This window comes from Streptomyces sp. CY-1, assembly GCF_047218265.1.
Taxonomy (GTDB): domain Bacteria; phylum Actinomycetota; class Actinomycetes; order Streptomycetales; family Streptomycetaceae; genus Streptomyces; species Streptomyces niphimycinicus.
This window is the reverse complement of the sequence record NZ_CP178393.1, coordinates 2,118,011-2,173,544: the sequence shown is the minus strand read 5'-3', so window position 1 is coordinate 2,173,544 and position 55,534 is coordinate 2,118,011. Positions and strand designations below refer to the sequence as shown.

Sequence of the window (55,534 nt, the reverse complement as noted above, 5' to 3'; positions counted from 1 at the left end):
CGTCTCCGGGCGGCCCGAGCCGCGCCCGGCCAGTCGCCCTCGTCCACGCCGGATCCCCCGACCGGCTGTTCGGGCAGCGGCCCGAACAGCCGGTCAGGGGTGTTATCGGCCACGCCGATGTGTCGTGCCCTCAGCGCGTGTCGTTCCCCGGGTCCTTGTCACAGACCGTGTTCCGCGCGGGCAGTTCGCCGGTTCGCAGGTAGTCGTTGACCTGGCGGTAGACGCATCGGTTCGGGTAGACGGTGTAGACGCCGTGCACCTGTGCCCGCAGGGTGATCATCCGGGAGTTCGGCATCTTCCGGTGGAGCCCCTGCCCGTTGCCATAACTGGTGCGCGGGTCGCCGGTGGCCTGGACAATCAGGCCCGGTGCGTCGTTGCCGCCGGTCACGGGCGGCTCCAGTGGTGTGTTGGGCCAGAGCGCACACGGGTGTACGCCGTTGAAGAGCGGTCCGTACAGCGGCATCGTCGCCCGGCTGCGTTCGACGTTGCGCCGGTACCAGGACAGGTCCCGTGGTGCGGCGCGGTCCCCGCACAGCAGGGCGAGCTGGAGGGAGTTCTGGATGTCCGACACGTCGTCCGGGGGGCCGAGCGTGGCGCGCAGCTCCTCGGTCGGCTCGACGGTGCGGCCCCGGGCGGCGTCATGGAGCACCCGGATGTTCTTCGCCGCGCGGGCGAACTCCCGGTCGTCGGCCATCACGTCCGCCAGTACGGCCGGCACCTGCTGGCCGTCCGCGGTGTACGGGCCCACTCGCAGGGGTGTGCGGGCCGCCTGCCGAGCAATCCCCTCGACGGTCGCCCGGACCTTCGCCGGAGTGTCGCCGAACCCGTAGACGGTGTGGCGGCGGGCGGCCCACGCCGCCCAGGTGTCGAGGAACGCCTCGTTCGCCGCGGTCGCGTCGCGGAACGCCCGGACGTTCCACCGGGCCGGGTCGATCGCGCTGTCCAGCAGCAGCCGGTCGGTACGGCCGGGGAACATCGCCGCGTAGACCGCACCGAGGTAGGTGCCGTACGAGATCCCGAAGTACGAGGTCTTCCGCTCTCCCAGCACCGCCCGGAGCACATCCATGTCCCGGGCGGTGTTGCGGGTGGTGAAGTGCCGCAGATACGACATACGTTTCCCATACACGTGCCGGCAGCTCTTCACCAGGTCCGCTTCGTGCCGGGTCTGGGCCCGGAACCCGGCGTCGTCGTATCCGGCCGAGCGCAGCCAGTGGCCGGAGGTGCCGCAGCGCAGCGGGCTGCTGCGGCCCACGCCGCGCGGGTCCATGCCGATCAGGTCGTAGCGGGCGGCCAGTTGCCTGCCCATGGCGGGCGCGTCGTACAGCGGCATGTCGAGGGTGTTCCCGCCGGGGCCACCGGAGTTGTGCATCATCACCCCGATGCGGTGCGCGGTGTCGGTGGCCTTGATGCGGGAGAAGCCGATGGTCAGGGTGGCCCCCTGAGGGTTCCGATAGTCCAGCGGCACGCGGATGGTGGCGCAGCGGGCACCGGCCGCGTCCAGCTCCTTGTGATCGCATGCCGTCCAGTGGGGGCGCTGTTCGACGAAGGTGCGAAGCGAGCCGGGCCCATCCGCCTCGGTCGTCGCGTGGTTCACGCTCCGTGCGGCGGTGGTCTGGGCGAGGGCGGGGCTCCCGGTGAAGGCCAGCGCCGCGGCCAGCGTGGTGATGGCGGCGGTGCGCATGATGCGTGGGTTCATGAGGGAGAGCCGCCCTTCGTGGCGGCGTTCCTGAGTGTCCGGTGAGGCTTCGTCATGCCTCAGCACAATCCCGTTTCCCGGACGGTCCCCACAATCCGGCCCGCCCCCGGGAGGCCCCGGGGGATAGCCCCCCGGGGGGAGTGCGCCGGGCCCGGCGACCAGGAACCCCGTTGCAGGGGGCGCCGGGCGGGTCAGATGAGCTTGTCGTCGATGTCGAGCGAGCCGACGATCGACCGCAAGCTCGCGATGAGCGCCGTAATGGAACCGTCGCGGGCCTCGGCGCGGCTGATCGCGCAGATCCGGACACTGTCGGAGGCATCGGCGACCGGCCGGAACACAACAGTGGGCAGGGGATTGGAGAACGCGATCGGCCCGGGGTGGAGACCTACGTGTCCGCGCGTGGCCACATGCACGGCAAGCTCGTCGTAACGCCCCACCTCCTCGATCTGGGTACGGGGGATACCGGCCCGGATGATGTCCGCCTGTAGCCGGCTCTCCAGGTAGGGGTTGTCGGCGAGCGGGGTGATCAGGATCCGGCGGGTGCGGAGGTCGGTGAGTGCCACCTCGCGGCGGCTCGCCAGCGGGTCCGCCGCCTGCACCATGGCGACCAGCGGGAACTCGCCGAGCACGGCACTGGCGATCCCGCGTTGCTCGGGGACCGACCAGCACAGGCCCACGTCCACCTCGCCGTTCGCCACGGCGGCCAGTTGCTCGGGGGTGTGCATGGGCACCGGACGCCACCGGCCCCGGGCCTCGTCGTCGGCGGTGGCGCTGCCCGGCCAGGCGTCGACCAGTCCTGGCAGGATGAGCTGTCCCAGCTCCGGAGTGTGGGCGACGACGAGGTCACGATGGCGCGCCGAGCGCAGGCGGGCGGTGCGATGGGCCTGGTGCAACGCCTCGATGGGCCCCCGGATCGCGGCGGCGAACTCGGCGCCGAAAGGGGTCAGTTGCACCCGTCGACTCGTACGCTCGACGAGCCGGCCGCCGAGGCTGCGTTCCAGACCGGCGACGGCCTCGCTGACACTGGGCGGGGCCAGTCGCAGACGGTCGGCGGCGCGCCGGAAGTGGAGTTCGTCCGCGACGGCGAGGAAGCACTCCATCTGACGCAGGTTCACTGCCGTCCTCCCGTCACTCCATGTGTGCGAAACCCCATAGTGTTTGCACCACGACGAACAGCCATAGTGACATCCGATCACCGCGACCGGGATCGAGGACCCGTCGCGGCGTGCGTAGCCCGAGGGAGACAGCGTGACCGAGACCGGTGGGCGGCGGCCGGGGCGGGCCTGGATCGCGCGGCTGGGCCCGCGGGGCGCGGTCGAGCTGGACCGGGCGGCAAGCCCGCGCGCGGTCGTCGAGGACGCCGTCGCGCGTGTCGGCGCGGACCCCGTGCGCTGGGCGATCGAGCTGAACTCCCTGGTCGTACGGCGGATCGTCGGCGAGGTGCCGAGCCTCGGCGGTAGCCCGGCCGCGGTCGAGCTGCTCCGCCGTGGCAATGAAGCGACCACCCTGCGGGCACTGTTCACTCTGGTGGAAGGCCCGGCAGCGGCCCCGCCCACCGATGAGGCGCTCCTGGAGGGCATCCACGAGTTCGTCCACCGGGCCGTACCGCTCGAGCGGGTGTTGCACGGCGTCCGGATCGGACACGCGGCAACGACCGAGGCGTTTCTGCGGGCCTGTGCCGAGCTGGTCGACCCGGAGATGGCGGTCGATGAGGTCACGGCGGTCTCCCGCGAGCTGTTCTCCTACGTCGATGACCTCTCCGACACCATGATCCGCGCCTACCTCGTGGAGCACGAGGCGTGGAGCACCAGCGCGGCCGCGGCTCGGGCCGACATCGTGCGTTCCCTGCTGAGTGATGCCACGGCCACGGCCACGGATGTCGGCGAGGCGTCGCGTGTCCTCGGCTACGACCTGCGGCGCACCCACGAGGCGGTGGTGGTGTGGTCGGACACGCCGAACGGCAACTCCACGCTTCAGGCGGCGGCCACCGAGGCGCTCCGGGCCCGGGGCGCCACCACGACGCTGGTCGTCCCCGTGGCCTCAAGGCGGTTGTGGGCGTGGGGCACGGTGTCTCGGGACGGCTCGGTGCCTTCGGGCGGCTCGGTGCCTTCGGGCGGCACACGCCGGACCGGTTCGTGGGAGACCATCGCGGAGGCCCTGTCCCGGCAGCGGACGCAGGCGGCCTTCGGGACCCCGGGCGGCGGCGTCGAGGGCTTCCGCCGCTCCCACCGCGAGGCCGAGCGCGGGGAGCGGATCGAGCGACTGCGACGCGAGGCCGGGCGGGTGCCGAGGCATGCGACCGTCTACGCCGACGTGGCCGCCATCGCACTGTTGGCCACCGATCTCGACGCGGCCGGTGACTTCGTACGACGCGAACTCGGCGGGCTCGCCACCCGCACCGCGTCGATGGAGGCGCTGCGGACCACGCTGTACCACTACATCGGCGCCGAGCGCAGCCTCGCGGATGTCGCCCGACGTCTGCACGTGGCCAGGGGGACGGTGACCTACCGCGTGAAGCGGGCCCAGGAGGTGCTGGGACACGGCCTCGACGAGCGCCGCTTCGCCCTCCACACGGCGCTGGCACTCGCCGAGGAACTGGGGGACGCGGTCCTCCAGCCCAGCAGCCCGGTGCGGCAGACCAACAGCCCGGTGCGGCAGCCCAACAGCCCGGTGCGGCAGACCAGCAGCCCGGTGCGGCAGCCCAACAAACCGGTGCCGCAGCCCAACAGGCGCCCCGAATCCTGAGCCGACAGACCAAGCGCCCGTCCCGGGAGCCGGAGTTCACTGTGTGAGGTCGGACGCGGGGACACACCACACCACGCATCCCGACAGACGAACCCATACACCTGCGGGAGGCGCACGATGATCAACCGAGAGACCTTCGTCGAGCTGATGAGCGGGGTGTGCTCACCGGTCACCGTGGTGACGGCGACGACCGCCGACGGACGACCGCACGGCACCACCGTGTCGAGCCTTGCCTCGCTCTCGCTCGACCCTCCGCTGGTGAGCTTCGCCCTGGACCGCTCCTCGCGGCTGCTGCCCCACCTCCAGCCGGGGGACAGGGTGGGAGTGAACATCCTCGGCGCCCACCAGCGGGAGTTGGCGTCGGCATTCGCCCGCCGGAGCGGATCGGGCTCGAAGTTCGACGGCGTCACCTGGACCCTCCGCGCCGGGCTGCCCTACCTGCCCGAATCCGCGGGCTGGACGGCGGGACACGTCGAACGCCACGTGGACGGCGGTGACCACATCCTGCTCGTCGTCGGCGTCGAGGAGGCCGAGCCGAGCCCTGCGGCCCCGCTGACCTACGCACGCCGGGTCTTCGGCACCCACACCCCTCTCGCCGTCGCGAGCTGAGCCGTACGGCCCGTACGACCGCTACGGCCCGACCGACCGCTACGGACCGACCGACCGCTACGGCCCTACCCCCTGATCCCCGACACCGAAATGACGACGATGACCATCACCCTGGACGTTCCCCGCACCACCGACACCGCACGCGCCCTGCGGTCCGAGCTCGTCGAGCGCGCCGCCACCCTGCGACCGCTGATCACCGCCAATGCCCATCAGACCGACCGCGAGCGCATGGTTCCCGCCGAGAACATCGAGGCCCTGGCCGAGGCGGGCCTGCTCTCGCTGATGCGACCCGCCCGTTACGGCGGTTTGCAGACCGACTACCGCACCCTGCTGGAGGTCGGCCGCGAGGTCGGACGGGCCTGTGGCTCCACCGCCTGGCTGACCTCACTGCTCAACGCCAGCGCCTGGTTCGTCGGGCTCTTCCCGGCCCGGGCCCAGGACGACGTATGGGCCAACACCCCCGATGCCCGGGTCGCAGGCGTCGTGACCCCCTCGGGCACCGCGCGCGTGGTCGAGGGCGGCTACCGGGTGAGCGGGCGCTGGGCCCCGGCCTCCGGGTGCGCCCACGCCGACTGGGCGGTCCTCGGGGTCACCCGGCCGGATGCCGAGGGCACGTCGGACGCCGTCGGCATCGTGCTGGCGCCGATGTCGGAGCTGACCATCGAGGACACCTGGTTCGTGGCGGGCATGCGCGGAACCGCCTCGAACACGCTCGTCGGCGAGGACCTCTTCGTACCCGCACACCGCTTCCACTCCGTCCCCGACGCCGTCGAGGGCCGCTATGCCACACCCTTCACCGACGAGGCGCTCTACCGGGCACCGTTCGTGCCGACCGCCGCGCTCGTCTTGACCGGGCCCCAGCTCGGGCTGGCCGCGGCCGCTGTCGACCTCCTGCTGGAGAAGGCCCCGGGGCGAGCGCTGACCCTGACAAGCTACGCCTCCCAGGCCCAGGCACCCACCATCCAACTCGCCGCCGCGAAGGCGGCGTCGCTCGCCGACTCCGCCCAACTGCACGCCTACCGCGCCGCCGCCGACATCGACGAGGCCGCGCGGGCCGGGGTGTTCCCCGATTACGATGCCCGGGCGCGGATGCGGATGGACGCGGGAATGGCGGTGGTCCACGCGCGTGAGGCGGTCCGCATCGTGTGCTCGGCCCAGGGTGCTTCGAGCTTCGGCGAGTCCAACCCGTTGCAACGGATCTGGCGGGACATCGAGACCGGGAGCCGGCACGCCGTCCTCAACCCCGAAGTGGCCGCCGAGATCTACGGGAAGTCGCTGTTCGGCATCCGGGGCACGGTTTCCGCGATGATGTAGGACGGCGCCGCCACCGCGCGTCGACTGCTCGAAGCCGGTAAACCGCGGCACGCAAGTAGCGGCCCCGCCCCGCCCCGCCCGGCCCCGCCCACGGCCATGGGCGGACTCGGCGAGGTCAACCGGCTCCGTGACCTCCGTGGTGCAGCCGGTAGTGCTGGGCGAGGAGGTCACGTCCGTAGTCGTTGCCGTTGGGCGCCCGCACGATGGTGTGGACGTGGTAGCGGGCGGGCTCGGGATTGGTGAGGAAGACACCGGGATGGTTGTCGTACTCGACCAGGAGCACGGGGGAGTGGATCCGGTAGTAGAAGGCGCACTCGTCGTCGTGGCCGCCGCGCCAGGCGAAGCGCGTCTCGTCGAAGTGTTCACGGACGAGCGCCAGGGTGCGCTCGGCCTGTGGCGGCGGGAGGCGGTTGAGATACACCCGGATCAGCTCCACCAGACCGTCACGCTGGTCGGCCGGCAGGCTCGCCGCGACGACCCCTTCGGGAGGCAGGACGAGGTTGTCGCTGCCCGCGCCGGCGAGATGCCGTCCGTTCCACGGGCCGGCGAGCTCGGGCGGCAGGTCCTCCGCGCGCAGCGACGGGCCCATCAGGAACTCCTCCTCCCGGTTGGGGTCCAGAGTGCGGCGGAACGCCAGGGCGACCTCGGTCTCATCGCCCAGGGCCCGGACCCCCTCGAATCGCCCCGTCCCGGTCGTCGGCTCGGCACCGAGGAACACCGGGGCGAGAATCACCTGCCCGCCGACGAAGACGCAGTGCACATCCACGTGATGGCCCATGAGCTGCCACCCCCAGGGGGAGTCGCCCGAGGGGGTCCCGAAGACGGTGAACCAGTAGGCGAACTCCGTGAGGGTGTCCCGGTAGTCGTCGATGAGCTCGCCCAGGTTCTCGTTGAGCGCCATCACGGCTCGCACCTGGGCGTAACCGGCAGGGCTGAGACTGGCCTCGATGACGGCGAGCGCGCGGTCGCGGTCGCGGTCGGCGAGCCGTTCCAGGCGCATGCCCTTCGGGTGCCACGTCGGGATCGCGTTCGTCCACAGGCGCCACTCCGGGGCGTCCATGGGCAGGGCGGCGACCACCCGCTGGTGGGGCGCCAGCCCGTCGAGGTAGGCCCGGGCCGCCGCGGTGGCGGCTTTCGGGGATGTCCCCGCGTCATTCAGCCGGTAGAGACCCGGTCGCGGGGTGCCGTCCTCGGTGATGCCGACGAAGGGCTCGCGGTGCCGGCGTAGACCGGCGGTCAGCTCGAAGGCCGCCTCCGGGGGAAGCAGATCGTCGAAGAGGTGGGAGTCGACGATGGGCAGAGCGCCCCGGGTGGTCGGCAGGGGGAAATCTTCCGGATGTCGCTGATCGGACATCGGTCTCCTTACTCGGTGGGAACGGCGAGGAGGTCTTATTCGGTGGGGACGGCGAGGACGTCGCCCGGCATGAGGAAGCGGTTCTCGATCCGCCGGGAGGCGATGAGCCAGCGGTGAGCCTCGCCATCCGCTTCGCCCGCCACTTCGCCGACCCGCACGAAGCGGTCGTACACGTCGGCGACCAGCACCGGCACGGTCGTCGGTACGGGTGGCGTTCCGTCCTGTGCGTAGAGCACCAGGGCGGATATGGCCTCGACACGCTCGCTCTCGTGGCGCAGGACATGGAAGTTGGACATCAGATGACGCGACACCCGCGGTCCCCGTGCGGTGCGGTCGCGGTAGACGCCGCTGATCTCGTCGGTGCCGCGGAAGGTCCGGCGCGAGAACGTCAGCTCGGCGTCGGCGGTGAAGAAGCCGGCGGCCGCCGAGCCGTCGCCGTGATCGATCTCGTACCACAGCGCCGTCACCAGCATGGACAGTTCGGTGTGCAGGAGGGCGAGGCTCATCGGCGGGCTCCCGGCGCGGCGGTACGCGCACCGCGCACCAACGCGTGTGCGCCCTGGCGCAGCATCGTGGTGTCGGCCCCCAGGACGAGGAAGTCGTACCCGCGACGATCCAGCAGTTCCGACGCGTTGCCCGAGGCCGTGGTGCCCAGGGTGATGCGGTGGTCGGCACAGCGCCGTTCGGCCGCCGCGACGAGGTCGGCCATCCTGTCGTCGTTCTCCTCGAACTGGCCGGAGACCGCGAGATCGGTCGGGCCGATGAAGACCGCGTCGACACCGGAGACCGCACCGATCTCGGCGATCGACGAGAGCGCTCCGGCGCTCTCGGCCTGGACCACGAGGCGGACCTCGTCATTGCCGGTCCGCAGATAGTCACCGAGGGTCTCGAGCCCCCACCGGCCGGCTCGTCCGGAGGTGCTGGCCCCGCGCCGTCCGAGCGGAGGGAACCGTGTCGCTCGTACGGCCTCCCGCGCCCGGGCGGCGTCATCGACCTGCGGGACGAACAGACCGGCCGCGCCCGCGTCGAGCGGGACCTGGACATCGCGTGGCGCGGTACCGGCGACCCGGACGAAGGACACGAGCCCGCAGCCACGGGCCAGCCCGATCATGGTCGATATCATGCGGGTGTCGATCGCGCCGTGCTCGGCGTCGATCACGACGAAGTCGAACCCGGCGAGTGCGAGCAGTTCGACGCTCTCCGGTGCGGGGAGTTTGACCCAGGCGCCGAGTTGGGGGAACGCATCGCCCGTCACGGCCGGACCCTCCGGATCCCCCGGTATTCACCGGCGTTGAGCACCCAGCCCTTCGCGAGGAAGTCCTCGCGCGGTGGTGCGAAGACGTCGATGAGCGTGTGCGGGCCCGCGCCCACGGCGCGGGTGGTGTGCACGACGGTCGGCGGGATCAGTGTCATCGAGGGACTGCCGACCTGGACGTGCTCATCGTCGCGCCACTCACTCATCCGGGGGGTCCACGGGACCCGGAGGTGATGGGCGTAGTTCCCGACGAGGGTCACCGACATCTGCTCGAAGTCCTCGTGGGAATGGGGCGAGAGCCGTTCGGTGTCACGTGGCCCCTCGTGCACCGGAAACCAGTTCACCATCAGCGACGCGGTCCGGAAGATCCGGCCGAGCCGTCCCTCCTCGGCGGGGATGTCCCGCAGACGATGTATCCGGATCCCCTCGCCGCCGGTCTCGGTGGGCTCCGGCAGCGGTGCGGCTCGCGGGTCGGCCCCGGCCGCGTGGTTGACGGCCCGTCTCATCTGCTCCTCGCAGCGGGCGGTGAACACCCGCGCCACCGTGGTCGACGCCGCCGCGTGCACCGTGCTCGTCCCGGCCGGTACGACGACGAGCGCGGGCTCGGGCACGGACACCGTGGCCCGGCCCATGGCCCGGCCGTCGTGCTCCACGGCCACCACCGCGTCGTCCTGGACGAGCAGCATGTACTCGTCGGGCAGGTGGTGCTCGGTGAGGCGGTCACCCGCTGCGAGTTCGGTGATCGCTACGACGAAGTTGCGGCCGCACACCGACCATGTACGGCTGCCACCGGCGGAGATCAGGTCCGGAGCACGCTCGGAGATCTCGTCGACGAGGGAAGTTGCCTTGATTGCGGCGATGGCCATCGGACCTCTCCTGGGGAACGGCTTGGATGCCATCAGCTTCCTGTCGGCTCGGCGGCGGAACAATCGCGAGTTTCCGAGCGCACCGATCGGCCGAGCCGAACCATCCATCGCACGACGGCATCAGAACGGCAGCGTCAGAACGACAGCGGCAGGGCTCCGGACGAGGCTCACCCTCCTTCGAGTTCTTGGCGCACGGTGGCGGCGATTCGGGTGAGTGCGGCGCTGAGGTGGCGGCGTTGAGCGGCGCTGAGCGGATCGAAGACGAGCCGCTTCACCTGCGCGACGTGTTCCGGCGCGCTCGCGACGACCTTCTGCCGGCCGGTGTCGGTCAGTGTGGCGAGGGTGTATCGGCCGTCGGTGGGGTCGGGTCGGCGGGCGACCCAGTCGCGGGCTTCGAAGCGGTCCATCACCTTCGACAGGCGGGGCTGCGTGCTGTCGCAGTCCCGGGCCAGGTCGCTGAGTCGCATCGTGGCCTCGTCGGTCATGGACAGCCGGGCCAGAACGCCGTACTCGAAGTTGGAGATGCCCGCATCTCGTTGTAGCTGACGGTCGAGGGCCGCCGGGAGTGCGATGACGACGGTGAGCAGGGCCTGCCACAGCTCTTGCTGGTCGTCGTCGAGCCAGGGTGACGAAGTGTCCATGCCTCACATCCTACTTGCCTGGGCAACTCAGATGACTTGCCCAGGCAACTCAATCGGGGTTACGTTTGACTTGCCTGGGCAAGTCAAAGGGCGCTCTCTCTCGCCCAACACCGATACATCGACACACACAAAGGGAAGTGCCATGAAGGCAGTGCGCTACCACGGCTTCGGCAGCAGCGAGGTCCTGCGCTACGAGGAGGTCGAGCGTCCGGTCCCCGACACCGGGCAGGTGCTGGTGCGGGTGGCGGCCACGTCGTTCAACCCGGTCGACGACCACATCCGCGCCGGAGCCCTGAACGCGATGCTCCCCATCGCTCTCCCGCATGTGCCCGGGATCGACCTGGCGGGCACCGTCGCCGAACTCGGGCCGGAGGTGACAGGCGTGGCGGTCGGCGACCGGGTCGTGGCCATGCTGCCCCTCGACGCAGTGGGCGCGGCCGCCGAGTACGTGCTCGCCCCGGCCGAGGCCCTGGCCGCGGCGCCCCGGTCGATCGACCTGGCCGACGCCGCGGCGCTGCCCCTTACTGGCCTGTCGGCCTGGCAGGTGTTGTTCGAGCTCGCCGAACTGAAGCCCGGGCAGACCGTTCTGGTCAACGGCGCAGGGGGCGCGGTGGGCAGTCTCGCGGTGCAGCTCGCCGTCGACGCGGGAGCGCAGGTGACCGCATCGGCCAGTCCGCGGCACGCCGAGCGGCTTCAGGGCTACGGCGCCCGGGTCGTCGGCCGCCTCGATCTCGCCGCGGGCCCCGCCACGGTGGGTGGCCCCTTCGAGGTTCTGCTCAACCATGTGCGCGGCACCGAGGAAGAGGCCGCGCAACTGTCGCGCTACGTCGCCGACGGCGGCGTAGCGGCCAGCACGGCGGGCCCGATTCCGGAGGACCCCGCCCGCTCGGTACGCGCGGCCGGCCTGTGGGTCCGCGGCGACGCCGCCCAGTTGACCGAGCTGGTGGCCAGGGTCGATGACGGTCGGCTCCGCATCCACATCGCCGACCGCCGCCCGGTGGCCGAGTCGCGCGCCGTGCATGAGGACTCCGCCGCCGGGCGACTGCCCGGCAAGACGGTGCTGATCGCCCCCTGACCGTCCCCTGATCGCCGCCTGATCGCACACCGGCCGGGACGCCCGCCGTTCGCTCTCCGGCCGACCGGCCGGCGTTTCGGCTGCCGGAGCCTCAGCCGGCGGCCACGGTGCGATCCAGGAGAGAGAGCAGACGGTCCCAGTGGCGCTTCCGCCCGGCGGTGCTGAAAGCGTCGGTGTCCGACATGGTGAAGCCGTGGAGGGTGTCGGGGTAGATCTCGCAGGTGTGGCCGACACCCGCGGCATCCAGGGCCTGGTAGAGCTCACTGATGACCTCGGGCGACAAGTCGCCCTCGGCGAGGCCGAGATGGACTTCGGCGGTGAGCTTGGGCACGAGGCGGTGTGGGCTGTCGGGCGCGTCGGTGACCACGAAACCGGGATGGAATCCGGCGACGGCGGCCACCTGGTCCGGATGGGCCGCCGCGGTGCGCAGGGCCAAGAGGCTGCCGATGCAGTAGCCGGTCACGGCGACCGGTCCGGCGCTGACCTCGGGCTGGGCGGTGAGGAAGGTGAGGTAGGCATCGGCGTCGCGCAGGACACGTTCGGTGGTGATGTGTGCCTCGAGCAAGGGCATCAGTTGGCCGATGACCGCGGGCCGGGTCTCCTCATCGATGTGCTCGGGAAGTTCGATCACCGGTGCCGGGCCGTGCCGGTAGTAGAAGTTGGGGACGAGCACGTAGTACCCGTGTCCGGCCAGCTCGTGGGCCATCTCCTCCAGCACGGGCCGCACTCCGAAGGCGTCCGGGTACATCAGCACCCCCGGGTGCCGCCCGCCCCGGTCGGGGAAGGCGGCGAAGGCGTCGGCCTGGCCGTCGGGGGTGGGAATCAGCAGCGTCTTGGTGGGCATGAACTCTCCTGTCGTGGTTGATGTGCCGAAGCTGTGATCAACACGACGGAGGCGGAGCCCGCGCGGCGGCGCACGATCCTCGATCGAAGAGCGGGCCCGCACCGGCCCGTACGGCGCTCAGCGGAGCACCGGGTCACCAATCCGTGTGTGGCGCGATGCCGTCCCGGGATTCATGCGCACAACGTAGTCCACGGAACGAAGCCGGCGCCAGCGCCCCCAGTCCACAGTACGAACCCGGTCGGAGGCGTCAGAGGACGTCGTAGGTCAGGTGTGTCACCGTCGATGTCGAGATCACGCTGCGCTGCACCAGTGTGCGTGGCGCTCCGCCGGTGAACAGGGGGGTCCCGGCGCCCAGTACGACGGGCGCGAGGTGCAGGGTCAGCTCGTCGACCAGACCGGCGGCGAGCGCCGAGCGGATCGTGGCGCCGCCGCCCATGAGGACGGCGTCGAGGTCCTTGCCGCTGTCGGACGACGCCGCCTCGGCCCGTTCGCGCGCGGTGGCGATGGCGTCGGGCAGCCCGGTGGTGACGAACGTCCAGTCGAGGTCGGTGAGGCGCACCGACTCCGGCGGCGAGCTGGTCACGACGATGAACGCGGGCTTGCCGACCTCGCGGGCACCGTAGCCGGTCGTGTCGTCCCAGCCGTTCGGGCCGTCGACGATGTCGAAGAGCCGGCGGCCGAGGATGACGGCGCCCGAGCGGGCGGCGGCCTCGCGCAGGATCCGGCGGTCGTCGGGGGCCTCGGAGAACGCCCAGGTGTGCAGGGCCTCGCCGCCGGTGCCCAGACCGTTGTCCGGGCCGGGGTCGGGCCCGGTGACGAAGCCGTCGAGGGAGACCGAGATGTCAGCGATGATTCGAGTCATATCAGGGCAGACCCGATCGGCCACCCGAACTCATCGCTCGCGCGTGAAACCCTCTCTCTCGGGCCACTCTCGGCGCCGCTGAGGATCACTCTGAGATCCTGGCGACTGCAACCGCGATCGCGACCGCGACCGCAGCCGAATCGTCGCTCGGGAGACACCAGCACATGAATACGCCACCATCACCACCATCGCCGTCTGGAGCCGAGCGGACTGACGGGTCAGCCGTCCGGATCGGCGCTCTCGTTCCGCTGACTCGGCCCGGCTGGGTCGAGGCGGGCCAACACCTGCTCGCTGGAATGGAGTTGGCCGTTCGTGAGGTCAATGACGGTGGCGGGATCGCCGGAAGACCACTCGAGCTGGTGGTCCGGGACACCGCGGCTGATCCACAGAGGGCCGCGGCGGCCGTCGACGAATTGGCCGGCCTGGGCGTGGCAGCCGTGGCGGGGGAGTATCACAGCGTCGTCGCTCGCACCGCTGCCGCCAGGGCCGATGCCCTCGGTCTGCCGTTCCTCTGCTCGTCGGCGGTGCTCGACGCGCTCACCGAACAGCCGACGGAATGGGTCGCGCGCCTCGCCCCGGCGCAGTCCCACGGCTGGCAGATCTACGCGGACTTCCTTCTCGGTGCGGGCCACAGCCGCATCGCCGTGGCGACCCAGCCGAGTGTCTACTGGGCATCGGGGACCCGCATTCTGCGGGACCACCTCGCGCCACGCGGCGGCACCGTCATCGAACTCGATATGCGCGCGCTCACCCCCACGGCGGTGTGCGACGAACTCGTCGGCCAACGCGCGACGGCCCTCCTCCTTCTGGTCGGACACCCGGACCCGGCCGTGTCGATCGTCAAGGCTGTCCGCCGCGACCGGCGCCTCGCCGGGGTGATGATGGGTGCTCCGGCCGGGCAACCGGAGTTCGCCGAATGGGCGAGGTCGCTGGGCGACGACGGCGCGGCGATCCCGTTCTTGCGCTACCTGCCCGAGCGTCTCGGCCCACTCGGTGTACGAGTCGAGACGGCCCTGCGCGAGCGGCTGGCCGAGTCCCCCTCCTTCGTCGCCTTCGAGGGCTACGACACGGTCGCCGTCCTCGCCGAGGTGCTGCGTTCTCACGGTGTGGACCGGGCGCGCACGGCCGAAGCGTGGGCGCGCGTCGGGGTCGAGGGCACCCGCGGGCAGATCCAGTTCTCCCGTACGCCGGGCATCAACGTGTGGCAATGGGCTTGGGCGCCCGTCCAGGTGGTCGATCGGGATCCGGCGGACCCCGATCGCCTTCGGGTCCGCCACACCGGCTGAGCGGACACGGAGCCGAAGTCGCCTGCCGTACCGGCCAGTTGGTGGCCACTGCGGCGTGGGTTCGTGTCGAGTGGACAGCGGCAATGGCCATGGGGTACGGGTGGCCCATGCCTCCCACGTTGAGTTCAGCGAAAACCCGCGTCGCGCTCCGCCAATCGGCGCGTATCTCCCTTGATTTGCTTCTGGTCCTCCTCATGGCCACGGTGGTCCTTTGGGGCCTGGGCCAGATGTGGTCGGTGGTCTGGCCATTCGTCGTCGGCCTGCTCCTTACGACGCTGACCTGGCCCCTGGCCCGCTTTCTGCGTGGGCACGGGTGGCCGCCCGCGCTGGCCGCCTCGATCGTGACCGTGTTGTTCCTCCTGGTCATCACGGGCATCGTGGCGCTGATCGCGGTACCGGTGGCGTCCCAGTCCGGCGAACTGACCGACCGGGTGACCGAAGGCATCCAGCAGGTGCGTGAATGGGCCGCCGGGCCACCGCTGAACATCAGCGATGCCCAGATCACCAAGGCCACCGACACCGCGGCCGACCGGCTTCAGAGCAGCGCCGGCAGCTTGGTCAGCACCCTCGTCTCGGGGGTGAGCACCGTGATCGATGGTGTGGTCACCGCCGTCCTCGCGCTCTTCTTGATGTTCTTCTTCCTCAAGGACGGTCCGCGGTTCCTGCCGTGGCTCGCCCGCCAACTGCCCGGTCGGCTCGCCACCGACATCCCCGTGGTGGCCGCGCGCGGTTGGGACACTCTGGGTGCCTTCGTGCGTTCCCAGGCGTTGGTCGGCCTGCTGGACGCCGTTCTCATCGGACTCGGTCTGTGGGCTTTGGGAGTACCGCTGGTGCTGCCGCTGGCGGTCCTGACCTTCATCTGCGCGTTCGTGCCCATTGTGGGGGCCTTGTTCGCGGGTGCGGTCGCGGTGCTCATCGCGTTGGTGTCCAACGGCTCGACGGACGCGCTGATCGCGCTGGCGATCATCGTCGTGGTGCAGCAGTTGGAGGGCAATGTGTTCCAGCCCATGATCCAAAGCCGTGGGCTCGGTCTGCACGCGGCGGTCATCCTGCTGGCGGTGACGTTGGGCAGCAGCCTGGCCGGGATCGTGGGCAGTCTGCTCGCCGTACCGGTGGCCGCGCTGATCGCGGTGGTGTGGAACTACCTGCGCGAGCAGCTCAGTCACGCGCCGGAGGAGCTGGAGAGCACCGGGCAACACGCCGGTGGCGCTGTCGTGTCGTAACCCCTCGGTGTCGGCGCCGACGGTCGGCGCCGACACCGAAAGCACGGCGGGTGCGGTCGGGCAAGCCCTTCCGCTCTCGGGGCCCCGATGGCTCAGTGGCCGCGGAACGCCTCCTCAAGCCACCAGGCCCCGTGGTCGCCGACCACCTTGGCATCGATGAGGAGTGGCACGGATCGCGGTCCGGCGACCCAGTCCTCGACGGCCTCGAGGTCCGCGGGCGTGCGCACGGTCACCGCCTCGAAGCCGTACCCTCGCGCCACGGCGGCGATGTCTGTCGGCGGGAACTCGACCGTGTCGAGCGGATATCCGCCGGGCTTGAAGTGGTGCACCTCGGCCCCGTAGGCGTCGTCGTTGTAGACGACCACCACCATCGGCAGCCCGAGGCGGCGTACGGTGTCGAGTTCGGCGGCGCTCATCAGCGCGCCGCCGTCGCCGAGCGCGGCCACGGGCAGCCGGTCCGGCCGCGCCAGCGCCGCGCCGATGGCCGTCGCCAGGCCCAGGCCGATGGACTGGAACGCCTGGGTGAAGCACAGGCCGTTGTGGTCCGGCACGGACAGGTACATGGTCGGGTAGCCCATGAAGTTTCCGGAGTCCACGCCCAGCACCCGCTCGGCGGGGAGGATGTCGTCGAGCGCGATGCTCAGCGTCCTCGGGTCGATCCGGTCACGGCTGCTCTCGTCCTCGTACGGCACATCCCGCCACCGCACCCGTGCCGCGATGGCCGCGCCGATGTCGGCGGTGCGGTAACCCTCCCGTTGCCGTCCGGGTGTATCGAGCACCTGCCGCGCCATGAGTTCCACATCGCCGGTGACGCCGAGGTGCACCTCCCGGTGCGCACCGAGCGCCGAGGTGTCGTCGTCGACCTGTACGACGGTCGTGTCCGGGCCGATCAGCCGACCGTGCCGCGTCGTCCACATGTTCAGCGCGCAGCCCCAGCCCACGATCAGGTCCGCCCCCTGGATCAGCTCCGCCGTGAGGGGGGACGAGAAGCCGCCGGACACATCGAGCGACCACGGGTCGTCATGGAACAGTCCGCGGGCTACGGCCGACGTGGCCAGCAGCGCACCGTGGCGCTCGGCGAGCGCCACGAGGGCATCTCGGGCGCCGGGCGCGCGCGATCCCCGCCCGGCCACGAAGACCGGACGGCGTGACCGATCGAGCACCCGCGCCAACGCCGCCACGTCGTCCGGCACCGGCTCGACCGCGGTACGTTCGGGCGGCGGCGCGGCCAGGACCGGTGCGTCGTCGGGTGCGTCCAGGGCCTGTACGTCCAATGGGAGGTTGAGCAGTACGGTGCGCCGTTCGTGCAGGGCGCGTCGCATCGCGGTGCGTGCCTGCTCGACCGCGTCCTCCGCCGACGTCACACGCGCCGTGACCGCGCCCACGGCGTGCGCCAACGCCTCTTGGCCGACGGCGAAGTTGGACGTCGGCTCGGTGGCTTCGGCCGCCAGCACGAGGAGCGGCGTACGGCTCTTGGCCGCCTCGCCGATACCGGTGATGGCGTTCGTGAGGCCGCACCCCTGATGCACGGTCAGCGCGGCCACTTTCCCGCTCATCCGCGCGTACGCATCGGCCATCGTGGCCGCGCCACCCTCATGACGTGCGGCGACGAACCGGGAACCCGCCGCCACCATGGCATTGGTCAGATGGAAGTTTCCCGAGCCGACCACGCCGAATACATGGTCGACACCTGCCGCGGACAGCGCCCGGCCCACGGCCTCCGCGACCTTCATGAGCGCTCCACCAGCGCGAGCACCCGCGCGGGAGCCCCGGACCCGGTGACGATGGGCAACGGCCCCGCGAAGATGACGGCGCCGGTCGGTGGCAGCGCCGACAGGTTCCGCAACTGCGTAAGCCCGTACTTGTCACTGCCCATGAGATAGGAATGACACGGGAAGGCCGGGTCGAACGACGGCGCCTGCCCGGCGTCGGTGCCCACCGTTTCGACACCGAGGCCGATCACCGGCGACTCCTCCGCCACCCACCGGGCACACTCCGGTGACAGCCCAGGGGTGTGCGAGCCGCTCGCGTCGGCGTTGAGGAACGGCTCCCGCGCATGCGAACGGGCGTCCCAGCCGGTACGCACCAGCAGCCAGCCACCCTCGGGCAGCGGCCCGTTCTCGGCCTCCCACGCCTTCACATGCTCCACCTCGACGAGGAAGTCGGGGTCCGCCTCCGCCTCGGCGGAGAAGTCCAGCACGGCCGCCGGTGCGATCAGCCTGCGTACCGGAACCGACGCCACGTCGGCGAGGTCCTTCCCGGTGACCCAGTGGTTCGGCGCGTCGAAGTGGGTGCCCGTGTGCTCACCACTGCGGAAGTTGTTCCAGTACCAGGCCGGCCCCCGGTTGTCGTACCTGCTGATCTCCTCCAGTTCGAAGACCGCGGTCTGGCCGAACTCGGAGGGCAACTGGAGCACCGGTGTGGAGGACGACAGGGGCGAGGTGAGGTCGACGACTTCGATCGCACCACTTCGCAACCCGGATGTCAGGGCGGCGAGGACGGATTGGGGGGACATGACGGCCTCCTGCACATGAGGGCTGATCGTGTGCCGTTCGTCAATGCGTCATTGCGTCACCGCAGGTCGTAGGGGCCTGGCGGGGTCCGCAGGTGTGCAGGGACTCTACCCGAGTGATCATCACTGGCGTATCAGGTGACGCGGAACCGGCTCCCGATTCGTCATCTCGGCCGGAGACGAAGGTGGCCGCCCCGGATTTCCGGGGCGGCCTGGGGTCTCGATGGTGTGGGGGCTACTTCTGGGTTATGGGTGTCCGGGCGGATTCGGGGGTGGCGGCGGCCGGTGACTGGGAGCCGCTTGCGCCGCCGAGCCACTTCAGGCCGTCGAGGAGGAAGCGGTTCTGTGTCTCGCTCGCGAAGGTGGACGACAGGGGGGTGTTGGTGTCGTAGTCCATCGCGTTGTGGCCGAAGTTCGCGTAGAGCATCTTGTACTTGCTGTTCGTCCACAGGATCGGGTAATAGCCGCTGTACCAGGTCTGGTTGGGGTCGGTGCCGAGCGGGAAGCTGCTCGGGTCGACGGAGGCCAGGATCTTGATGTCCGGATTCTGCCGCAGGTCGTTGGACCAGCTATACCACTCGCTGACCGACGAGGTGAAGGTGGCGGGCAGGGACTTGGTGGACGGGTGTGTGCGGTCCTCCACCTTCAGGGTGGCGGTGGTCGGTCCCGAGGTGTTGGACTTGAAGTTGCCGCTGCCGAGGAACTCATTGTGATACCAGGGCCAGCTCTGCGCCTCGGTGGTGAAGGCCGCCACATGGAACCCCATCCAGGCGCCACCCGCGCGCATATAGCGCTCGAACCCGGCGCGTTGGGCGGAGGTCTGCGGCAGGTCGTCGAGGAACAGCACCACCTTGTAGTCGTCGACCCCGCCGTCGGCGAGCAGGTTCCAGTTGTTGCTCGCGGTGTAGGTGAAGCCGTTCTGTGCCGCCTGCTGGGGAACCACTCGTTCGCTTCATGGACGAAGTTGATGTGGGCGGCGTCCCAGGTTCCGTTGTACAAGGCCAGGACCTTGAACGGGGCGGCCGCGCTGCGCGCCGTCGCGTGGACGGGGGCGATCGCCAGGCCCAGCAGCGTGGCCAACAGCACCAGCAGCCGGATGGCCACGGATGCCGTCCTGGGCGATCGGATGTCTCCGCTCTCCTGCATGTGCGCTCCTCGCTGTGCGGATGTTGCCGCTGTCACGGGTGGGGGATCTGGACACCGACGGCCAACGCCGACACGGCTGCGGAGCGGGTTGTCCACCATCGCAGAGGCACGGCTTTTCGCTGACGGGCGATGGGTGAAATTAAAGGTCTGAACCAGACACGTCAAGAGATGAAGCAAGAAGAGCACAGCGGCGAGGTTCGCCTGAAGAAGTCGAACGCGCCCTATGTCGCTCCGTGGACCTTCTGTCGCCCGCCCGGCCGGGATCCGCGCTCAGCGCCCCAGGATCCGGTCGACGTCGGCCATCTGCCCCGCGGTGAGTGGCCCCTTCGTGAGCGCGCCCGCGTTCTCCTCGGCTTGGGCGACCGTACGGAAGCCGGGGATCGGGATCGTCCGTGGGCTGCGGGCCCAGATCCAGGCGAGGGCGCCCTGGGCGAGGGTGCGGCCGTCGCTGGTGAGGATGGACCGCAGGGCGTCGACGCGCTGGAGCCAGGCCGGGTCCGCGCCCGTGTTCGGGATGAAGCCCGGCAGCCAGGCGGGGGGTGCGTTGCGGATATCCGCGTTGTCCAGGGCGCGTCCGGCGGTGTGTTTGCCGGTGAGCAGTCCCATGGCGAGGGGGCTGCGGTTGATGCTGGCGAGGTCCGACTCGGCGCAGAGGGCGAGGAGTTCGGGCGCGTCCTGGAGGATGTTCAGGCGGTGCTGGACGGCCGCGCAGCGCGGGCCCTGGGCGAAGACGGCGGCCCGGACGGGGTCGTCCGTGCTCCACGCGTACGCGCGGATCAGCCCCTCGCGCACCAACTCCTCGCAGACGTAGCGGAGTTGGGCGGCGCGCTCGGGGTCGGCGTCGGAGATGTGGAGTTGGTACAGGTCGATGTGGTCGGTGTTCAGGCGCCGCAGTGAGGCGGTCAGGGCGCGGCGCAGGTGTTCCGGGGAGTCGTCCTGCCCCTCCCGGGTCCGGGTTCGCTCGTTGAAGACATTGCCCCATTTTGTCGCGATGACGACGTCGGTGCGGTGCTTGCCGAGGGCGCGGCCGAGGATGCGTTCGCTGTGGCCGGTGCCGTACGCGTCGGCGGTGTCGAAGAAGGTGACGCCGAGGTCGAGTGCGCGCTGAATCGCCCGTACGGACTCCTCGTCGTCGACCTTGCCCCAGCCCAGGGGCTGTCCGTCGGTGGACTGCCACTCACCGCCGATGGCCCAGCAGCCGAAGCCGAGAGCGCTTACCCCGATGCCGCTGCGGCCCAGTGTTCTGTTGTGCGCCGTGGTCTCCATGCCCGGGGACAGTAGGAGTTGAAGCGCACACGAAGGCAACCCCAAGCCCTGACGGGGTTGCCTTCGGGTGCACGAGGTTGCCTTCGGGTGCGCCGCCGTGCGTGCCGTGGGTCAGATGACTCCCTGTGCCATCATCGCGTCCGCCACATGGCGGAAGCCCGCCGTGTTGGCCCCGAGCACATAGTCCTCGGCGTCACCCCCGTAGATCTCGGCGGAGGCGCGGCACTGGGCGTGGACCTGCCGCATGATGCCGGCGAGCTGGTCCTCCGTGCGCTCGAAGGTCCAGCGGTCGCGGGAGGCGTTCTGCTGCATCTCCAGTGCGGAGGTGGCGACCCCGCCCGCGTTGGCCGCCTTGCCCGGGCCGAAGAGGACCCCCGCGCCACGGAACACCTCGACCGCCTCGGGTGTGCACGGCATGTTGGCGCCCTCGGCCACGGCGAGTACGCCGTTCTTCACCAGCGCGCCGGCGTCCTGCTGGTGCAGCTCGTTCTGGGTCGCGCACGGCAGGGCGATCTCGCACGGCACGTCGAAGACCGACCCCCGGTCGGAGAACCGCGCGCTCGGCTTCGCCTCGGCGTAGGCGGAGAGCCGGGCGCGGCGCACCTCCTTGATCTCCTTGAGCAGGGCCAGGTCGATGCCGTTCTCGTCGACCAGGTAGCCGGAGGAGTCGGAGCAGGCCACCACGAGGCCGCCCAGGGCATGGACCTTCTCGATGGCGTAGACGGCGACGTTTCCCGATCCGGAGACCACGACCCGGCGTCCGTCGAAGTCCTGACCGCGGGTGGCGAGCATCTCCTGGGCGAAGAAGACGGTGCCGTAGCCGGTGGCCTCGGTACGGGCGTGTGAACCGCCCCAGCCGACCGGCTTGCCGGTCAGCACCCCGGCCTCGAAGCGATTGGTGATCCGCTTGTACTGGCCGAAGAGGTAGCCGATCTCACGGCCGCCCACACCGATGTCCCCGGCGGGCACATCGGTGTGCTCGCCGAGGTGGCGGTACAGCTCGGTCATGAAGGACTGGCAGAATCGCATGACCTCGGCTTCCGAGCGGCCCTTGGGGTCGAAGTCCGCACCGCCCTTGCCGCCGCCGATGGCCAGGCCGGTCAGCGCGTTCTTGAAGATCTGCTCGAAGCCGAGGAACTTCACGATGCCCAGATTGACGCTCGGGTGGAACCGCAGGCCGCCCTTGTACGGTCCCAGGGCGCTGTTGAACTCCACCCGGAAACCGCGGTTGACCTGCACCGTTCCCTGGTCGTCCACCCATGGGACCCGGAACATGAGCTGTCGTTCCGGTTCACACAGCCGCTCCACGATCCGGGCGTCCGCGTACTCCGGGTGCGCCTTCAGCACGGGGCCTATGGCGTGCAGGACTTCGTGGGCCGCCTGGTGGAATTCCGCTTCCCCGGGGTTCCGGCGGCGGAGGGTGTCGTAGACGGCTTCGATCTGGGCACTGACGTCCATGTGGTGTCTCTCTGTTCAGGTGTGGGCGGGCCGGGTGTGGATCCGTGGGTCGTGCGGTTGCCGCGCCCAGATTAGGGGACCCTAGGGACTGGACCAGCCGATGAGGGCGCCGCGCAGGGCGGCCACGAGGCGGGTGGCCGCCTCGTCCTCGGTACGTCCGCTCTTGATGAGGTCGAGGATGTCCCGCGGATCGAACAGCGCGTTCCACAGATACAGGGCCTCGTCCCCGAGATCCCCCAGACCGAGTTCCTCGGTGGTCTGCCGCAGCGGTTCGGTGAGCGCCTCGGCCTGCGGGGTGAGATAACCGGTGCCCTCACTCAGCCGTTCGAGATAGCCACGGTGTGACCGCATCTGTGCCATCGCACCGCCGTGTTCCAGCACCAGGGAGACCCAGTAGCGCGACACCGCTTCGAGTCGCACCATGCCTCGGGTGGTCTGCCGGCTGCTGAAATCCCGTAGCTCGGAGCCCACCTGGGCCCGGAACGCGTGCAGGATCTCCTCGACGGAGGAGAAGTGCCGGTAGGCCGTCGCGGTGGACACCTCGGCGTGCTTGGCGATCTCGGCCAGGCTGACCGGCGTCGGCGAGTTCTCGAAGAGCAGCGCGGCGGCCTTGATGAGGTGCCTGCGGTTGCGCTCGGTGTCACTGCGCATGGGTCGACTCCTCGTCGGGTGGGGGACGGCGTTCACCGCAGGGCCGACAGGCCCTCGGCCAGTCGGCGTACGCCCTCGGTGATGGCCTGCGCGCTGGCAGCGTACGACAGCCGGAGGTGCCCCTCGCCCTGGGCGCCGAACTCGCTGCCGGGCCGGACGGCCACGCCGTGGGCGCGGAGGGCCGCGACGACCTCCACCGAGGGCAAGTCCAGGTCGTAGCGCGGGAATTGGTAGAACGCGCCCTCGGGCGAGCTGAGCGTGAGGCCCGAGATCGCGGCGAGTTCCGTACGCATGATGTCGCGTCGCTGCTCATACGCCTCGCGCATGCGGGCCACGTCCTCGTCGCAGCTTCGCACCGCGGCGAGCGCGGCGTCCTGGACGAAGGTGTTCACCGAGCCGTTGAAGGTGTTGTGGATGCGTGCCGAAGCCTGGATGAGCGCCGACGGGCCCCACAGATAGCCGACGCGCCAGCCGGTCATGGCGTAGCTCTTGGAGAAGGTCTGGCAGTACACGGTGCGGTCGCGCAGGCCGTCGAGCGAGATCGCCGAGGTGAACGGGCGGCCGGTGTAGTCGAGGTCGGAGTACGCCTCGTCGGAGATGACGATGGTCGAGGTGGTGTCGAGCAGCTCGGCGAGCGCTTCGAGTTCCTCGCGGCTGTGCACGATGCCGGTCGGGTTGCTGGGATTGCAGAAGACGAAGAGCCGGGCGCCGGTGAGGGCGTCGGCGAGCCGGTCGAGGTCCCAGTGCAGGTCCGGGGCGAGCGGAACGGGCACGACGGTGCCTCCGGCCATGCTGACCAGGTCGGCGTAGAGGGAGTAGGTGGGGTCGGGGATGACCACCTTGTCGCCGGGGTTGACGATGCCGAGGATCGAGGCGGCGAGGCCCGCGGTCCCGCCCTGGGTGATCAGGATGTCCGCGGCACCGACCTGCGCCCTGGCCAGGCCGGTGAGCTTCTCGGCGAGTGCCTCGCGCAGTGCCGGTTCGCCGAGCAGCGGTGAGTAGTGGGTGCGTCCGGCGCGCAGCGAGGCGTGGGCCGCCTCGGCCACCGGGCGGGGGGTGTCGAAGTCGGGTTCGCCCATGGCGAGGGAGACCAGGTCGGCCCGGGATTGTGGCTGCTGCGTCCGGCGGGAGGCGGCCGCGATGCGGGCGACGGCCTCGGCGGTGGCGAACCGGGGCGGCTGCGTGGTGATGGTGGGCGGCATGCGCTCCTCCTGGTGGCGGGTGTTCAGGACTGCGGTGTGGCGCCGGCGGGCGCGCCCGCCCAGCGGCTGATCTCGAGGTCGGCGGAGGTGTCGCGCTGCCGGGTGGGGGCGACGACGATCTCCTGGAGGACGACGCGCTGGGGGAGGGTGACGGCGAGGCGGATGGCCTGGGCCACGTCCGCGGGCCGCACCATCTCGGCGCGCTCCTCCGGGGCCGGGGGGCGGGCGCGGTTGTCGAGGATGGGGGTGTCCGCCTCACCGGGGAGCACGGTGATCGCGCGCAGCCCCTGGTTGCGGAAGGTGTTGTGCAGGAAGGTCATGAAGTTGCGGACCCCGGCCTTGGCCGCGCCGTAGGCGGCGCCGCCGAGCAGATTGGGGTTGACGGCGGCGAGCGAGGAGACGGTGACGATCGTCCCGCCGCCACGGCCGAGCATGTCGGGCAGCACGGCCTGGGTGAGCTGGAAGACCGCGGTGAGGTTCACTTCCAGGACCTGGCGCCACTCGTCGTGCGGGAGCCACTGCGGGTTGAGCACCGTCGAGGAGCTGCCCGCGTTGTTGACGAGCACGTCGACGGGGCCGAGTTCGGCGTGGACCCGGTCGAGGACCCGCGTCATATCGTCGGCGCTGGTGATATCGGCCGCGAGGGCGAGGGCCGTGCCGCCCTCGTCGCGGATGGTGGCCGCGACGGCGTCGAGCGCCTCCTGTCCGCGCCCGATCAGTACGACGGTGGCGCCGTCCTGGGCGAGCAGCCGTGCGGTCTCCAGGCCCATCCCGCTGCCCGCTCCTGTGATGAGCGCGGTCCTGCCGGACAACGTCGTCACCGTTCCTCCTCCACCACGCAAATGAGACGTCGATTTCAAGTGAGAATATATTCTCGTTTATTGCGGGACAAGGGTTCCCCGAAGCCGAGGGCGCCGAACGCCTCGGCAGCCGCCCGACCCAGTGCGCACACCTCCGCCTCGCGCCGCGCGAACCGGCGCAGCGAGACCTCGCGGTCGGTCCAGCGGAACCGCAACTCCCGCCCCGGACCGGCCTGTCCGAGCAGTGGCAGGGAGGCTCGCGAGGCGACACCGACGATCGGATAGCCCGCCGTCAGGCTCCGGTAGCGGCCGAGCACGATCAGCTCGTCGGCATGCGGGATCTGGAGCGCCCCGATGGGCACTCCATGCGACACGATCTCGGCCTCGGAGTCCGGATGCCGCACCGGTCCGTCGAGCCGCAGCCCCACATGGTTGGAGCGAGGGGTGACGACGTAGGCCGACTCCGCGATCAGCTCACGGATGCCGGGGATCGTACGGACGCCATGGCTCGCGACGACATCGACGACCCAGGGACCGTCGTCGAAGCGCGGAACGGGGACGGGCAGCCGGAACAGCGGCGAGGCGAACAGCCGATGGCCGAACCCCCGGAACTCCGTCTCCAGCAGCACCCGTTCGCCCCGGCCGATGACCTGCCCGAACCCCATCCTGGCGTCCGGGGCCGCGCTCCCCAGCAGGGTCTTCGCGGCCAGCGTGCCGTTCACGGCCAGATAGGTACGGATCCCCCGGCTCATGTCCCCGCGGACCCGCAGCTCCTGGCCGGCCGGAACCACCAGCGGCGACCAGGTGTCGACGGGCGCGCCGCCGACGGTGACCCGGGCGGGGGCGCCGGTCACCGCCAGCAGGACGTCGGCGTCGGGGACCAGGGCCAGTTCGCCGCCGAAGTTCTCGATCAGTGTCGCGCCCCTGGCGTTGCCCACCAGGAGGTTCGCCACGGCCGCCGAGTGCTGGTCGGCCGCGCCACCGGTGGGGACACCGCGCCGCTCCGTATCGCGGCGGCCGAGATCCTGGAACGTGGTGACCCATCCGGTGCTCGTGATGTCCAGTGCCACGGTCGTCATACGGCCCCCTCCACCGGCAGCAGGAAACCGGCATCCCGCGCCGGGCCCGCGTCCCGGGGCACGGGGACGAAGCGCACGATGTCACCGGTGCCGAACGAGACGGGGTCCGGGCGGGAGATGTCGACGATGGTGTGCGGGGTGCGCCCGACGACACGCCATCCGGTCGGACCGGGGAACGGCTGGATGATCGCGTTGGTGCCGGCGATCATGATCGCTCCGGGGGCGACATCCGTCCGCGGTTCGGCCCGCCGGCGCACCGGCCGTGGCACCTTGAGCCCGTCCATCATCGGGGCCATCGCCGCGCCGAGGAGGGAGATCGTGAAGGTGGACTCCGCGATCGCCTCGACGACCTCGGACGGGGCCAGGCCCAATTCCTCGGCGACGGACCGCAGATCCGGGCCGGACTCCTCGTCGAAGACGACGGGGACGGTGAACGCCCGCACCGCCCGCGGGCGGCCCGCGTCCGTACCCTCCGACGGCGAAGGCGCCCACCGGGCCACCAGACGGGCCGCGTACTCCACATGCTCGAGCGCGGTCCGCAGCGGGTCGAACTCGATGAGCAGGGACTCCAGACCGGAGACGACGTCGAGTACGCCGTGCGGGCGGTGGGCCAGGAACCGGTCGCGGAAGGCGACGATCCCGGCCCTTCGGATGGCCTGATCGGGGTGGGGGATGGTCACCATCGCCGCCGAGTCCCCGAAGGGCTCGACGGTGAGGGCGCCGTACTGTGCTGTGGTCATCGCCTGGTGCGCTCGGCCGTCAGCCGGCGAGCGCGACCTCCGCCTTTTCCGCCAGGACCTCGCGCAGCCCGGCGACGCGGACGCCCGCGGCGCCGAGCGCACCGCGCAGCGCGGTGCCGTTCGCGAGGACGGACGGGTGGTCGCCGTGCAGCAGCAGCACATCGGCGTCGTGGCCGAGCGGGACCACCTTGCCGTTGACCGAGCGCACGGTGCCCTCGCGCACCACCTGCGCCGAGCGCTGCCCGATCAGCTCGGGGTCGTAAATGAGGCCGCCTTCGTGCGAGCGGGGGACGGGCATGCCGTCGTCGCCGTAGCCGCGGTCGGCCAGGAACACATAGCCGACCTCCAGCCCGCGCTTGCGCGACTCCTCGGCGAGCAGCCCCCGTTGGCAGATGACGATGTAGTCGGTGTTGTACGCGGCGATCGCGTCGGTGATGGCCCGCGCGTGCTTGGCGTCGGTCTGCGCGATCGAGCCCATCCGCCCGTGCGGGGCGACATGGCTGATGGTGCCGCCGTGCACCCGTGCGAAGGCGTCGAGCGCGCCGAGCTGGTAGAGGACATCGGTACGGATCTCCTCTTCGGACGCCTCGATGAGCCGACGGCCGAAGCCGACGAGGTCGGGGTAGCCGGGGTGGGCGCCCAGTTCGATGCCGCGGGCGACGCAGTCCGCGACGGTCCGGTCCATGATGCGCGGGTCACCGGCGTGGAAGCCGCAGGCGATGTTCGACGAGGTGACGAGACCGAGCAGGGCGCCGTCGTCGCCGATGGTGTAGTTGCCGAAGCTCTCGCCGAGGTCGGCGACGACGGCTACGGAGTTGATTCCCATGGTGTCTCCTTGTGCCGGGTTGGGTGTTCAGCGGGCGGTGAGGGGCCGGCCCTTGGTCTCGCGCAGGAAGGCGATGGCGATCAGGGTGATGACGGCGGTGATGATGGAGGCGAAGGCGGGGACGAGCGTGGAGCCGGTCGACTTGATCAGCTCGGTCATCACCAGTGGCGCGCTGCCGCCGAAGATGATCGTCGAGATGCTGAACCCGATGCTGTAGGCGGAGTAGCGCACCGTGGTCGGGAACATCTCGGCGAGCGCGGTGTGGACGACCGCGGCGTGGCCGGAGAAGGCGATCGCCAGCACGATGGTGCCGATGCAGGCGAGCCCGAACTCGCCCGTGGTGATGAGCCGGAACATCGGATACGAGACGGCGGCCATGGCCACGGCGGAGCCGGTGAGGACGGGCTTGCGGCCGATCCGGTCGGACAGGCGGGCCATGAGCGGGATACAGAGGGAGATGGCCACCAGGCTGAACGCCGTGACGGTGAGCGACCGCAGCATCGAGAAGTTGTGCTCGCCGAGCGAGGACCTCAAATAGGTCGGCATATAGACGAACAGCAGGTAGTAGCCGGGGCCGTTGAGCGCGGGGAGGAAGATCGTGAGGGCGATCGCCTTCAGATGGCGTGGGGAGGTCAATGCCTCCCGCAGCGGGTTGCGCGCGACGGTGTTCTGCTCGCGCAGCGCCTCGAAGTGCGGGGTCTCCTCCAGCCGGCGGCGGATGTAGAAACCGACGTAGCCGAGCGGGACGGCCAGGAGGAAGGGCACCCGCCAGGCCCATGAGGTCATCGCGTCATCGCCGAGCGTCGTGATGAGAAGGGCGGAGAGGGCACTGCCGAACATCAGGGCCACGAACGAGCCGACCGCGATGAAGCTCATCATGTAGTTGCGGCGGGTGTCCGGCGCGTACTCGCCGACGAAGGACATGGCGCCGGCCACTTCGCCACCCGCCGAGAACCCCTGGAGCACACGGAGCAGGACCAGCAGCGCGGGCGCGGCGACCCCGATGACACCGGATGAAGGTATGAGGCCGATGGCCGCGGTCGCGGCGGAGATGAGGACCAGCAGGGTGGCGAGAAGGCCCTTGCGCCCGAGCCGGTCACCCAGATATCCGCAGATGACGCTGCCGAACGGGCGGGCGACAAAGCTGACCAGGAAACCGATGTTGGTGAGGAAGAGTCCTCCGGCCTCGGCCTCGCCCATGATGTTGATCGCGAGGTAGGTGACCAGCAGGCCGTACACGCCGTAGTCGTACCACTCGACGAAGGACCCGATGGCGCCCGCGAAGGTGGCCTTGCGGACGACCTTGCCGTCAGCGGAGACGATGTCGACCGGTGCCGCGTCGGGCGTGTCCGACGCGGCGTCGTGACGATCTGAAGTGGTGTCGAGCCGATCTGACGTAGTCATACGCGATTACTTTCGGTGTCGCGGACTCCTGGAACGGTGTCCTGAAGGATCATGCGCTGAACGGGGTCGCTGTCAGCGGTCGCTCCTGGGCCGGGGCGCACCTGGACGTTTCGGGTCTACGGGTTCTACGGGGTTCATGAGAAGGCGATGACGGCGCTCGGGCCGTGCTCGCTCGCCTGAATGAGGCCAGAGGTGAGGCAGGACGGAAGGGTCGCGGAGCGGCATCAGAGCCAAGGTGCGACGTGAATCGCGAATGAGAATAGATTCGCATTCTGGGGTGGTCAAGGATGTGCGTTGCCCTTCGTTAACCTTTCGCTTCCATCGCGCTTCCGCCTTGGACTCCAGGGTTCGTTCGGCGATTTGAGGGTGCTTTCGATGGTGCTGCCGGGGTGTGACCTGCCCCGAAGCGGTCGATCTCGCGGACTGGGCACCCCTTGTCTTGCGTCACGGATGGATGCAGACTGACTCTCGCGAAACGCGAAAGCTTTCGCACTTTCTTGTTGGGGCGTGGTGAACCGATGACGCCCGCCACCGCCCCGCCCGGCGGACCCGGACCCGGTGAAGGAGCCTGCGATGACCCAGGACAACGTGCGCGTGAGCGGCGCGTGGGAACGCGTCGACGGGCGGGTGCTGGACCAGTTCCGCGCCCACTCCGTGGCCAACCTCGGCGATGCCCTCGACCGGCTGAACATCGTCGACGGCGGCATCGCGCCCATCTGGAACGGGGCCAAAGCCGTCGGCACGGCGCTCCCGGTCCTCACCGTCGCGGGCGACAACAAGGCGGTGATCGCGGCGCTCGAGCACATCCGCCCCGGTGACATCCTGGTCATCAACGCCTTCGGCCACGACGGCCGCGCCATCATCGGCGACAACCTCGCCCAGCGCTTCGCCGTCTACGGTGCCGCGGGCGCGGTGGTCGACGGATATGTGCGCGACGCCGCGATCATCGGAGAGCTCGGGGTCCCGGTCTTCGCCCGCGGGCTCACCCCCGCCGGGCCGTTCAAGAACGGCCCGGGCACGATCGGCGAACCGGTCGCCATCGGCGGTGTGGTGGTGAACCCCGGAGACATCGTCGCCGCCGACGGGGACGGTGTCATCGTCATCCCGCCACACCGGGCCGATGAGGCGCTGAGGGCGGTCGAGGAGATCGTCGCCCGCGAGGCGGCGCTGGACGCCGAGGTCGAAACGCTGCGGAACCAGGCCAAGGCCGTGCGATGAGTGGGAAGGACGAGATGACGGGGCAGGATCAGATGCAGGAACAGATGACCGGCCGGGACCGCGTGGCGGATCGCCTCCGGGTGGCGGTCGCCGCTCCGCTGTCCGAGGAGAATCGTGCCCGCATCCGGGAGTTGGAGCCGCGGATCGACCTCGTGGTCGACCACTCTCTCCTCCCGCCCATGCGCTGGCCGGCCGACTTCGTCGGCGACCCGGCCTGGCGGCGCGGTCCCCAGCAGCAGCGCGCCTACGAGGCCGCGATCGATTCGGCCGACGCCCTGTACGGCATCCCCGACCTGGACCCGGCCGCCCTGGCGCGGGCGGTCCGGGCCAACCCGCGCCTGCGCTGGGTGCACACGATGGCCGCGGGCGGCGGCGGCCAGGTCAAGGCCGCCGGGCTGAGCGCCGAAGAACTCGACCGGGTCCTGTTCACCACCTCGGCCGGTGTGCATGGCCGCCCGCTCGCCGAGTTCGCCGTCTTCGGCGTCCTCGCGGGAGCCAAGGACCTGCCCCGGCTGCGGCGCCAGCAGGACGACCGGGAGTGGACCGGCCGCTGGACGATGGGGCAGGTGAACCAGCAGACGGTGCTGGTGCTCGGCCTCGGCGGGATCGGCCGGGTCGTCGCCGAGACCCTCCACGCGCTGGGCGCCACGGTCATCGGCACGAGCAGGAGGGACGTCACCGTCACCGGCGTCTCCACCGTGGTGCACCCCGACCGCATCACCGAGGTGGCGCCCACCGTGGACGCCGTCGTGAACACCCTCCCCGGCACCGACGCCACCGAGCACCTCCTCGGCGAACGGTTCTTCGGCGTCCTTCGGCCCGGCGCCACTCTCGTCAACGTCGGCCGCGGAAGTGTCATCGACGAGGCCGCGCTGATCGGCGCGCTCGACTCCGGCCGGGTCGGCTTCGCCGCGCTGGACGTCTTCGAGACCGAACCGCTGCCCGCGCACAGTCCGCTCTGGGACCACGACCGGGTGCTGGTCAGCCCGCACACCGCCGCCCTCGACGCGGCGGAGGACCGCCGTATCGCCGAACTCTTCGCCGCCAACGCCACCCGGCTCCTCGACGGGCACGACCCGCTCAACCGTGTGAACACCGTCGAGTTCTACTGACCGGGACGGCGGCGTACTCGAAGAGGTTGTCGCGGAGGTCAGAACGCGTAGCGGCGCACGGCCTCCGGGTGGATGACGAGACGGACCCAGTCCTCGGCCAGGATCGCGGCGAGGTCGTCGGCGCGGGCCGGGTCGTCATCGAGGTCCCAGTAGCGCGCGGCCAGCCGGGCGGCCAGGTCGTGTGCGCCGTCGGTTTCCACCGTGGTGTGACCGGCCACCGACAGCCAGCGCTCGCGCTCGCCCACCGGGGCGGCGACGACGATCGAGGCGCGGGGGTCGCGGCGCAGGTGCCGCACCTTGAGCGTGTCCGGGCCCGTGAACAGTTGGACCGTGCCCTCGGCGGTGGCCTCGAACCACACCGGCCGGGGCTGTGGCGGAAGAGGCCCACCGGCCACGGACAGGAATCCGTACAGGGGGCGCCGGAGGAACTCGAGGTCCTGGGGGGTCAGCGAAGTGGCGTCGGTGCTCATTACGGCCCTTCCGATGGGTGAGGGGAAATGGGTTCGAGGTCGTTGAACGAGGCGTCCGCTCGTTCGGAACACGTGATGCAGGGGCGATGGCCGGGCGGTCATCGCCCCCAGGTCCCCGCCGCCGCGGCCCGTACGACGTAGTCCTCGAAGGTCCGGGGCGCCCGTCCCAGGACGGTGGCGAGGTCATCCGTCGTCCCGGCCAGCAGCCCGCGCTCCATCAGCACGAACATCTCGGCGACGTGGTGGGCGTCCTCCTCGCCCACGCCCTCCTCGACCAGCGCCGCGGTGTACTCGGCGGGGGAGACCTGCCGGTAGGAGATGGGCCGCCCGGACGCCCGGGAGATCAGCCGGGTGGCCTCCCCGAAGGTCAGCGCACGCGGCCCGGTCAGCTCGTAGATCCGTCCGGCGTGCCGATCGGTCTCGGTCAGCACCGTGGCCGCGGCGTCGGCCACGTCCTCCGCGTCGATGAACGGCTCGGGAACCTTGCCAGCCGGGAGCGCCAGCTCCCCGGCGACCAGCGGGGCGTGGAAGACGTCCTCGTCGAAGTTCTGGGCGAAGTTCGACGGCCGCAGGACGGTCCACTCCAGCGCCGAGCCGCGTACGGCGTCCTCGGCCGAGCGCATGTCGAGGCCGAACGTGGAATCGCCCCAGGTGTCGGAGCCGCGCCCGGAGAGCAGGACCAGCCGCCGCACTCCGGCGGCCTCGGCCCGGGCCACGAACTCGTGCACCGGTCCCGGCACACGCGGGGCCACCACATAGGCGACGGCGATACCCCGCAGGGCCGCGTCCCAGCCGCCGGGGTCGGACCAGTCGAACCGGGTCCGGCTCGATCGGGAGGCGGCCCGCACCGGTGTGCCGCGCAGCCGCAACCGGGCGAGGATCCGCCGCCCCGTCTTGCCGGTCGCGCCGAGGACGAGAGTGGTGTCGTTGCTCATGAGGCCGATTGAACACGGCCGACTCGGACGAACCCATAGGCGAAAAGCCGGATCACCTGTGCATGCGTCTAAAATCGCTGAGGTGGACGCCTTCAGTGACCTGATCCGCGGGGTGCGGGCCCATGGCTCGTTGTTCGGCAGCTCGACCCTGTCCCCGCCCTGGGCCCTGCACTTCGTGGACGGCGCGCCACTGACCCTGTGCACCGTCCTCACCGGGGCGGGCTGGATCGTGCCGGAGCACGGTCCGCCCGAGCCGCTGCGCGCCCGCGAGACGGTCGTCGTGCGCGGCCCCGCGACGTTCACCTTCGTCGACGAGGTCGGCACCGGGGCCGAACCGATCGCCTGCGGCGAGCACTGCGCGACGCCCGAGCAGGGCGGCACCCGGCACCGGCGCGGCTGGCACGACCCCGGCGGGGGCACCGGTGACGGCCCCGGCGGGGGCACCGGTGACGGCCCCGGCGGGGGCACCGGTGACGGCCCCGACGGGCACGCCGCTGACGGCCCCGGCGCCACGACCCTGATCGTCGGCGCCTATCCCGTGCGCGGCGAGATCAGCCGCCGACTGCTGGACGCGCTGCCCGTCGTGCTGCGCGTGGACGCGGGGAGCACGGCCGACCCCGTCCTCGACCACCTCGCCGCCGAGGTAGCCGTCGACACACCGGGCCAGCAGGTCGTACTCGACCGGCTGCTGGACTGGATGCTGGTCTGCACACTGCGCGAGTGGTTCGACCGGCCCGGCGGCGAGCCCCCGGCCTGGTGGGCCGCCCAGCGGGACCCGGTGGTCGGCGACGCGCTGCGCCTGCTGCACGCCGAACCGGCGGCACCATGGACGGTCGCCGCGCTGGCCGAGCACACCGGGGTGTCGCGTTCGACACTCGCCAAGCGGTTCGCCGACCTGGTCGGCGAACCCCCGCTGACCTACCTCACCCGCTGGCGCATGACGCTCGCGGCGGACCTCCTGGTCGAGCGGAAGGCCGCGACCATCGCGGACATCGCCCGCACCGTGGGCTACTCCGACCCGTTCGGATTCAGCGCGGCGTTCAAACGCGTCCGAGGCGCCAACCCCAGCGACTTCCGGCGCACCGCGACCACGTCATAGCGCCGCGACGTCCAGCACCAGCTTGCCCGTGGTCGCCCCCGCCTCGATCCGGCGGTGCGCTTCGGCGACTCTCTCCAGTGGCAGCGCCTCGACCTGTACCCGCAGCTCTCCCTTGGCCGCGGCCGCCACGGCACGGCGCAGCGCCCGGCCCGTCTCGTCGGGGTGGGCGGCGGCGAAGGCGGCCAGATTGAAGCCGGAGACCGTCTTGTTGGTGAACCACAGTTCGTTGGCCGGGACGCCGACGTCCTCGGCGCCCGAGGCATTGCCCATGATCACCAGGCGGCCCATGGCGGCCAGCCGGTCCAGGCTCGCTCGGCGGGTGGGGCCGCCGACCATGTCGACGACGATGTCGAACCGACCGGCGTCGGCGAGCCGGTCACGGAGGATCACCTCGTCGTAGCCGAAGCCCTTGGCGGTGTCGATCTTGGCGGCGCTCCCGACCGTGCCGACCACGCGGCCCGCGCCCAGCAGCCGGGCGGCCTGGCCGAGCTGGCTCCCTACGCCGCCGGCGGCGGCGTGCACCAGGACGCTCTCACCGGGAGCGATGCGGGCCACCCGGTCGAGCACCAGAAAGGCGGTGGTGCTGTTGGACGGCAGAGCCGCGGCCGTGCCCATTCCGATATCCACGCCGTCCAGCGGGGCGACCAGGTCCGCCGAGGTGACCGCCACCTCGGCGTAGCCGCCGGAATCGACGATCGTCAAGGCGGCCACCGGCCGGCCGGGCCACAGATCCTCGACGCCCTCGCCAACGGCACGGACATATCCGGCGACCTCGATGCCCGGTACGAAGGGCAGCGGCACATCGACCACACCGCGCCGGTAGAGGACCTCGGCGAAGTTCGCACCCGCGTAGGCCACGTCGATGGCGACCTGGCCCGGCCCCGGGACCGGGGTCGGCACCGTGTCGGCGCGGAGCACCCCGGCGTCGCCGAACTCGGGGATGGTCACTGCCTTCATCTGTGTGTCATCGCTGTTCATGGCAGTGATGCTGCCGCTTGGTCAGGGGGCCGGGCAGTGTCCGTTCATCCTGGGTGTGCCACCACCAGGCTGCGCCGCCGCATCAGCTCCTCCAGCCGCTGCTGGGTGTCGGTGCCCGGGCGGGGGTTGTGCAGGATCAGATGGTGCCCGGGGTGCTCGGGCAGCGGCAGCAGCGTGGCGTCGAAGACCAGGGTCCCGGCCGTGGCATGGTCGACCGCCTTCACCGCACTGGTGTGCTCGGCCACGTCGTGGCGCGCCCACAGCTCCGCGAACTCCGGGCTGACCGCCGCCAGGTCGCCTGCGATGCGATCGAACTCCGGATCGTCCGGATAGTGTGCCGCATCGGCCCGGAAGCCGGCGGCCACCTGGGGCGCGGTCTCGGCCCAGTGCCGGTGCAGCGTCCGGTAGCGGGTGTTGGTGAAGAACGAGACCAGGCAGTTGTGGTCGGTCTCGCCGTAGCCGAACACCTCCCGGGCCATGTCGTTGACCGCGGTGAAATTCCAGTGGCGGTCGCGGACATAGCCGGGCCGCGGCAGCCAGGAGTCGAGCAGCCGGCGCAGCTCCGGCGAGGTGGGCACGGCAGGCGCGGGCGCGTCCCGCGGCGGTTTGAGCCCGGCCAGTCGGTACAGGTGGCCGCGTTCGGCCGTGTTCAGCAGCAGCGCGCGGGCGATGGCGTCGATGACCTCCTCGGACACCGTGATGTCGCGCCCCTGCTCCAGCCACGTGTACCACGACACCCCGACCCCGGAGAGCACCGCGACCTCCTCGCGCCGCAGCCCCGGGGTGCGCCGCCGGCCGCCGTCCGGCATACCGACATCGGCCGGCGAGACCCGCGCCCTGCGGCTGCGCAGAAACTCCCGCAGCTCGGCGCGGCGGCGGTCACGGGACAAGGAGGTGCGAGCACTGGCCATGGGACAAACCCTAAGGCCGCTTCTCCGTTGCGTCAGGAACAGGTCTTGCGCAGCTCGCGCTTGAGGACCTTGCCGGTGGGGCCGAGGGGCAGGGCGGTCATGAAGACCACCTTGCGCGGGTACTTGTGCCCGCCGAGCCGTTCCCGGGACCAGGCGATGATCTCCTCGGCGGACGGGACGCGCAGGTCGGTCCGGGGCACCACGGCGGCGCACACCTCCTCGCCCTTGACGTCGTCGGGCACTCCGACGACCGACACCTCGGCGATGGCCGGATGCCGGGCCAGGACCTCCTCGACTTCGCGCGGGTAGACGTTGAAGCCACCGCGGATGATGAGGTCCTTGCCGCGGTCGACGATGACGAGGAAGCCGTCCTCGTCGACCATCCCGAGGTCGCCGCTGCGCAGCCACCCGTCGACCAGCGCGGCCCGCGTGGCCTCCGGGTCGTCGAGGTAGCCGTGGAACACGTTGTGCCCGCGGATGACGACCTCGCCCACCTCGCCGTCGGGCAGCGGCACGATCCGGTCCGGGGTGCGGGCGTCGGCGACGGCGATCTCCACGCCCCACACCGCGTGTCCGACCGTGCCGGGCCGCCGCCCGCGGCCGTGCTCGTTGAACGTCGCCGCGGGCGAGGTCTCGGTGAGTCCGTAGCCCTCCAGGATCACCGTGTCGTACGCGGCCTCGAACTGCTCCAGCAGCGCCACCGGCAGGGCCGCCCCGCCCGAGACGGCGACCCGCAGATACGCGGGCCGGCGCGGGTCCGCGGTGGCCGCCTCGGTGAGCGCGTGGTACATCGTGGGCACGCCCATGAACACCGTGACGTTCTGGCCGACCATCAGGTCCAGTGCGCCGGGCCCGGTGAACCGCGGGGTGAGCACGAGCGTCGCGCCGACCCGCATCGTGGCGTTGAGCGCACCGGTCTGACCGTAGCTGTGGAACAGCGGCAGACAGCCCAGCACCACGTCGTCCGGCACCATGCCGATCAGGTCGTACGCCAGCACGGTCGCGTTCATCACCAGGTTGAGATGGGTGAGCTGGGCGCCCTTGGGCCGGCCGGTGGTGCCACTGGTGTACAGGACCGCGGCGATGTCGTCGGCCCGGGCCGGTTCGACGGCCTCGAGTCGGCGCTCCCCGGTGACGACGTCCAGCACCTTGATACCCGCCTCGGCGGCCGCCGGCTCGGCCACGGTCAGCAGCGGGCCGCCCGCGATGACGGCGACGGCGCCGCTGTGCCGCAGGATGTACCCCACCTCCTCGCGGACGAGCAGCCCGTGCACCGGCACCACGGTGGCGCCGAGCGCGAGCACGGCGTAGTACCCGCGGGGGAAGTCGATGCCGTTGGGCAGCATCAGCGCCACCCGGTCGCCGCGGCCCACCCCGCAGGCGCGCAGCTCCGCCGCGAAGGCCAGCACGTCGTCCCACAGTTCGCTGTAGGTGAGCCGGATGTCGCCCTCGACGATCGCGAGGCGGTGCGGATGGCGACGGGCGGAATCGCCGAGGATGGCGGCGACACTCAGCATGGCGTCTCCCCTGAGGCCGAGCGGTGGATGCCGTGGCTTACGACGGGCCCAGAATCAGGCATCGCCGCTGGTCCCGACCATGTGCGGGTGCCCACCCTTGGCGGTCGCGAGCTGGGCACGGGCCCTTGCGCAGCGCTCTTCGGCCAGGGCCATGGGGGAGCCGGGCCCCGGTTCGCGGCCCCACACCGACATCAGGGTCGGGGCGATCACACCGTGGCCGGGGTCGTCCAGCCGGCGCCGGAACCTGCGGCCCGCGGCGGCGTCGACCTCGGCGAGGCCCAGGACATGCGGCGAGCCCCTGGGCCCGCGTCCGCCTCGGCATCAGTGGTCTCCCTCGGGCGCCCGTCACGGGGGTCGGTGCCGACCGGGTCGCGACACAGCGCGTTGTGCCGCGGAACCAGGCGAGCCGGTGTCTGAATCGTGAACGAGTGGGCGAGGCGCCATGCGTATCGGCTGAGGTGCCTCGCCCTCCTGTGTCACGGCACGGCCCCGGGCCATCCCGCCTCAGCGCACGGTGATGACCAACTTGCCCGTGGTGCGGCCGGTCTCCCCCTGGACATGGGCCCGGGCGCCCTCGGCGAGCGGGAAGGTGCCGGAGACATGGGCGCGGAGCCTGCCCCGGTCGACCAGCTCGGCGATGGCGCGCATCCCGGCCTGGTCGTGCTCGACCAGCAGGGTGACGGCGCGGACCCGTGCCCGCTCCGCCGCGGCCCGGGTGTCCTGGGCGCCCGGCAGCAGGGAGACGAGGACACCGCCGGGGCGTAGCACGCTCACCGAACGGGTGGCGGTCTCCCCGCCGAGGGCGTCGAGGACGACGTCGTAGCGCTCCTCGGTGTCGGTGAAGTCCTCGGAGCGGTGGTCGACGCAGACATCCGCGCCGAGTTCGCGCAGGAAGCCGTGCTTGGGGGCGCTCGCCGTCCCGGTGACATGTGCGCCGCGCTCCTTGGCGAGCTGTACGGCGAGATGGCCGACACCGCCCGCCGCGGCGTGGATCAGTACCCGCTGCCCGGCCCGCAGGTCCGCGGTGTCCACGAGGGCCTGCCAGGCGGTGAGCGCGGCCAGCGGCAGCGCGGCCGCCTGGACGTGGTCGATCCCGGCGGGCTTGGCGGCGAAGGCGCGGGCGGGGCCGGTCACATACTCGGCGTGGGAACCCGCCCCGTACGGGTAGGGCAGCATGCCGAACACCTCGTCACCGGGCTGGAAGAGGGTGACGCCGAAGCCGGTCTCCACCACGGTGCCGGAGACGTCCCAGCCGAGGGTCAGTGGCGGGGGCGGCAGGAAGATGCTCAGGGCGCGGTGCTTGAAGTCCGTGGGGTTGAGCCCGGCCGCGTGTACGGCGACGAGGATCTCGCCGGGGCCGGGCGCGGGCCGCGGCAGCTCGGTGAGCCGCAGGACCTCGGGGCCGCCGAGGGCCGTCTGGTGCAGGGCGAGCATCACGGGGGCGCCGTCCGGGGCGGCAGCCGGGGCCGGGGAGTCGAGGTTGTCGGGGGTGTCCGTCGTGTCCGTCGAAGTCATGGCTCGATCCTGGCCGTACGGTCCGGGCCCGGGCGATGGCCAGAAGGTCAGCCTCCGATACATTCCTGCCATGCCGATCGACCCTGCCGCCCGCCACGTTCCCGGGACCCACCGCGCGTCCGGCGCCCGCGCCACTCCCACTGCCCGTTCCGCGTCCGCCGCGTCCGCCGCGCCCTCCCGGGCCCGTGAGCTTGCCGACCGTGCGGCCGAACTGGAGCGCCGGATGCGCCCGGACCCGCGGCCCGGCGCCCACAAGGTCGTCGTCCTCGCCCTCGACGGCGTCTATCCCTTCGAACTCGGCATCCCGCACCGGGTCCTGGGCTCCGCCGACGGCCGCTACGAGGTGCGGTCCGCGAGCGTGGACGGGCGGCCCGTGCGTACCGACTCGGATCTGACCGTCACCCCCGGGCACGGCCCCGAGGTGCTGGCCGAGGCGGACACCGTGGTCATCCCGCCGTACGCGATCACCCGGGCCTCGGCCGCCACCCCGGAGCCGCAGGCCCTCGCCGCCCTCTCCCGGGTCCGCCCCGGCACCCGGCTGGTGTCCATCTGCACCGGCGCCTTCCTGCTGGCCGCCGCCGGTCTCCTGGACGGGCGCCGGGCCACCACCCACTGGGCGCTCACCGACCACTTCCAGGAGCTGTTCCCCCGGGTCGAGCTGGACGCCGGTGTGCTCTTCGTCGACCACGGTGATGTGCTGACCTCCGCGGGGGCGGCGAGCGGTGTCGACGTCTGCCTGCATCTGGTGCGCCAGGACCACGGCAGCGAGGTGGCCAACCATGTCGCCCGTTGTTGCGTCGTGCCGCCGTACCGGGACGGCGGGCAGGCGCAGTACATCGAGCGGCCGCTGCCGCCGGCGAGCGAATCCGGCACCGGACCGACCCGCGACTGGGCGCTGCGGCGGCTGGAACTGCCCTTGTCGCTGGACGAACTGGCCGCGCACGCGGCGATGAGCACCCGTACCTTCGCCAGGCGCTTCCGGGAGGAGACCGGTCTGAGCCCCGGCCGCTGGCTGACCCAGCAGCGGCTGCGGCGGGCCCGGCACCTGCTGGAGTCCAGCGACCTGCCGGTGGAACGGGTCGCCCACGAGGTCGGCTTCGCCACCGCCACCTCGCTGCGGCGGCACCTGGCGGCGGAGGCGGGGGTGGCCCCGTCGGCCTACCGGCGCACCTTCCGCGCCTCGGGTCCGGCCGCGGGTGGCGTCAGGGAGGCATCACGGGCCGGGGGCTGAGGGGCCGTTGTCGCCGGATGTGCGCTGCGCACTCGGCAGAAGGTCCAGCGTGAGCAGGCCGAGATAGCCGGCCAGCAGGAAGCGGTGGTCCTCCAGCGAGCTGCCGCAGAGCTGCTCGATGCGGCGCAGCCGGTTGAGGATCGTATTGCGGTGGCAGTACAGCACTCCGGCGGCACGGGCGGCGGAGCGGCCGCTCTGGTACCAGATCGTCAGCGTCTCGAGCAGCACCTCCCGCTCGTCGTCCGGCAGGTCGAGCACCGCGCCCAGGGCGCGCCTGGTCAGCCGTTCGGCGAGGGCCGGGCTGGAGATGACCAGGGCCTCGGGCAGCCGCTCGGCGATCCACGCCACCTCGTCGCCCTCGTGTCGCACGGTTTGCAGGGCGACATCGGCCGAACGGTGCGCCTCGGGCAGTTCCTGCATCGCGTCGAAGGGGTCGGAGACGCCGATCCGGCCGGCCGGATTGCGGTTGAGCGCCCTGATCAGCCGGGGCACGCTGGAGTGGCCGAGTGCCACCAGGCCGATCTCGCGGTCGCCGCGGATGCGCCAGGCGGCGGGGAATGAGTAGGCCGCGCAGGCGTCGCGGGCGGCGCTGAAGGTGTGATGGGCGGCGATGTCGAAGGTCGCCACGGCCACGGCGTACGGGCCGGTGGCCGGCAGGCCGAGGATCTCCAGTGCCTCGGCGGCCAGTTGGGGGTCGCCGCCGCGGCCCTCCAGCAGGGCGTCGAAGGTGGCCTGCTGGCGCTGGGCGTCCCGGCGCTGGAGTTCGGCCTCGGTGGTGCGATAGCCCTGGACGACGGCCTCGGAGTGACGGTCCATGACGTTCATCACGGCCGTGGTGACCTGGAGGAATTCCGTCAGTTCGGTGTGGGAGCGGCCCTTGACCTCGGCCAGCAGCGAGTTGAGCACCAGCTCGGTGGCGAGCCGGTAGGCGCGTAGCACCGCTTCCAGCGGCACCCCCTGCTGGGCCCGGCGGCGTCCGGTGGTGCGCGCCACCGCCAGTTCCTCCTCCTGCGGGCGCTCGACTCCCGCCAGGGATTCCAGGATCGCCCGCAGGTTCTCCTGCACCGATGCGGCGAGGATCTCCAGCGGTACGGCGCCGATCGCCTGGTACATCGGCTCCTGCGCGACGATCTGCCCCACGATGCGGCGGCTGAGTTCCGGGACCTGGCCGAGCATGCGATGGGCCACCGCCGTAAAGGCGGTGCGGGAATCTGCCGACATGTGTCGGGAGGGTAGCGAGGGAATTCCACTGCGTGAACAGCCCGTGACCGTCGGCTTGAGAACACCCGGACTCAAGTGCGAACGGGGGGTTGAACAGCAGGCGAACGCGCCCCGCACAATCAGCCCCGCCAGAGGCTGTGCACCGGAACAGAGCGGCAGCTCGGGCCCACACATACCGTGAGCCAACCGAGAGATCCCCGCCGTTCACGGACCCGGCGCACTCGCGTCACGGGTATCCGCTCAGGGAGGCGAATGCGATGCAGGAGATGCAGTACCGCGCACCGGACGGCGAGCGCGAGGGGTGGCTCGAACCCGCCGAGCACAAGGGGTGGTTCGAACCAGGACACCGGCACGCGCCCCAGGCGAAGCAGGGCGCCGTGGTGACCACCACGATGCCACTGCCCCGCTCCGAGCCCCCCGTGCCGCACCAGGGCCGGCCCCAGCCGCGCAGCGCGCCCGCCCACCACACCGGTGTGCACACCGGCGCGGCGGCCGTGCCCGCCGGACCGGTTGCCCCCGAGGCCCGCTGACATGGGGGGCGGCCGGTGTCGGTCAGAACTGGTTCTCGCCCCCGTCGACGTACAGGTTGGCGCCGAGGATGAAGCTGCTCTGCTCGGAGGCGAGGAAGGCCACCGCGTTGGCGACCTCCTCCGCGCGCCCGATCCGGCCGAGCGGCACGCCAGCGGCGAACTGGGCCTTGGTGACGGGCGCGTCCGCCGTGGCGGCCACTCCGTCCAGCCCGGGAGTGTCGATGGTGCCCGGGGAGACCACGTTGACCCGGATGTTCCGGTCCTTGAGCTCGTTGGCCCAGGTCCGGGAGAAGGACCGGAGCGCCGCCTTGGAGGCCGCATAGGCGCCGAACGCCGCGACACCGTCGTCGGCGCGCACCGAGGAGTTGAGGATCACCGAGGCGCCGTCGTTGAGCAGCGGCAGTGCCTTCTGCACGGTGAACACCGTGCCCCGCACATTGACGTCGAAGGTCTGGTCGAAGTGCTCCTCGGTGATCTGCTCCAGTGTCGCGAACGACGCGGCGGCGGCGTTGGCGAACAGCACGTCCAGCCCCCGGCCCCGGGCGCGGACCGTGTCGTACAGCCGGTCCAGGTCGGCCAGGTTCGAGATGTCGCCCGCCACCGCGGTGGCCCTCGCCGAGCCGATGGTCTCCACGGCCGCGTCCAGTTGGGTCTTGCGCCGGCCGGTGATGAACACGTGCGCGCCCTCGTCCGCCAGCCGTACGGCGGTGGCCAGGCCGATGCCGGTGCCGCCTCCGGTCACGACGGCGGTCTTGCCCTCGAGCTGTCCCATGAGAATGACCTCCCCAAAGAGTTCAGTACCGATCGGTACTGAATAAGACCATAGCACTTCCGTACCGATCGGTGCGGAAGGGATAGGGTGGGCGACATGGATACGCACCCGAAGGCGTCGATCGGCCGGCCGCGAGGATTCGACGCCGACGAGGCCCTCGAACGCGCCATGCGGGTCTTCTGGGAACAGGGCTACGAAGGCGCCAGCCTCACCGATCTGACCAGCGCCATGGGCATCACCCGCACCAGCATGTACGCGGCCTTCGGCAACAAGGAGGAGCTGTTCCGCAGGGCGCTGGAGCGCTATACCGAAGGCCCCGCCTCGTATGCGGCCCGGGCCCTGCGGGAACCGACCGCCAGGCAGGTGGCCACCGCGTTCCTGGGCGGCTCCGTCCGGGCCACCACCCGCCCCGACTGCCCCACCGGATGCCTCGGCGTCCAGGGCTCCCTCGCCGCCGGCGACCCGGGGCGCCCCGCCCGCGACGCCCTCATCGCCTGGCGCGACGAGGCCATCTCCCACCTCCGCGACCGGTTCCAGCGGGCCGTCGACGAAGGCGACCTGCCCCCGGACACCGATCCCGGACTGCTCGCCCGCTACCTCATGACCGTGGCGAACGGCATCGCCGTCCAGGCCGTCGGCGGCGCCACCCGCGACGACCTTCAGCAGGTGGCCGACATGGCCCTGCGGACCTGGCCGGCCGCCTGACACCATCCACTCCATGGTCATCGCCCTGGCCATGACCTGGTCACCGGCCGGCCTGAGACAAGGCGCGTACCCTGCCGATGCGGGACCCCGCTCAGACCACGCGAGAGGACATCCACCGTTGTCCGAGATCCACGATCGACCCGGGGAAGTGAACACGGCGGCCGTCGCGGACGGCGCCGTGCCCGGCTTCGGCATCGACTCCATCCACGAGGCGGCGCGGCGCCTGTCCGGTCATGTGGTGCGGACGCCGTTGCTGACCTCCCCGATGCTGGACGAGCTGGTCGGCGCCCGTGTCCTGGTCAAGGCCGAATGCCTCCAGGTCACCGGCTCGTTCAAGGTGCGCGGGGCGCTCAACGCCCTGCTCACCCTGGACGAGGAGGCGCGCCGTGCGGGGATCGTGGCCTACTCCGCCGGTAACCACGGGCAGGGCGTGGCCGCGGCGGCACGGCTCGCCGGTTGCCCCGCGGTCATCGTCATGCCCCGGGACGCCCCGCGCATCAAGGTCGACAACTGCCGCTGGTGGGGCGCCGAGACCGTCCTGTACGACCCGCGGAGCGAGGACCGGGAAGAGGTGGCCCGGAAGATCCTTCAGGACCGCGGCATGACGCTGATCCCGCCCTTCGACGACGTCAGGGTCATGGCCGGGCAGGGCACCGTCGGCCTGGAGATCGCCGAGCAGGCGCGCGAATTGGGCCTGGCCCCGGACGCGGTCCTGGTGAACTGTAGTGGCGGCGGGCTGGCCGCCGGTGTGATCACCGCGCTCCGCCACGCCTTCTCCGGCCTGGCGAGCCACATCGTCGAACCGGCGGGCTTCGACAAGATGGCCCGGTCCCTGGCGACCGGCCGCGTATGCGCCAACCCCCGACCGCCCGGCGGTCTCATGGACGCGATCTCCGGCCCGGCGGCCGGTGCGCGCCCGCTGGCCGTCCTCCGCCACCACGAGGTGACCGGCCTGACCGTCACCGACGGGGAGGCCCTGGCCGCCATGGCCACGGCCCACCGGCTCCTCAAGATCGTGGTGGAGCCGGGTGGCGCCGCGTCCCTGGCGGCCCTGCTGTCCGGGAAGGCGGACGTACGGGGCGGGACCGTGGTGCTCGTGGCGTCGGGCGGCAACGTCGATCCAGCCGTCTACCGGCGGGCCCTGGCGGACTGAACCGCCCCGCCGCCGATCAGGCCACCGAGGTCGAGACGTGCCGTCGGTGCACGTAGGCTCGGTGGATGGCGAAGTATTTCGATGTGCATCCCGATAACCCTCAGCAGCGCACCATCAGCAATGTGGCCGAGCGGATCCGCTCCGGTGGGCTGGTCGCCTATCCGACGGACTCCTGCTTCGCGCTGGGATGCCAGATGGGCAATCGCGACGGAATCAATCAGATCCGGTCGATTCGCAATCTCGACGACCGTCACCACTTCACCCTGATGTGCCAGAACTTCGCGCAGCTCGGCCAGTTCGTGCACATCGACAAGGATGTGTTCCGCGCGATCAAGGCGGCGACGCCCGGCAGTTACACCTTCATCCTCCCGGCGACGAAGGACGTACCGCGTCAGTTGCCGCATCCGAAGAAGAAGACGGTCGGGGTCCGGATCCCCGACCATGTCGTCACCCAGGCCCTGCTCGCCGAGCTGGGTGAGCCACTGCTCTCCAGCACCCTGCTGCTGCCCGGCGAGGACGAGCCGATGACCCAGGGCTGGGAGATCAAGGAACGGCTCGACCATGTGGTGGACGCCGTGGTCGACTCGGGCGACTGCGGCACCGAGCCGACCACGGTCATCGACTTCTCCAGCGGCGAGGCCGAGATCGTACGCCGGGGGGCGGGCGACACGGCACGGTTCGAGTAGCCGCGCCACCGGGCCCCGGCCACGCCCCGGCCACGCGCCGGCCACGCGCCGGCCACGCGCCGGCCACGCGCCGGTCAGGCGGGTGGCCGGTGTGGCACCTCCTGGCCGTTGACGATGACCCGCCGGAAGGTCAGCTCGTCGGTGTAGGCGACGCTGTCGGGGTTGACGATGCCCGTGAACGTGGAGCGGGAGAGGCGCACCCCGCGCAGATGATCGGTGTCCAGGCCGACCAGCCGCAGCACGGTCTGGGCGCCGTCGATCGCCATGCGGTCCATCTGGATGTTCCGCACGGACACCGGCAGGGTCCCGTTCTCGCCGCCGTTGTAGGCCATGGTCACGAACGCGATATCGCGCTCCACGTCCTGTCCGGTGAAGTTCCGGATGTGCACACCGTCGATGAAGCCCCCGCGCTTCTTGTTCGCCTTGACGTACAGCGCGTGCTTGACGGGGTAGCGGCCGGGGAAGTCCGGCGGGTTGATCTCGCAGTTCTCGGCGAAGATGTCGTGCACCCCGCCGGACATCTCGCTGCCGACGGTCATCCCGCCCCAGCGGCCGGAGAACTGGCAGTCGCGCACCACGATGTTCCTGCTCGGCACGCCGACACGGTGGCCGTCCTCGTCCCGGCCGGACTTGACGGCCACGCAGTCGTCGTTGGTGTTGAAGCGGCAGCCGGTGATGAGTACGTCGGAGCAGCACTCCGGGTCGCAGCCATCGGTGTTGTAGAGCGTGCTGTCCACGGTGACACCGCGCACGGTGACATTGCCGGAGAGCACTGGATGCACGGTCCACATCGGCGGGTCGACGATGGTCAGATCGCTGACCAGGACGTTGCGGCAGCGGTAGAACTGCACCATCTTCGGCCGCAGATAGTGGCCGTCGCCGAAGACGCGCCGGGCCACCGGCGTGCCCGTGGAGCCCATCTCGCGCAGCAGTCTCTGATCGGCCCCCTGCGGTCCACTGTCGCGGTACCAGCTCTCCCACGGGCCGAGCCGCGCCTGCCCGTCGAGGATGCCGGGTCCGGTGACCGCGACATCCCGTGCGCCGTACGCGTAGATGAAGGGCGAGTAGTTGTAGCACTCGGTGCCCTCCCAGCGGGTGAGCACCACCGGCAGGAAGTCGCGCGGATCGGGGCTGAAGGCGATGGTGGCGCCCGCGGTGACACGCAGGTTCACCCGGCTGCGCAGATGGATCGCACCGGTGAGGAATCGGCCCTCGGGGACGACGACCCGGCCGCCGCCCGCCCGGTGGCAGGCGGCGATGGCGGCCCGGAACGCCGCGGTGTTCATCGTCCGCCCGTCGCCGACCGCGCCGTAGTCGGTGATCCGGAAGCTCCGGCGGGGGAAGGCGGGCGGCCTGATCCGGTCCAGGATCCCCGGCACCGCGCGCCACGCCCCGGTGTAGTCGGTGGCCGCGCCGGTGTGCGACGTGGCCGCGTACGCCTGCCCCGTGGGCAACTGGGGGAGCAGCGCGCCTGCCGCCAGCAGACCGCCGGTGCGCAGCGCCGAGCGGCGGGAAGGTCTCGGATGCATCGCCTGGCTCCTCAGGTGGTCCGGCCGATGGAGAGCCGGTCGAGGTCGGGGGCGGACTCGGTGTCGTTGGAGATCTTGATGGTGTTGGCGCCGGATGTGAGGGTGACCGGGATGGAGGTCGTGCGCGGGGTGGTGTTCCCGGTGTCGGTCACGGTCACCTTGGTGGCCGGGCCGCCGTTGACGCTCACCTGGAACGAGCGGGTGCCGTTGACCGTGTAGTCGAGGTGCAGCGTGTGCTGCCCGCCGTCGGGGACGACGACATCGGGGAAGACCATGGCCGCCTGCTCGCTGCCGCCGATGTTGCGCACCTTTTCGCCGCCGGAGCAGGGTCCGCAGTTGGTGAGGCCCGTGCTGCCGAACTGGTTGGCCGAGTCCTCCGCCTCACGTGCCCAGATCCGGTCGGCGGGCAGTGGCCGCACCTTGACCTGGTCCGAGACCGACTTCTGCCGGCCGAGCACACCGAAGTCCGCCGTGACGGGGATATCGGCCGAACCGGCGTCCTGGCCGGGCGGGGAGGTGATCGTCCAGGTGCCCCGCACCGTCTGGCCGAGCCGCAGCGAGCGGGCCGTGACCGGGCCGCCGTCCGCGGTCCAGCCGGCCGGCAGCCGGGGGGCGAGGCTGACGCCGTCGAGCTGCTCGTCGGCGTCGAGCCGGAGAGCCGCCGTGACGGTGAGGGACCGCTGCCCGGGACCCACCCACTGGAGACCGTGGGGCCGCACGGTGAGCGTGGTCCTGGGGGTGTACGAGGCCGGGGGCAGCGGGGCGACCGCGATCCGGTCCAGCCCCGGGCCGCGGCGCGCGGTGCTGAAGACCTTCACCGTGTTGCCGCCCGCCTTGAGCGGCACGGACACCGCCGTGCTCTCCGGCACCTCGGGGCTGCCCGCGACGACGGGAACCTCGACCGGTGCCGCGCCGTTGACGCTCACCGACAGCGAGGAGGCGGCCTTGGCCGTGTGGTCCAACTGGAGCCGGTAGTCGCCGCTTTCGGGGGCGCGGAGATCGCGGTACGTCACGGAGTTGCGCGCCCCGCCACCGAGGCCGTCCACCCGCCGGCCGCCCGAGCAGGCCCCGCATGCCACCGAGTGGACCGCGCCCGACGACGCGTTCTGCCGGGCCTCGGCCTCCAGCGGCAACTGGGTACGGGTGGTCTTCGAGCGGCCGTAGGCCACCTGGATCTCGTCGATGCGCAGTTGCTCGTAGAACTCCGGCGCCTGTGGGCCGCCCCACAGGCTGCGCACCTCCAGCTTCAGATAGCGGGCGTCGCTGCCACCGATGTCGATGTTCCGCACCCCGCGGGCGCTGGGCAGGGTGCCGGAGCGCACCTGCGTCCAGCGCTTGCCGTCGCCGCTGGCGTAGACGCGGTAGTCCTTGATGCGCGCGGAGTCCTCGGGGCGCCCGAAGGACGACCGGGCGTGCGTCGGCGACCACTCGCGCTGGTTCACCGCCAGCGCCGTGGCGTGCTTGCGCGCGCCGAGGTCGAGGGTGACGGAGACGGGCAGCTCGCCGTCGCTGTCCCAGTAGGTCTCGTAGTCGCCGTCGGCGAGGTCGGCCGCCGGGTGGCCGGTCCGCGCGGAGGTGGCGGTGGCGCCGACACCGGACTGCGGATAGAAGGGCCGTCGGCCGTCGGTCTCGACCTTGAAAACGGTGTCGTACGGATCCCAGTCATGGATGCCGAGGATGGACAGATGGCCGCCGGACTGGCTGAAGCGCATCCTCTCGCCGGTGCGGAGATTGGTGACCCGGCGCACCGTGTAGCCGTTGTCGCCCAGCCGCACCATGTCGCTGCGGGGCGGGGTGACCACGTGGACGTACTGGGTGCGGTCGCCGCTCTCGCCCCGGCCCACGGTGACCACGCCATGGGCGCCGTCGTTCCAGAACCCGGGTCGCATCCCGCCGTACATATAGCCGCCGCCCTCGACGCCGTACACCGACTCCTTGATGGGCTCGACCCACTTGCCCATGAAGTCGTTGAACTTCTCCTGCTGGGGCGGGAGTTCGCCGTTCACCATGGGCGTCTCGGCCATGAGCGACTTGATGGAGGAGCCCGCGTTGGTGATGTAACGGCCGGTGCCGAGCCGGGCGTCGACCTCGTGGTCACCGCCGTCGTACCACCAGTCACCGGTGGTCGGCAGCTTGTAGTCGGCCTCGGTCAGCCGGGGCATGGGGACGGTCACGGCGGCCGGGTAGTCGTACGCCGGGGTCATGCCGGTCTTCTGCTCATTGCTGACCGTGTCCATGATCGGCGTGTCTTCGTTGTTGTTGCTCAGCAGCCAGTCCGGGCGGCGCTCACGGATCTTCTCGTAGAGGCCGTGCTCCTCCCAGTACTCGTTGTCGTTGTCGATCCAGAACCCCGACAGATCCGGGTACTTCTCCATGGCCTCGAGGAACAGGTCGTAGCTGTACCTGCCGAAGCCCTGGCGCGTGGTCAGGTCGACCTGTTCGCCCTTGTACGCCGAGTAGGCGGCCGAATCCAGCGTCTCGACGCCATCCGCGTTGTGCCACTGCGGATCGTCGGTCATATAGAGGACGATATGCACGCCCTTGGCCTTGCCGGCGGCCACCAGCTCGCCGAGCAGATCGCGCTCGGTGGCACAGCTACCGGGAACCTTCGACGGCCACGGGCGGGCGTAGCCCAGCCTGCTGTGGAAGGTGGCCAGCACGATGTACGAGGCGCCGAGCTTGCGCGCCTCGTCCACCCAGTAGTCGGCGCTCCAGCCGCCCTTGGTGACATCGCGCTCCCACTCGGCGCAGTCGCGGTGCTGGGGGTGGGTGAACATGCCCCAGTGCAGGAAGAGCCCGGCGGTGGACTGCCGCAGCCACTCCTGCCGGGGGTGGTGGACCTCGGCCTTGGCGGGGGCGGCGAGCAGGCCGATGGCCAGGGCGAGTACGACCGCCGCGCACACGGCGCGCCACCGGGCGCGGGTGGCTCGGATGGCACGTGTGGTGCGGCTGGCACGTGTGGTGCGGCCGGGCCGGTCGGGCCGGGCTGAAGAGATGTGGAAGGGGCGGAGCGGGATCCTCGGCGTGGGCATATCCTGTCCTCCGTGAACGTTCCCGTGAGCGCTCACGGAGCACTGTCCGGCCCACCCGGCCGCCGTGTCAATACGCGTGCGGCGGTGGGGTGTTATGCGGTGGCGATCCGTTGACGCCCGTCGTCGCCGCGGTGACTATCAAGGCGGGAGTGGATCGGGGACCGCATCCATGAGCGCGCCCGAGTGCCACGTCCGCGGGTGGCGGAGAGGGGTGGGGACCATGCCCGCGAACGACAGGTCGCGCCGTATCACCATCGACGACGTGGCGCGCTCGGCCGGGGTGTCCCGGCAGACCGTGTCCCGCGCGGTCAACGACAAACCGGAGATCGACCCCGCCACCCGGCAGCGGGTGCTGCTGGTGGCCCAGTCCATGGGGTACCGGCCCAGCCGGTTCGCCCGTGGCATGGTCGGCCCGGGGCTCACCACGCTGGGGCTGGTCATCGCGGACGTACTCAACCCCTTCTTTCCCGAGGTGGTCTCCGGTGTGCTGGCGGCGGCCGACGAGCGCGGCTGGCAGGTCGCCGTCTACAGCACCGGATCCGCCCTGGAACGCGAGACCGCGGTGGCGGAGACCGTGGTGAACCACGTGGACGCGTGTATCGCCTTTCTGCTGGACCCCGGCGCCATCGAGCTCATCCGGCGCTCCGGGATGCCCTTCGTCCTGCTGGACAACGAGCACCGGCCACCGGCGGTGAGCGGCGGGCGGATCGACTTCGCCAGCGGAATGCGCCAGGTGGTCGGCCACCTCGTCGAGCGCGGCCACCGCCGGATCGCGATGCTCGACGACCGCGGGCGCCCCGACGCGGGCGACCGTGGCACCCGGCACTCGCTGTTCCTCGGGACCGCCGCCGAACTGGGGCTGCCCGCCGACGAGAGCTGGGTGTTCCCGGCGGCCAACTCCCTCGACGGCGGCGCGGCGGCCATGGAGGACGTACTGGACACCGGCTTCGGCGCGACGGCTGTGCTCGGGTACAACGACCTGATCGCCATCGGTGCCATGCGCCGCGCCCGCGACCGCGGGGTGCGGGTGCCGGAGGACTGCGCGTTCGTCGGCTGCGACGGACTGACGCTGAGCCGGCTCGTGGACCCACCGCTGACCACCCTGACGGTCGACAAGGAACTCCTCGGCCGGGCCGCGGTGCGGCAGGTCGCGGCGCAGATGACCGGTGCCGGAACGGGCGAGACGGTGATCGAGCCACGCCTGGTGGTCCGCGCCTCCTCCTGACCTCCCCGCCGCCGCCGTTGGGCGCTCCCGGCGGTTTCCGGCGGTTCCTGGCGGTTCCCGGCGGTTCCCGGCGGCTCCCGGCGGCTCCCGGCGGGTCCCGGCGGGTCCCGGCGAACAATATGAACGCAATGATCGACGGGATGGCGCTCACCCCCGGCGGTTCCTAGCATCCCCGTGCGCAGCGCAGCTTCGCGCGGAGCACGATAGGAGCCACTCCTTGCACACATCCGACACGCCCACGCATGTCTCCTGGTGGGCTTCACACCGCCGACGCCGTCCAGCGGTACTGGCGGCCGTGCTCGCGGCCGTGTCCCTCGGCGCACTCGGCAACGCACCCACCGGCCACGCCCAGACCCCCCGGCCCGCGGCCGCCACCTGCCCGGCCAAGCTGGCCGGGAAGGCGAAGTGCTACACCGGCCAGGACAGCAACGGGGCGTACTACGCGATCGCGGTGCCCACGCACTGGAACGGATCCCTCGTCGTGCACGCACACGGCGGACCCGGCCTCGGCGACTCCTCCGACCCGTCCCGCAGCACCGATGACCTGGAGCGCTGGGCGGTGATGGTCGACCAGGGATATGCCTGGGCCGGCTCCTCCTACCGCCGCGGTGGCTACGGGACCCGGATGGCCGCCGCCGACACCGAGAATGTACGCCGTCTGTTCCTCGCACGGTTCGGCAAGCCGAAGCGGACCTATGTCCACGGCCAGTCCTGGGGCGGCGACGTCGCCGCGAAGGTGGCGGAAACCTACGGCGCACAGCCCGGCGCCTACGACGGGGCGCTGCTGACCAGCGGTGTCCTCGGCGGCGGCTCGCGCGGCTACGACTACCGCGTCGACCTGCGGGTGGTCTACCAGTACTACTGCCACAACCACCCCCGGCCGACCGAGCCGCGATACCCCCTGTGGCAGGGGCTGCGCCCGGACTCCACCCTGACGAACGCCGGGCTCCGCGCCCGCCTCCAGGAGTGCACCGGCTACGCGTCCGACCCCGCGGACCGGACCGCGGCGCAACAGCGCAACCTCGACGACATCCTCGCCGTCACCCGCGTCCCGGAGCGCTCACTCGAATCGCATCTCCAGTTCTCGACCTTCACCTTCCGGGACATCGTGTGGAACCGGCTCGGCGGCCGTAACCCGTTCGGCAACCGGGGTGTGCGGTACTCGGGTTCACATGACGACAAGGCGCTCAACGCCGGGGTCGAACGGTTCTCGGCCGATCCCAGCGCCCGCCGTGACCTCTCCTACGACAGCGATCTCACCGGCAAGGTTTCCCTTCCGGTCCTCACCCTGCACGCGATCGACGACCCGACGGCCTTCGTGGAGCACGAGGCGGCCTACCGCGCCACTCTCCGCGGTGCCGGCCGGGGCGGAAACCTCGTCCAGACGTTCACGAAGGAGACCGAGCACAGTGCGCTGAGCGACTCCGAGTACGCCAACTCCATCTCGGCGCTGGACACTTGGGTGCGCACCGGCCGTAAGCCGACCCCGTCCTCGATCGCGGCATCCTGCGGCGCCTTCGACGACATCTACGGCAGCGGTTGCTTCTACGACTCCGCCTTCCACCCCTCGCCCTACGCCTCGCGGGTCCGTCCCCGGCCGGGCGGGCTCGGCTGGCCCGCCATGACCGCGACGCAGGAGCGGGCGTGGAGCCGGATCGGCGGTGTGGGGATCGCCCCCTGACGGTCCCCGCCCACCGGGGTCGGCCGCCTGCGGCCGACCCCGCGACAATCCGTACGCATGAGCGGTGACATCACTCGATCGTGAGTTGTTCCCTTCATATGCCCGGTGCGATGCCACGCTGGCCAGCACGGCGTATGACCAGCGCCGCCCGGACGTAGCCGAGGGTGGGGGATGGGATGGCGCAAGACGCGGGACGACATGGGGGACTGGACGAGCGGGCGGTGCTGCTGGCGGCCGGGCTGGCCGATCTGGCGGTGACCACGCTGGGGTCGGTGCTGGGGACGGCGCGGGGGTTGCTGCGCCGCTCGGACGGCGCGGAGCTGGCGGCGGAGGCCGAGCACGATCTACTGGCCCGCGGGCGCCTGGTGCTGGACCGGCGCACCGCGGCCGTCCCCCCGGCCCATCTGGAGATTCTCGCCCGGCACGCGCTGGCTCGGCGGGCCACCGGCGATGTCTGACCGGTGGGGGTCCGACCGGAGGGGGGCCGACCAGTGGGGGTCCGACCGATGGGGACCGGCCGCGTTCAAGACCCGCGTCGACGAGGTGCTGCACCGCTTCGTCGCCCAGGAGGCCGAGCAACTGTCGGCGATCGACCCGGCCCTTGGCCCGGTGGCCGGGCAGTTGGAGGCGGCGGTCGCGGACGGCAAGCGGCTGCGGGCGGCGTTCTGCTACTGGGGCTGGCGCGCGGTGGGGCAGCCGGACAGCGATGCGCTTGTGCGGGCGGCGGCCTCGATGGAGCTGGTGCATGCCGCCGCGGTGGTGCATGACGATCTCATCGACGACAGTCCGCTGCGGCATGGCCGGCCCACGGCGCATATCGCCCTGCGCGCCGCCGTCCGCCGTCGCCCGCGTTCCGTCGCCGCCGCCAGGTCGCTGGCGATGCTGGTGGGGAATCTGCTGATGTCGCTGGCCGGGCAGATGTTCGCCAGCAGCGGTCTGCCCGCCGCGTACCTGGCACGGGCCCGCCCGCTGTGGTCGCTGCTGGCCCGGGAGCTGATCGCGGGGGAGTGCCTGGAGATCCTGCGTACCGGGGCCGATCCGGACACCACGGCATCGCTGAAGGTGATCCGCTACAAGACCGCCAAGTACACCGTCGAGCAGCCCCTGCTGATCGGCGGAGCCCTGGCCGGGGCCGGTGAGCGGCTGCGCGAGGGCTACTCCGCGTACGGGCTGCCGCTGGGCGAGGCGTTCCAGCTCCGGGACGACCTGCTCGGCCTGTTCGGAGACCCGGAACGCACCGGCAAGGCCAACGCCGACGATGTACGCGGCCACCGGCCCACGGCCCTGCTGGCGGAGACCTGGCGCATCGCCGGTGACGGCGAGCGGGAGCGGTTGCGTGCCCTCCTCGGCCGCCGCGATCTGGACGCGGACGGCCTGGACGCGGTCCGCGAGGTGATGTCCCGGCTGAAGGCCCCGGACCGTATAGAGGCGATGATCTCCGCGCGGGTCGAGGAGGCCCTCGACGCTCTGCACGAGCTGGACACACCCCCGCACGCCGTCGCTGCCCTGACCGCGCTGGCGCGTTCGGCGGCGGTCCGCCTGTCCTGACCCCCCTCGTACAGGCGGGAGTTACGTGCCCTCTCGGCCGCCGCCCCCGCCCGTCGTGGACGACCCGTGAATGACAAGGAGTCCTGTCATGACCTACACCGAGGCATCGCTGGACGCCCTGCGGCAGGCCGGTGACGAACTCGCCGACGCCACCGTGGCCGCCCTCTTCGAGCGCGGGGAGGTGGGCACGTTCAACACCCTGATGCGCTATGTCTCCACCGTCGGCGCTCCCTTGCCGGACGGGCTGCCCGATGTCGCCCGGGAGTACCTCCGGGCCACCAGCGCCCCGCCCTCCTGGGTGGACTGGGGGGAGATGGAGAAGGCCCGGCTGTTCTTCATCGACAACAATGTGCACATCTCCACCGCGCTGTCCTTCGCCTCCATGCCCGCGTGCTACGTCGTCCCGCGGGTGGCGAAGCTGCTGTCGGCCACCCACGGGCTGAAGTACCCCGCCAAACGGATGGCGGAGACCGGCCAGTTCACCGTCTATCTGATGCAGCCCGGCGCCTTCGAGGCCGGCAGCCGCTTCATCCCGGCCGCCCAGAAGGTCCGCCTGCTGCACGCCTCCATCCGCCACCATCTGAAGCGGGAGAACCGCTGGGACACCGAGGCGCTCGGGACGCCGATCTGCCAGGAGGACATGATCGGCGGGCAGATGTTCTTCTCCCTGCTGGTCCTGGACAGCCTGCACCGCCTCGGCATCCACATGTCGACGGACGGAGCGGAGGCGTACTACTACGCCTGGCGCGTGGTCGGTGCCATGCTCGGCGTCGACCAGGACGCCGTCCCCGCGACCCTCGACGACGCCCGCCGGTTCCTCGACCTGTACATGGTCCGGTACATGGGGCCGTCCGAGGAGGGCGCGCACCTGACCAGGCAGCTCATCGACCTCTACGAGGAGGTCGTGCCCGGGACCTTCTTCGACCCGATCGTCTCCGCACTCATCCGCCACCTCGTCGGGGACACCTGCGCCGACTGGCTCCAGGTGCCGCGCACCCCGTGGGACACGGTCGTCAAGGCCGTGCCCCACCTCCTCGGCGTACTGGAGACCATCGAGGACCGCTCCCCGCTCGGGGCCTGGGCGCTGGACCGCCTCGGCCATCTCACCACCATCCTCGAACTGTCCTCCCTCACCCGCGGACGCGTGATGCACTACGCCATCCCCGAGCAGCTCAAGAAGGATTACGGCGTCCCCGGCTCGGTGCCCCGCACCCACCGGTGGACCCCGCCCGCCGCCACCGTCTCCCAGTGACCCGCCCGCCGCCACCGTCTCCCAGTGACCCGCGCACGCCCACGTTCGACGGCACGGCGAGGCGGGGACGGGGCAGCCGCATCAAGCCGCCGGGCCGCCGAACCATTGGACCGCGGCCCGCTCGAACGCCTCACGGTCGGGGTGGCGCTCACCTGCCCAGACCACGACGCCGTCCGGCCGGACGAGCACGGCGCCTGCCCCGAGGTCGTCTCTCGCCGGCCCGGCCGCGTACCGCAGCCGGTTCTCAAAGCCCATCGCCGAACCGCGCAGGCTCCGGTCGACGCTGAAATCGAGCACGATGCCTTGTCCGTCCCGCATCAGATCGCCGAGGCGCGTGCCGTCCTCGAGGCGAAGGTCCGG

At 71.2% G+C, this 55,534-nt stretch carries 50 protein-coding genes and 1 pseudogene (1 of these 51 only partly in view); 19 read left to right on the top strand and 32 right to left on the bottom strand.

The window, feature by feature from the left end; translation table 11 throughout:
* Positions 1 to 130: 130 nt before the first annotated feature.
* A complete protein-coding gene (locus tag ACK1X7_RS09070; RefSeq protein ID WP_385153194.1) occupies positions 131 to 1,696 on the bottom strand; it encodes an alpha/beta hydrolase in 1,566 nt (521 codons plus the stop codon).
* Positions 1,697 to 1,887: 191 nt separating this feature from the next.
* On the bottom strand, positions 1,888 to 2,811 hold the full coding sequence (locus ACK1X7_RS09065; RefSeq protein ID WP_385153197.1) for a LysR family transcriptional regulator: 924 nt from the start codon (positions 2,809 to 2,811) through the stop codon (positions 1,888 to 1,890).
* A gap of 133 nt (positions 2,812 to 2,944) precedes the next feature.
* Between ACK1X7_RS09065 and ACK1X7_RS09060 the strand changes: the two genes are divergently transcribed.
* The 3 genes from ACK1X7_RS09060 (at position 2,945) to ACK1X7_RS09050 (ending at position 6,364) form a co-directional block, all read left to right on the top strand.
* Positions 2,945 to 4,441, top strand: a complete 1,497-nt coding sequence (locus tag ACK1X7_RS09060; RefSeq protein WP_413114919.1) for a PucR family transcriptional regulator — start codon at positions 2,945 to 2,947, stop codon at positions 4,439 to 4,441.
* 117 nt (positions 4,442 to 4,558) lie between these two features.
* Positions 4,559 to 5,050 (top strand): flavin reductase family protein, encoded by a 492-nt coding sequence (locus tag ACK1X7_RS09055; RefSeq protein ID WP_390792550.1) that lies wholly within the window; start codon positions 4,559 to 4,561, stop codon positions 5,048 to 5,050.
* Positions 5,051 to 5,140: 90 nt separating this feature from the next.
* Positions 5,141 to 6,364: an acyl-CoA dehydrogenase family protein gene (locus ACK1X7_RS09050; RefSeq protein ID WP_413114918.1), complete on the top strand. Its 1,224-nt coding sequence runs from the start codon at positions 5,141 to 5,143 to the stop codon at positions 6,362 to 6,364.
* Between the two features lie 115 nt (positions 6,365 to 6,479).
* On the opposite strand, the gene ACK1X7_RS09045 is transcribed toward ACK1X7_RS09050, so the two are convergent.
* From ACK1X7_RS09045 to ACK1X7_RS09025, 5 genes are all read right to left on the bottom strand, one after another.
* Positions 6,480 to 7,718 (bottom strand): DUF3500 domain-containing protein, encoded by a 1,239-nt coding sequence (locus tag ACK1X7_RS09045; RefSeq protein ID WP_413114917.1) that lies wholly within the window; start codon positions 7,716 to 7,718, stop codon positions 6,480 to 6,482.
* A 35-nt stretch (positions 7,719 to 7,753) separates the two neighbouring features.
* Complete coding sequence (locus tag ACK1X7_RS09040; protein ID WP_390792553.1) at positions 7,754 to 8,224, bottom strand: nuclear transport factor 2 family protein; 471 nt, start codon at positions 8,222 to 8,224, stop codon at positions 7,754 to 7,756.
* A complete protein-coding gene (locus ACK1X7_RS09035; protein WP_413114916.1) occupies positions 8,221 to 8,973 on the bottom strand; it encodes an HpcH/HpaI aldolase family protein in 753 nt (250 codons plus the stop codon). Before ACK1X7_RS09035 ends, ACK1X7_RS09040 begins: the two co-directional genes overlap by 4 nt.
* Complete coding sequence (locus ACK1X7_RS09030) at positions 8,970 to 9,839, bottom strand: hypothetical protein (protein WP_385153218.1); 870 nt, start codon at positions 9,837 to 9,839, stop codon at positions 8,970 to 8,972. Before ACK1X7_RS09030 ends, ACK1X7_RS09035 begins: the two co-directional genes overlap by 4 nt.
* 167 nt (positions 9,840 to 10,006) lie before the next feature.
* The gene (locus tag ACK1X7_RS09025) at positions 10,007 to 10,480 is read right to left on the bottom strand and encodes a MarR family winged helix-turn-helix transcriptional regulator (protein ID WP_385153221.1); all 474 of its coding nucleotides are present in this window, start codon (positions 10,478 to 10,480) and stop codon (positions 10,007 to 10,009) included.
* 142 nt (positions 10,481 to 10,622) lie between these two features.
* Between ACK1X7_RS09025 and ACK1X7_RS09020 the strand changes: the two genes are divergently transcribed.
* On the top strand, positions 10,623 to 11,555 hold the full coding sequence (locus tag ACK1X7_RS09020) for an NADP-dependent oxidoreductase (RefSeq protein ID WP_390792556.1): 933 nt from the start codon (positions 10,623 to 10,625) through the stop codon (positions 11,553 to 11,555).
* Between the two features lie 91 nt (positions 11,556 to 11,646).
* Here the strand turns inward: ACK1X7_RS09020 and ACK1X7_RS09015 are convergent, their stop codons facing one another.
* The gene (locus tag ACK1X7_RS09015; protein ID WP_390792557.1) at positions 11,647 to 12,399 is read right to left on the bottom strand and encodes a dienelactone hydrolase family protein; all 753 of its coding nucleotides are present in this window, start codon (positions 12,397 to 12,399) and stop codon (positions 11,647 to 11,649) included.
* Between the two features lie 247 nt (positions 12,400 to 12,646).
* Positions 12,647 to 13,261: a dihydrofolate reductase family protein gene (locus ACK1X7_RS09010; RefSeq protein ID WP_390792558.1), complete on the bottom strand. Its 615-nt coding sequence runs from the start codon at positions 13,259 to 13,261 to the stop codon at positions 12,647 to 12,649.
* 164 nt (positions 13,262 to 13,425) lie between these two features.
* Here ACK1X7_RS09010 and ACK1X7_RS09005 point away from each other — a divergent pair, with 164 nt between their 5' ends.
* Positions 13,426 to 14,547: an ABC transporter substrate-binding protein gene (locus ACK1X7_RS09005; protein ID WP_385153233.1), complete on the top strand. Its 1,122-nt coding sequence runs from the start codon at positions 13,426 to 13,428 to the stop codon at positions 14,545 to 14,547.
* 107 nt (positions 14,548 to 14,654) lie between these two features.
* Positions 14,655 to 15,770 (top strand): AI-2E family transporter, encoded by a 1,116-nt coding sequence (locus ACK1X7_RS09000; RefSeq protein ID WP_385153236.1) that lies wholly within the window; start codon positions 14,655 to 14,657, stop codon positions 15,768 to 15,770.
* Between the two features lie 92 nt (positions 15,771 to 15,862).
* On the opposite strand, the gene ACK1X7_RS08995 is transcribed toward ACK1X7_RS09000, so the two are convergent.
* From ACK1X7_RS08995 to ACK1X7_RS08940, 12 genes and pseudogenes are all read right to left on the bottom strand, one after another.
* Complete coding sequence (locus tag ACK1X7_RS08995; protein ID WP_413114915.1) at positions 15,863 to 17,503, bottom strand: thiamine pyrophosphate-binding protein; 1,641 nt, start codon at positions 17,501 to 17,503, stop codon at positions 15,863 to 15,865.
* On the bottom strand, positions 17,500 to 18,285 hold the full coding sequence (locus ACK1X7_RS08990) for a cyclase family protein (protein ID WP_385152571.1): 786 nt from the start codon (positions 18,283 to 18,285) through the stop codon (positions 17,500 to 17,502). The genes ACK1X7_RS08995 and ACK1X7_RS08990 overlap by 4 nt, the downstream gene beginning before the upstream one ends.
* A 256-nt stretch (positions 18,286 to 18,541) precedes the next feature.
* Positions 18,542 to 19,428 (bottom strand): annotated as a pseudogene (locus ACK1X7_RS08985) (ThuA domain-containing protein); the annotation flags it as partial.
* 270 nt (positions 19,429 to 19,698) lie between these two features.
* Positions 19,699 to 20,694, bottom strand: coding sequence for an aldo/keto reductase (locus ACK1X7_RS08980; RefSeq protein ID WP_413114914.1), 996 nt, complete (start codon positions 20,692 to 20,694; stop codon positions 19,699 to 19,701).
* A 111-nt stretch (positions 20,695 to 20,805) separates the two neighbouring features.
* Positions 20,806 to 22,152: an NADP-specific glutamate dehydrogenase gene (gdhA, locus tag ACK1X7_RS08975; protein ID WP_385152577.1), complete on the bottom strand. Its 1,347-nt coding sequence runs from the start codon at positions 22,150 to 22,152 to the stop codon at positions 20,806 to 20,808.
* An 81-nt stretch (positions 22,153 to 22,233) separates the two neighbouring features.
* Positions 22,234 to 22,803 carry a TetR/AcrR family transcriptional regulator gene (locus ACK1X7_RS08970; RefSeq protein ID WP_385152580.1) on the bottom strand — a complete coding sequence of 190 codons (570 nt, stop codon included), beginning with the start codon at positions 22,801 to 22,803 and terminating at the stop codon, positions 22,234 to 22,236.
* 32 nt (positions 22,804 to 22,835) lie between these two features.
* Positions 22,836 to 24,005, bottom strand: a complete 1,170-nt coding sequence (locus ACK1X7_RS08965; RefSeq protein ID WP_385152582.1) for a pyridoxal phosphate-dependent aminotransferase — start codon at positions 24,003 to 24,005, stop codon at positions 22,836 to 22,838.
* A gap of 23 nt (positions 24,006 to 24,028) precedes the next feature.
* Positions 24,029 to 24,826, bottom strand: coding sequence for an SDR family oxidoreductase (locus tag ACK1X7_RS08960; RefSeq protein WP_385152585.1), 798 nt, complete (start codon positions 24,824 to 24,826; stop codon positions 24,029 to 24,031).
* 35 nt (positions 24,827 to 24,861) lie between these two features.
* Positions 24,862 to 25,884, bottom strand: a complete 1,023-nt coding sequence (locus tag ACK1X7_RS08955) for a biotin-dependent carboxyltransferase family protein (protein WP_385152588.1) — start codon at positions 25,882 to 25,884, stop codon at positions 24,862 to 24,864.
* Entirely contained in the window at positions 25,881 to 26,624 is a 744-nt protein-coding gene (locus ACK1X7_RS08950) for a 5-oxoprolinase subunit B family protein (RefSeq protein WP_385152591.1), read from the bottom strand. The genes ACK1X7_RS08955 and ACK1X7_RS08950 overlap by 4 nt, the downstream gene beginning before the upstream one ends.
* 19 nt (positions 26,625 to 26,643) lie before the next feature.
* Positions 26,644 to 27,450, bottom strand: a complete 807-nt coding sequence (locus ACK1X7_RS08945; protein WP_385152594.1) for a LamB/YcsF family protein — start codon at positions 27,448 to 27,450, stop codon at positions 26,644 to 26,646.
* A 27-nt stretch (positions 27,451 to 27,477) separates the two neighbouring features.
* Positions 27,478 to 28,854, bottom strand: coding sequence for an MFS transporter (locus tag ACK1X7_RS08940; RefSeq protein ID WP_385152598.1), 1,377 nt, complete (start codon positions 28,852 to 28,854; stop codon positions 27,478 to 27,480).
* Positions 28,855 to 29,427: 573 nt separating this feature from the next.
* Between ACK1X7_RS08940 and ACK1X7_RS08935 the strand changes: the two genes are divergently transcribed.
* Both ACK1X7_RS08935 and ACK1X7_RS08930 read left to right on the top strand, forming a co-directional pair.
* Complete coding sequence (locus ACK1X7_RS08935) at positions 29,428 to 30,072, top strand: RraA family protein (RefSeq protein WP_385152601.1); 645 nt, start codon at positions 29,428 to 29,430, stop codon at positions 30,070 to 30,072.
* Between the two features lie 14 nt (positions 30,073 to 30,086).
* Positions 30,087 to 31,184, top strand: a complete 1,098-nt coding sequence (locus ACK1X7_RS08930; RefSeq protein WP_385152604.1) for a D-2-hydroxyacid dehydrogenase — start codon at positions 30,087 to 30,089, stop codon at positions 31,182 to 31,184.
* Between the two features lie 38 nt (positions 31,185 to 31,222).
* On the opposite strand, the gene ACK1X7_RS08925 is transcribed toward ACK1X7_RS08930, so the two are convergent.
* Positions 31,223 to 31,654 (bottom strand): pyridoxamine 5'-phosphate oxidase family protein, encoded by a 432-nt coding sequence (locus ACK1X7_RS08925; protein ID WP_385152606.1) that lies wholly within the window; start codon positions 31,652 to 31,654, stop codon positions 31,223 to 31,225.
* Positions 31,655 to 31,752: 98 nt separating this feature from the next.
* Positions 31,753 to 32,589 (bottom strand): NAD(P)H-binding protein, encoded by an 837-nt coding sequence (locus ACK1X7_RS08920; protein ID WP_385152609.1) that lies wholly within the window; start codon positions 32,587 to 32,589, stop codon positions 31,753 to 31,755.
* An 82-nt stretch (positions 32,590 to 32,671) separates the two neighbouring features.
* Here ACK1X7_RS08920 and ACK1X7_RS08915 point away from each other — a divergent pair, with 82 nt between their 5' ends.
* A complete protein-coding gene (locus ACK1X7_RS08915; protein WP_413114913.1) occupies positions 32,672 to 33,688 on the top strand; it encodes an AraC family transcriptional regulator in 1,017 nt (338 codons plus the stop codon).
* On the opposite strand, the gene ACK1X7_RS08910 is transcribed toward ACK1X7_RS08915, so the two are convergent.
* The 4 genes from ACK1X7_RS08910 to ACK1X7_RS08895 all read right to left on the bottom strand — a co-directional run bounded on the left by ACK1X7_RS08910 (position 33,683) and on the right by ACK1X7_RS08895 (position 38,609).
* Positions 33,683 to 34,666: a quinone oxidoreductase family protein gene (locus ACK1X7_RS08910; protein WP_385158362.1), complete on the bottom strand. Its 984-nt coding sequence runs from the start codon at positions 34,664 to 34,666 to the stop codon at positions 33,683 to 33,685. The two genes, ACK1X7_RS08915 and ACK1X7_RS08910, sit on opposite strands and share 6 nt — an antisense overlap.
* A gap of 44 nt (positions 34,667 to 34,710) precedes the next feature.
* Entirely contained in the window at positions 34,711 to 35,577 is an 867-nt protein-coding gene (locus tag ACK1X7_RS08905) for a helix-turn-helix transcriptional regulator (RefSeq protein ID WP_390792564.1), read from the bottom strand.
* 32 nt (positions 35,578 to 35,609) lie between these two features.
* Entirely contained in the window at positions 35,610 to 37,094 is a 1,485-nt protein-coding gene (locus tag ACK1X7_RS08900) for a long-chain-fatty-acid--CoA ligase (RefSeq protein WP_390792565.1), read from the bottom strand.
* 504 nt (positions 37,095 to 37,598) lie between these two features.
* Positions 37,599 to 38,609: an NADP-dependent oxidoreductase gene (locus tag ACK1X7_RS08895; protein ID WP_385156792.1), complete on the bottom strand. Its 1,011-nt coding sequence runs from the start codon at positions 38,607 to 38,609 to the stop codon at positions 37,599 to 37,601.
* A 223-nt stretch (positions 38,610 to 38,832) separates the two neighbouring features.
* Between ACK1X7_RS08895 and ACK1X7_RS08890 the strand changes: the two genes are divergently transcribed.
* On the top strand, positions 38,833 to 39,840 hold the full coding sequence (locus ACK1X7_RS08890) for a GlxA family transcriptional regulator (protein ID WP_390792702.1): 1,008 nt from the start codon (positions 38,833 to 38,835) through the stop codon (positions 39,838 to 39,840).
* Here the strand turns inward: ACK1X7_RS08890 and ACK1X7_RS08885 are convergent.
* A complete protein-coding gene (locus ACK1X7_RS08885; RefSeq protein WP_413114912.1) occupies positions 39,823 to 41,061 on the bottom strand; it encodes a PucR family transcriptional regulator in 1,239 nt (412 codons plus the stop codon). The two genes, ACK1X7_RS08890 and ACK1X7_RS08885, sit on opposite strands and share 18 nt — an antisense overlap.
* A gap of 257 nt (positions 41,062 to 41,318) precedes the next feature.
* Here ACK1X7_RS08885 and ACK1X7_RS08880 point away from each other — a divergent pair, with 257 nt between their 5' ends.
* Positions 41,319 to 41,591, top strand: coding sequence for a hypothetical protein (locus ACK1X7_RS08880; RefSeq protein WP_413114911.1), 273 nt, complete (start codon positions 41,319 to 41,321; stop codon positions 41,589 to 41,591).
* A 22-nt stretch (positions 41,592 to 41,613) separates the two neighbouring features.
* On the opposite strand, the gene ACK1X7_RS08875 is transcribed toward ACK1X7_RS08880, so the two are convergent.
* Positions 41,614 to 42,363, bottom strand: a complete 750-nt coding sequence (locus ACK1X7_RS08875) for an SDR family NAD(P)-dependent oxidoreductase (protein ID WP_385156801.1) — start codon at positions 42,361 to 42,363, stop codon at positions 41,614 to 41,616.
* 96 nt (positions 42,364 to 42,459) lie between these two features.
* Between ACK1X7_RS08875 and ACK1X7_RS08870 the strand changes: the two genes are divergently transcribed.
* The 3 genes from ACK1X7_RS08870 (at position 42,460) to ACK1X7_RS08860 (ending at position 44,907) form a co-directional block, all read left to right on the top strand.
* A complete protein-coding gene (locus ACK1X7_RS08870) occupies positions 42,460 to 43,068 on the top strand; it encodes a TetR/AcrR family transcriptional regulator (protein WP_385156804.1) in 609 nt (202 codons plus the stop codon).
* A gap of 118 nt (positions 43,069 to 43,186) precedes the next feature.
* Positions 43,187 to 44,221, top strand: coding sequence for a threonine ammonia-lyase (locus ACK1X7_RS08865; protein ID WP_413114910.1), 1,035 nt, complete (start codon positions 43,187 to 43,189; stop codon positions 44,219 to 44,221).
* 65 nt (positions 44,222 to 44,286) lie between these two features.
* Positions 44,287 to 44,907, top strand: coding sequence for an L-threonylcarbamoyladenylate synthase (locus tag ACK1X7_RS08860; RefSeq protein WP_385144336.1), 621 nt, complete (start codon positions 44,287 to 44,289; stop codon positions 44,905 to 44,907).
* 74 nt (positions 44,908 to 44,981) lie between these two features.
* Here ACK1X7_RS08860 and ACK1X7_RS08855 read toward each other — a convergent pair whose 3' ends face one another.
* Together ACK1X7_RS08855 and ACK1X7_RS08850 are read right to left on the bottom strand one after the other, a co-directional pair.
* The gene (locus ACK1X7_RS08855) at positions 44,982 to 46,436 is read right to left on the bottom strand and encodes a glycoside hydrolase family 28 protein (RefSeq protein ID WP_390792569.1); all 1,455 of its coding nucleotides are present in this window, start codon (positions 46,434 to 46,436) and stop codon (positions 44,982 to 44,984) included.
* An 11-nt stretch (positions 46,437 to 46,447) separates the two neighbouring features.
* Positions 46,448 to 49,468 (bottom strand): alpha-L-fucosidase, encoded by a 3,021-nt coding sequence (locus tag ACK1X7_RS08850; protein WP_413114909.1) that lies wholly within the window; start codon positions 49,466 to 49,468, stop codon positions 46,448 to 46,450.
* 220 nt (positions 49,469 to 49,688) lie between these two features.
* On the opposite strand from ACK1X7_RS08850, the gene ACK1X7_RS08845 reads away from it, so the two are divergent.
* The 5 genes from ACK1X7_RS08845 (at position 49,689) to ACK1X7_RS08825 (ending at position 55,174) form a co-directional block, all read left to right on the top strand.
* Positions 49,689 to 50,693, top strand: coding sequence for a LacI family DNA-binding transcriptional regulator (locus ACK1X7_RS08845; protein ID WP_385144330.1), 1,005 nt, complete (start codon positions 49,689 to 49,691; stop codon positions 50,691 to 50,693).
* A 217-nt stretch (positions 50,694 to 50,910) separates the two neighbouring features.
* Positions 50,911 to 52,374 carry an alpha/beta hydrolase family protein gene (locus tag ACK1X7_RS08840; RefSeq protein WP_413114908.1) on the top strand — a complete coding sequence of 488 codons (1,464 nt, stop codon included), beginning with the start codon at positions 50,911 to 50,913 and terminating at the stop codon, positions 52,372 to 52,374.
* Positions 52,375 to 52,550: 176 nt separating this feature from the next.
* On the top strand, positions 52,551 to 52,832 hold the full coding sequence (locus ACK1X7_RS08835) for a polyprenyl synthetase (protein ID WP_385144326.1): 282 nt from the start codon (positions 52,551 to 52,553) through the stop codon (positions 52,830 to 52,832).
* On the top strand, positions 52,825 to 53,922 hold the full coding sequence (locus tag ACK1X7_RS08830; RefSeq protein WP_413114907.1) for a polyprenyl synthetase family protein: 1,098 nt from the start codon (positions 52,825 to 52,827) through the stop codon (positions 53,920 to 53,922). The genes ACK1X7_RS08835 and ACK1X7_RS08830 overlap by 8 nt, the downstream gene beginning before the upstream one ends.
* 88 nt (positions 53,923 to 54,010) lie before the next feature.
* A complete protein-coding gene (locus ACK1X7_RS08825) occupies positions 54,011 to 55,174 on the top strand; it encodes an oxygenase MpaB family protein (protein ID WP_385144322.1) in 1,164 nt (387 codons plus the stop codon).
* Positions 55,175 to 55,255: 81 nt separating this feature from the next.
* Here the strand turns inward: ACK1X7_RS08825 and ACK1X7_RS08820 are convergent, their stop codons facing one another.
* Positions 55,256 to 55,534 carry the 3' end of an FAD-dependent oxidoreductase gene (locus ACK1X7_RS08820; RefSeq protein WP_413114906.1) on the bottom strand. 1,242 nt of this gene lie beyond the right edge of the window, so the window shows 279 of its 1,521 coding nt (coding positions 1,243–1,521); its start codon lies off the right edge, out of view; the stop codon is at positions 55,256 to 55,258.

Excerpts from the sequence above, each read along its gene's own strand:
- ACK1X7_RS09070 (WP_385153194.1), bottom strand. The coding sequence starts at position 1,696 with ATGAACCCACGCATCATGCGCACCGCCGCCATCACCACGCTGGCCGCG.
- ACK1X7_RS09055 (WP_390792550.1), top strand. The coding sequence starts at position 4,559 with ATGATCAACCGAGAGACCTTCGTCGAGCTGATGAGCGGGGTGTGCTCA.
- ACK1X7_RS09050 (WP_413114918.1), top strand. The coding sequence starts at position 5,141 with ATGACGACGATGACCATCACCCTGGACGTTCCCCGCACCACCGACACC.
- ACK1X7_RS09045 (WP_413114917.1), bottom strand. The coding sequence starts at position 7,718 with ATGTCCGATCAGCGACATCCGGAAGATTTCCCCCTGCCGACCACCCGG.
- ACK1X7_RS09040 (WP_390792553.1), bottom strand. The coding sequence starts at position 8,224 with ATGAGCCTCGCCCTCCTGCACACCGAACTGTCCATGCTGGTGACGGCG.
- ACK1X7_RS09030 (WP_385153218.1), bottom strand. The coding sequence starts at position 9,839 with ATGGCCATCGCCGCAATCAAGGCAACTTCCCTCGTCGACGAGATCTCC.
- ACK1X7_RS09025 (WP_385153221.1), bottom strand. The coding sequence starts at position 10,480 with ATGGACACTTCGTCACCCTGGCTCGACGACGACCAGCAAGAGCTGTGG.
- ACK1X7_RS09020 (WP_390792556.1), top strand. The coding sequence starts at position 10,623 with ATGAAGGCAGTGCGCTACCACGGCTTCGGCAGCAGCGAGGTCCTGCGC.
- ACK1X7_RS09015 (WP_390792557.1), bottom strand. The coding sequence starts at position 12,399 with ATGCCCACCAAGACGCTGCTGATTCCCACCCCCGACGGCCAGGCCGAC.
- ACK1X7_RS09010 (WP_390792558.1), bottom strand. The coding sequence starts at position 13,261 with ATGACTCGAATCATCGCTGACATCTCGGTCTCCCTCGACGGCTTCGTC.
- ACK1X7_RS09005 (WP_385153233.1), top strand. The coding sequence starts at position 13,426 with ATGAATACGCCACCATCACCACCATCGCCGTCTGGAGCCGAGCGGACT.
- ACK1X7_RS09000 (WP_385153236.1), top strand. The coding sequence starts at position 14,655 with ATGCCTCCCACGTTGAGTTCAGCGAAAACCCGCGTCGCGCTCCGCCAA.
- ACK1X7_RS08995 (WP_413114915.1), bottom strand. The coding sequence starts at position 17,503 with ATGAAGGTCGCGGAGGCCGTGGGCCGGGCGCTGTCCGCGGCAGGTGTC.
- ACK1X7_RS08990 (WP_385152571.1), bottom strand. The coding sequence starts at position 18,285 with ATGTCCCCCCAATCCGTCCTCGCCGCCCTGACATCCGGGTTGCGAAGT.
- ACK1X7_RS08980 (WP_413114914.1), bottom strand. The coding sequence starts at position 20,694 with ATGGAGACCACGGCGCACAACAGAACACTGGGCCGCAGCGGCATCGGG.
- gdhA (WP_385152577.1), bottom strand. The coding sequence starts at position 22,152 with ATGGACGTCAGTGCCCAGATCGAAGCCGTCTACGACACCCTCCGCCGC.
- ACK1X7_RS08970 (WP_385152580.1), bottom strand. The coding sequence starts at position 22,803 with ATGCGCAGTGACACCGAGCGCAACCGCAGGCACCTCATCAAGGCCGCC.
- ACK1X7_RS08965 (WP_385152582.1), bottom strand. The coding sequence starts at position 24,005 with ATGCCGCCCACCATCACCACGCAGCCGCCCCGGTTCGCCACCGCCGAG.
- ACK1X7_RS08955 (WP_385152588.1), bottom strand. The coding sequence starts at position 25,884 with ATGACGACCGTGGCACTGGACATCACGAGCACCGGATGGGTCACCACG.
- ACK1X7_RS08950 (WP_385152591.1), bottom strand. The coding sequence starts at position 26,624 with ATGACCACAGCACAGTACGGCGCCCTCACCGTCGAGCCCTTCGGGGAC.
- ACK1X7_RS08945 (WP_385152594.1), bottom strand. The coding sequence starts at position 27,450 with ATGGGAATCAACTCCGTAGCCGTCGTCGCCGACCTCGGCGAGAGCTTC.
- ACK1X7_RS08940 (WP_385152598.1), bottom strand. The coding sequence starts at position 28,854 with ATGACTACGTCAGATCGGCTCGACACCACTTCAGATCGTCACGACGCC.
- ACK1X7_RS08935 (WP_385152601.1), top strand. The coding sequence starts at position 29,428 with ATGACCCAGGACAACGTGCGCGTGAGCGGCGCGTGGGAACGCGTCGAC.
- ACK1X7_RS08930 (WP_385152604.1), top strand. The coding sequence starts at position 30,087 with ATGACGGGGCAGGATCAGATGCAGGAACAGATGACCGGCCGGGACCGC.
- ACK1X7_RS08925 (WP_385152606.1), bottom strand. The coding sequence starts at position 31,654 with ATGAGCACCGACGCCACTTCGCTGACCCCCCAGGACCTCGAGTTCCTC.
- ACK1X7_RS08920 (WP_385152609.1), bottom strand. The coding sequence starts at position 32,589 with ATGAGCAACGACACCACTCTCGTCCTCGGCGCGACCGGCAAGACGGGG.
- ACK1X7_RS08910 (WP_385158362.1), bottom strand. The coding sequence starts at position 34,666 with ATGAACAGCGATGACACACAGATGAAGGCAGTGACCATCCCCGAGTTC.
- ACK1X7_RS08905 (WP_390792564.1), bottom strand. The coding sequence starts at position 35,577 with ATGGCCAGTGCTCGCACCTCCTTGTCCCGTGACCGCCGCCGCGCCGAG.
- ACK1X7_RS08900 (WP_390792565.1), bottom strand. The coding sequence starts at position 37,094 with ATGCTGAGTGTCGCCGCCATCCTCGGCGATTCCGCCCGTCGCCATCCG.
- ACK1X7_RS08895 (WP_385156792.1), bottom strand. The coding sequence starts at position 38,609 with ATGACTTCGACGGACACGACGGACACCCCCGACAACCTCGACTCCCCG.
- ACK1X7_RS08890 (WP_390792702.1), top strand. The coding sequence starts at position 38,833 with ATGCGCCCGGACCCGCGGCCCGGCGCCCACAAGGTCGTCGTCCTCGCC.
- ACK1X7_RS08885 (WP_413114912.1), bottom strand. The coding sequence starts at position 41,061 with ATGTCGGCAGATTCCCGCACCGCCTTTACGGCGGTGGCCCATCGCATG.
- ACK1X7_RS08880 (WP_413114911.1), top strand. The coding sequence starts at position 41,319 with ATGCAGGAGATGCAGTACCGCGCACCGGACGGCGAGCGCGAGGGGTGG.
- ACK1X7_RS08875 (WP_385156801.1), bottom strand. The coding sequence starts at position 42,363 with ATGGGACAGCTCGAGGGCAAGACCGCCGTCGTGACCGGAGGCGGCACC.
- ACK1X7_RS08870 (WP_385156804.1), top strand. The coding sequence starts at position 42,460 with ATGGATACGCACCCGAAGGCGTCGATCGGCCGGCCGCGAGGATTCGAC.
- ACK1X7_RS08860 (WP_385144336.1), top strand. The coding sequence starts at position 44,287 with ATGGCGAAGTATTTCGATGTGCATCCCGATAACCCTCAGCAGCGCACC.
- ACK1X7_RS08855 (WP_390792569.1), bottom strand. The coding sequence starts at position 46,436 with ATGCATCCGAGACCTTCCCGCCGCTCGGCGCTGCGCACCGGCGGTCTG.
- ACK1X7_RS08850 (WP_413114909.1), bottom strand. The coding sequence starts at position 49,468 with ATGCCCACGCCGAGGATCCCGCTCCGCCCCTTCCACATCTCTTCAGCC.
- ACK1X7_RS08845 (WP_385144330.1), top strand. The coding sequence starts at position 49,689 with ATGCCCGCGAACGACAGGTCGCGCCGTATCACCATCGACGACGTGGCG.
- ACK1X7_RS08835 (WP_385144326.1), top strand. The coding sequence starts at position 52,551 with ATGGCGCAAGACGCGGGACGACATGGGGGACTGGACGAGCGGGCGGTG.
- ACK1X7_RS08830 (WP_413114907.1), top strand. The coding sequence starts at position 52,825 with ATGTCTGACCGGTGGGGGTCCGACCGGAGGGGGGCCGACCAGTGGGGG.
- ACK1X7_RS08825 (WP_385144322.1), top strand. The coding sequence starts at position 54,011 with ATGACCTACACCGAGGCATCGCTGGACGCCCTGCGGCAGGCCGGTGAC.